Consider the following 57,671-nt stretch of genomic DNA (forward strand, 5'->3'; position numbering starts at 1 on the left):
GGAGGTCCTCTCCACGGTGGTCCCGCCGGACCTGCACGACCAGCCGGGCGTGGACGGTCTGCTCGCCGGCGAGCACACCGGCAGCCGGGAGACCTGGTCGCTGATCAGCGAGCGGCTCGTCTTCGCCACCGTGCTGGAGACCGGGCTGCGCTCCCGGCAGGGTCGCACGCTGGAGCTGACCCGCGGCGTCGCCGTCGAAGTGGCCGTCGACGACCCGCAACGGGCCGTGGCGATCTGCCGGGACGTGCGCCGCACCGGCCCCGGGCAGCTCGACGGCACACCCCCGGACGACGCCCGCTACCTGGCGTTCCTGCGGGGCCTGTTGGAGCGGCTGCGGGCGCGGGGCGCGGTCTACCACGAGTGGCTGACGCCGTACCTGCGGCGCGGCGGCACCCGGTGGCAGGTGTGGGGTGGCCGTCCGGCCGGCCTGCCGGCCTTCCCGAAGGGCGTGTCCGCGCCGGCGTTCCTGCTGGCCAACCCGAAAGCCCGGTCCGAGTTCGACGTGCTCACCGCCCGCGGCAACTGGTACCAGGACTGGACGCAGCGCTGCCTCGGCATGGATCTCGCCGCGACCGCCGGCTACCTGGGCCAGCTCCTGCCGGCGCTGGCCGCCGAGGGCGTCGTCGCCGTCGGCGACACCGAGGACGGCAACCGGGTGTACGGGCTGATGCCCGGCCACCTGCGGGTGACCCGGCTCGACGACGCCGCCGCCCGGCTGGCCGGGGTGGGCTGCGACACCTGCCACTGGCAGCAGACCGAGCACCCCGACCGGGTCGCCGACTGGGACGGGCACCCGTGCCGGCAGTACCGCTGCCGGGGCCGGCTGCGTCCCGCCCCCGACGACACCGCCCCCGACGACTACTACCGGCGGCTCTACCTGGGCGGCCGGGTCTTCCGGGTGGTCACCGGTGAGCACACCGGCATGCTCACCCGCGCCCAGCGGGAGACCGTGGAGCAGCAGTTCCGCGTCGGCCGGCGGTACACCGACCCGAACGTGCTGTCCTGCACGCCCACCCTGGAGATGGGCATCGACATCGGGGCGCTCTCCGCGGTGGTGCTGGCGTCGCTGCCCCAGGGGCCGGCGAACTACGTGCAGCGGGCCGGTCGGGCCGGCCGGCGCAGCGGCAACGCGCTGGTGCTCACCCTGGTCGGTCGCAGCGAACGGGACCGCTACTACCTGACCGAGCCGAGGGACATGATCGCCGGGCAGATCGTGCCGCCCGGTTGTTTCCTCTCCGCCGTGGAGATCCTGCGCCGGCAGTACCTGGCGCACCTGATCGACCTGGCCGCGCGCGGCCGGCTGCCCGGGGCGCAGCCGATGCCCCGGCGGGCGCACGTGCTGTTCGGCCCGACCGGCTGGCTCACCGGCCTCGCCGACGCCGCCCGCCGGGACGGGGCGCGGCTGGTGGCGGACTTCCTGGCGCTCTTCGGTGACAAGGTGCTGCCGGTCGCCGCCGACCAGCTCCGTGGGTTCGCCGCCGACGGCATCGCGCACCGGGTGAAGGAGGCCGACGGGAGCTGGGAGGAACGGTTGGCCGACCTGCGCCGCCGACTCCAGGGCATCGCCCGCGCCCGGGGCGGCCTGGTCGACAGCGACCCGGACCACGCCCGTGAGGCCCGGATGCTACGGGCGGAGGAGGCCGCCGTCCGCCGCCGCCTGCGGGAGCTCACCGCCGCGCCCGCGCACGCCACCATGGTCGAGTTCGGGCTGCTGCCGAACTACGCGCTCGTCGACAGCCGCACCGACCTGGAAGCCACCCTGACCTGGGAGGAGCAGACCGACGGCGGCCGCCGGTACCACAGCGAGCTGCGCGAGTACGCCCGCCCGGCCCGCCCGGCGCTGGTCGAGATCGCCCCCGGCAACAGCTACTACGTGCGCGGCTACCAGCACGAGATCTCCGGGCTCGACGTCGGCCCCGCCGACCGGCCCGGGTACGCGCAGTGGCGGGTCTGCGCCCGGTGCGGGTACGTGCGCACCCACCTGGCCGCCGAGGACACCAGCGCCTGCCCGCGCTGCCAGGACCGGGGCATCGCCGACCACGGGCAACTGTTCCAGGTGCTCCGGCCGACCCGGGTGTACGCCCGGGACAAACGCGACGACGCCCGGATCCGCGACGACAGCGACGACCGCAGACGCCGCTTCTACGCCACCGCCGTGGCGGTCGACGTCGACCCGGCCACCGTCGAGTCGTCGTGGCGGCACGCGCACGACACGTTCGGCGTCGACTACAGCCGGCACGCCATGGTCCGGCACTTCAACCTGGGCGCGCAGCGCTACGACCGGGCCGCCGAGCTGTTCGCCGGGGAGGAGGTGCGGATCAACCGCTTCCACACCTGCGTCTCGTGCGGCGGCACCACGGTGGACGGCGCGGCCACCGCCGGTCAGCAGCTCGCCGCGCAGGCGTCCGGGGCGACCGTCGCGGCGGGCGCCGAGCACCACCGGCCGTGGTGCCCGTACCGGCGGGCGACGCCCGGCCCGGACAGCCACGTCGACCTGATCCTGGCCCACGAGCTGGAGACCGAGGCGCTGCGCATCCTGATCCCGGCGGCGACCGCGCTGGTCCGGGAGCGGCTGCTGTCGTTCGCCGCCGCGGTCCGGCTCGGCATCGCCGCCCGGTACGGCGGCGAGCCCGCCCACCTGCAGGCCGTCCCGGCCAGCATGCCCGACGGGCACAGCGAGGGCACCCGCAACTTCGTCGTCGTCTACGACACCCAGCCGCAGGGCACCGGCTACCTGCACCGGCTGGCCAGGCAGGAGGAGTTCCGCGCGGTGCTGACCTCGGCCCGCCAGCGGATCGCCGACTGCGTCTGCCGGCACGAGGCGAGACCGGTGTGCCACCGCTGCCTGCTGCGCTACGCCCGCAACGAGCACTTCGCCCTGATGAGCCGGGACGAGGCGCTCGGCATGCTGGACAAGCTCCTGGACACCTGGGACGTCCAGGAGGGCACCCGCACCGACGAGATCTCGCTGATCCACCAGGTGGAGAGCGAGCTGGAGTTGCAGTTCCTCACCAAGCTGCTGGCCCTCGGCGAGACGCCCGGCGCCGGGTTGCGCATCGACAGGCGACGCGACCACGACGGCGCGCGCGTCGCCGACCTGCGGTTCGTCCGCGACGGCGGGCGGCACGTCACGCACTGGCAGATGAAGCTGCAGAACACCATCCGGGGCACCCGCCCCGACGTGCACTTCACACGCCTCGACGGGCCGTCCCCGGAGGTGGCCGTCTACCTCGACGGCTACAAGTACCACGCCACGGCGCAGCGCAACCGGCTCGCCGACGACGCCGAGAAACGCGCCCGGCTGCGCGCCCACGGCTACCTGGTCTTCGCCGCCACCTGGGACGACGTCAAGAGCTGGGGCAACGCCGACGCGCCCGGTCGGTGGAGCCCGTACGGCGGCGTCGCCGAGCAGACCGCGCGGGAACGGTACCGGACGTTCCTGCCCGGCGCGGACCCGGACGAGCTGCGGGTGACCGTGTGGACCAACCCGGTCGAGCAACTGCTGGGGTTCCTCGCCGAACCCGACCTGACCCGCTGGCAGCGCCGCGCCGAGGCGACTCTGGCCGGGCTGCTCAAGCAGGCCCGGGAGCACAGCCCCACCGACTCCGCCGGCGCGCCGCAGCGGCTGCTCGCGGCGTTGCGTGGCGAGCCGCTGCCCCCACCCGGCCGGCACCGGCACATCCTCGTCGCCCGCGCCCGGGACAACGCCGACTGCCCGCTGACCGTGGTCGCCGACGGCCGGAGCAGACCGCTGCCGACCTGGTCGGCGCTGGCCGTCGTGGACGACTCGCCGGCCGCGCTCGCCGACCCGGGTCACCGGGCACGCTGGGCGGCCTGGCTCACCTGGGGCAACGTGTTGCAGTTCCTGACCGGCGGGGGCGGGGACGCCGGCCAGTTGGCGGTCTCCACCCTGGACGCCTTCGATCCCGCCTCGCTGGCGGTCACCGAGGGCACCGGGCTGACGCCGGCCCGGCGTGGGCTGCCCCTCGACGAGGAGACCGCCGCCTGGCTCGGGGTCACGCCGCAGCCGGCCCCGACCGCGCCGGACCCGGTCGACGACGGGTCGCCCTGGCAGGAGGTGCTGCGCTACCTGGACCGTGACGAGAGCGCCCTGACGCAGCTCGTCGCGCAGCTCGCCCGGCAGGGCCTGCCCGCGCCGGTGGTCGGCTACGAGCTCGGTGACGAGGCGTGGCCGGCCGAGCTGGCCTGGCCGCAGCAGCGGATCGCCGTCGTGCTCACCGGCCCGGCCGGTGACCCGGAGACCGAGGACCGGGACCGGGCGTACGTGGCGGCGGGCTGGCACGCCCGGACGGCCCGGGACTGGTCCGCCGCCGAGCTGGCCGGGAGGCTCGCCGGCACGAGTGGGGGAGAGGGCCGATGAGCGTCGGGGCCACGCTGCGGATGCTGGACCGCGCCGACCGGGAGGTCATGAAGCTCACCCGCGCCGACATCGGCGCGGTGTACGAGTTCATGCACCGGTTCCGGCGCAACCCGGACGATCCCGGGCTGCGGCTGAAACCGCTGAGCGGCGACTCCCGGCTGATGTCGGCGCGGGTCAACCGGGACCACCGGGCGCTGCTGCTGCGCATCGCCGACCGGGACTACCTGCTCGTCGACGTCAAGCACCGCAGCGAGGTGTACGACGACCTGTCGCGGTACGCGTACCGGATCAACCGGGTCACCGGCGGCATCGAGGTGGTCGACCTGACGCCGGTCGGGGACAGCATCGTCGGCCGGGTCGTGCCCCCGGACGGAGCGGCTCCGCCCGCCGAGCCCCCGGCCCCGCCCGCCGAGCCCTCATCCGCGTCCGCCGAGCCCCCGCCCGCGTCCGCCGAGCCCCCGCCCGCGCCCGCCGAGCCCTCATCCGCGTCCGCCGCGCCCGCGCCCGCCGAGTCCCCGGCCGTGGAGACGGCGCCGGCCGGCGGGATCGCGCCCTCCGGGACGCCGCTGTTCGGCGCGTACGCCGACGCCCAGCTCGTGGAGCTGGGCGTGGCCGAGCCGCTGCTGCCGCAGATCCGGGTCCTCACCACCGAGGCCGAGCTGCTGGCCCTGCTGGACCGGGCCCCGCAGCTCACCACCGACGTGCTGTTCGCCCTCTACGACGGCGTGCCCTACGACGAGGTGCTCCGGCAGGTCACCGAGCCGGTGCGCGCCGGGGAACCGGTCGACCCGGAGGACTTCGCGGCGGCGGTGCGCCGCCCCGCCACCCAGGTCACCTCGGACGACGAGGCGTTGCAGGCGATCATCGGCGAGGCGTTCGAGCGGTGGCAGATCTTCCTGCACCCCACCCAGCGCAAACTGGTCGGGAAGCCGTACAGGGGGCCGGCCCGGGTCGGTGGGGGCCCCGGCACCGGCAAGACCATCGTCGCCCTGCACCGGGTCGCCCACCTCGCCCGGAAGCTGCCCCCCGGCACGGACCGGCCGATCCTGCTCACCACGTTCAACCGTAACCTCGCCGCCGACCTGCGTACCCGGCTGCTCGCCCTCGGTGGCCAGGAGCTGGTGGCGCGGGTCGACATCGTCAACATCGACCGGCTGGCCAGCCGGGTGGTGACCGAGGCGAAGGCCGGCGGCGGCCGGCGGATCGTCGACGACAACCGGGTCCCCGAGCTGTGGGGCGAGTTCCTCGCCGAGAGCGGCGAGACCGGGCAGGACGCGGATTTCCTGGCCGCCGAGTGGACGCAGGTGATCCTCGGCCAGGTGCTGAACTCCCGTACCGAGTACTTCAGGGCCCGCCGACCCAACCGGGGCCGCAGCCTGACCCGGGTCGAACGCGACCAGGTCTGGCAGCTCACCGAACGGTTCACCACCTGGCTGGACGCCCGGGGCGTCTGGACGTGGCGGCAGGTCGCCCAACGCGCCGCCCGGCTGGAGATGGACCGGACGGCCGCGGCGGCCGGCGAGTCGTCCTCCGGCGGCTCCCACCGGCCCCGCTACCGGCACGTCGTCGTCGACGAGGCGCAGGACCTCAGCGCCGCGCACTGGAAGATGCTCCGCGCCATGGTCGCCCCCGGCCCGGACGACATGTTCCTCACCGGCGACACCCACCAGCGCATCTACGACAACCATGTCACCCTGGGCAGCCTCGGGATCAACATCCGGGGTCGGTCGTCCCGGCTCACCCTGAGCTACCGCACCACCCGGCAGATCCTCGCCGACGCCCTGGAGATCATGACCGGCGAGGTGTACGACGACCTGGACGGCGGCGAGGAGGACCTGGCCGGGTACCGCTCCCTGCTGCGCGGCGCCCGGCCGGTGTTCCGGGGCGCGGCGACCTGGGCCCAGGAGCGGGACCTGATCGCCGCGCAGCTACGGGCCTGGGGCGACCCGGTCGACGGCTCGGTGGCGGTCTGCGTGCCGACCAGGGAGTACGCGGCCGACGTGGTGGCCCGGCTGGCGGCCGACGGGCTGCCGGCGGTGGAGATCGGCCCGGACGGGCCACGGCGGCCCGACGGCGTCCACGTCGGCACCATGCACCGGTTCAAGGGTCTGGAGTACCAGCGCATGATCATCGCCGCGGTCAGCGACGGGCTGGTGCCCCGGCAGGCCGTCGACCGGCACCGGGACACCGACCCCAGACGCTACCGGCGCGAACGCCAGCGGGACCGGTCGCTGCTCTTCGTGGCCGCCACCCGGCCCCGCGACGAGCTGGCCGTGTTCTGGCACGGCACGCCCAGCCCGTTCCTGACCAGCCGCCTCGTCCGACGCCCGACGCCGTGACCTCGACGCCGTGACTCCGACCCCCGTGACCCTGACCCCCGGTGACCCCGCCGCCCGTCCGGCGGGTCCCCGGGCCCGCCTCGCGGCGGCCCGCCCGTGTCCGGTCGGTCAGGCCGGCTCGACCGGCAGCCACAGCTCGCAGGTGGCGGTGCTGAAGTCGTCCGCGCGGGCGAGGACCGCGACGATCGACGGGCCCGGCCGCAGCCGCCACGGGTTGGCCGGGAACCACTCGGTGGCGGTCGCCGCCCAGGCCGTCTGCAACGCCTGCGGGTGGGGCCCGCTGGTGTGGAAGACCGCCCACCTGCCGGCCGGCACCTCGATGGCGTCGAGGTCGTCGGGGACCGGGGCGCTCCCGGTGACGGCCACCCCGTGCAGGTACGTCAGCTCGCTGCCCTCGGGGCTGTCCGGGTCGACGTCGTCGGTGACCTGGAGCAGCCCCGCCGGCTCGGTGTCGCCGAGGCCCTTGAGCCGGACGTGCTCGGCCGGCGGCAGGGCGGCGATGTGCCGCTGGATGTGCGGGTTGACGCCGTGGTGGATGAGCGGCACGCGGGCCGCGTGCCCGACGAGCCGGAACGCGGGGCGGTCGACGATGCGGGTGTCCATGGGGACGCCTCCTTCGACGGTCAGGCGGAACCTGAGCTGTGGTTGGGACCGGAGGGGGCCCCCGTCGCGGCGGGCGTCACCGGGTCCGACGCCGTGGACGGCCCGGAACGCGCGCCCGAACGCCTCGGTCGAGCCGTACCCGTGTCGGACGGCGATGCTGAGCAGGTCCGACTCGCCGCGGACGACGTCGGCGGCGGCGACGGTCATCCGACGGCGGCGCACGTACTCCGACAGCGGCATGCCGGCCAGCGACGAGAACATCCGACGCAGGTGGTACTCGGTCGTGCCGAGCGTCCTGGCCACGACGTGGACGTCGACGTCCTCGGTGAGATGCTCCTCGACGTGGTCGACGAGCCGGTTGAGCGCCGAGATCACAGGGGGCCTCCTTCCGCCTACCACTCTGGTCGGGGCCGCCCCGGTCGCGCCCGATCGCCGTGGCCCGATCCGATCATCCGCCAGTTGTCCGTTTCGCCGGCGACACGTCGTGGCAAAACTTGATTGATTCCAGAAGAGTGAGCTAGGTTCGTCGCATGGCGTCCGACTTCGAGGCTCAGCTACGGGCGGCCTCGTTGCGCGTGACCCGGCCCCGGTTGGCGGTGCTCGCCGCGCTGCGCGACCATCCGCACGTCGACACCGACACGGTGATCGCCCTGGTCCGGGCGGCCCAGCCGACAACCTCCCACCAGGCGGTCTACGACGTGCTGCGGGCGCTGACCGACGCCGGCCTGGTGCGGCGGATCCAGCCCGCCGGCGCCACGGCCCGGTACGAGTCGAGGGTGGGGGACAACCACCACCACGTCGTGTGCCGCTCCTGCGGCACGATCGCCGACGTCGACTGCGCGGTCGGCCACGCTCCCTGCCTCACCGCCTCCGGCGACCACGGGTTCCGGGTCGACGAGGCGGAGGTCGTGTACTGGGGCGTCTGCCCCGACTGCGCGACCGAACGCACCTCCCAGCGAACCGCCAGTCCGGAAGGAAACAGATGAGCGACACGCAGGACAACGTCCCCTCCAGCGCCCAGGGCGTGGACAAGAAGGAGGCGGCCGGCTGCCCGGTCGCGCACGACTCGGTGACCGCGCACGGCAGCGAGAGCGAGAACCCGGCGATCGACTCGCCGACTCCGAAGACCGGCGGCCGTCCGCGCACCAACCGGGACTGGTGGCCCAACCAGCTCGACCTGTCGGTGCTGCACGCCCACTCGTCCAAGGGCAACCCGCTGGGCGCGGACTTCAGCTACGCCAAGGAGTTCGGCAAGCTCGACGTCGAGGCCCTCAAGCGGGACATCGTCGAGGTGCTGACCACCTCGCAGGAGTGGTGGCCGGCCGACTTCGGCCACTACGGCGGCCTGATGATCCGGATGAGCTGGCACGCGGCGGGCACCTACCGGATCGAGGACGGCCGGGGCGGCGCGGGCGACGGCGGTCAGCGGTTCGCCCCGCTCAACAGCTGGCCGGACAACGCCAACCTCGACAAGGCCCGCCGGCTGCTCTGGCCGGTCAAGCAGAAGTACGGCCAGAAGGTCTCCTGGGCCGACCTGCTGGTCCTCGCCGGCAACGTGGCCCTGGAGTCGATGGGCTTCAGGACGTTCGGCTTCGGCTTCGGCCGCCAGGACGTCTGGGAGCCCGAGGAGATCTTCTGGGGCCCGGAGGACACCTGGCTCGGTGACGAGCGGTACTCCTCCGAGAAGGAGATGGCCGCCGGTGTCGGCGCGACCGAGATGGGCCTGATCTACGTCAACCCGGAGGGCCCGCGCGGCAACGCCGACCCCGCCGCGGCGGCGCACTTCATCCGGGAGACCTTCCGCCGGATGGCGATGAACGACGAGGAGACCGTCGCCCTGATCGCCGGCGGTCACACCTTCGGCAAGACCCACGGCGCCGGCCCCGCCGACAACCACGTCGGCCCCGAGCCGGAGGGCGCCCCGCTGGAGAACCAGGGCCTGGGCTGGCTGAGCACGTACGGCAGCGGCAAGGGCGGCGACACCATCACCAGCGGCCTCGAGGTGACCTGGACGGACCGGCCGACCGAGTGGAGCAACCGGTTCTTCGAGATCCTCTTCGGCTACGAGTGGGAGCTCACCACCAGCCCCGGCGGCGCGAAGCAGTGGGTCGCCAAGGACGCCGAGGCGATCATCCCGGACGCCCACGACCCGGCGAAGAAGCACCGGCCGACCATGCTCACCACCGACCTGTCGCTGCGGGTCGACCCGGAGTACGAGAAGATCTCGCGCCGGTTCCTGGAGAACCCGGACGAGTTCGCGCTTGCCTTCGCCAAGGCGTGGTACAAGCTCCTGCACCGCGACATGGGCCCGGTCAGCCGCTTCCTCGGCCCGTGGGTGCCCGAGGCGCAGCTCTGGCAGGACCCGCTGCCGGCCGTCGACCACGAGCTGGTGGGTGACGCCGACGTCGCCGCCCTCAAGGCGAAGGTGCTGGAGTCCGGCCTGACCACCGCCCAGTTGGTCGCCACCGCCTGGGCGTCGGCCGCGAGCTACCGCTCCACCGACAAGCGTGGTGGCGCGAACGGCGCCCGGATCCGGCTGGAGCCGCAGCGCGACTGGGAGGTCAACCAGCCCGAGCAGCTCGCCACGGTGCTGGCCACCCTGGAGGGCGTCCAGCGGGAGTTCAACGCCGCCGGCGGCGCGCAGATCTCCCTGGCCGACCTGATCGTGCTGGCCGGCTCGGCCGCCGTCGAGAAGGCCGCCCGGGACGCCGGCGTCGAGGTGACCGTGCCGTTCCGCCCCGGTCGCACCGACGCCACCCAGGAGCAGACCGACGTCGAGTCGTTCCGGGTCATGGAGCCGCGCGCCGACGGGTTCCGCAACTACCTGCGGGCCGGCGAGAAGACCCAGCCGGAGGTGCTGCTCGTCGACCGCGCGTACATGCTCGGCCTGAGCGCGCCCGAGATGACCGTCCTGGTCGGCGGCCTGCGGGCGCTGGGCAACAACGTCGGCGGCACGTCGCACGGCGTGCTCACCGACCGGCCCGGCGTGCTCAGCAACGACTTCTTCGCCAACCTGCTCTCCCCGGGCACCCGGTGGAAGGCGTCGGAGTCCGACGAGCACGTGTACGAGATCCGGGACCTGGCCACCGACCAGGTGAAGTGGACCGCCACCGCGGTCGACCTGATCTTCGGCTCCAACTCCCAGCTCCGGGCCCTCGCCGAGGTCTACGCCAGCGACGACGCGCGGGAGAAGTTCGTCACCGACTTCGTGGCGGCCTGGACCAAGGTCATGGAGCTCGACCGGTTCGACCTCGCCTGATCCGCGGCACGACACCGCGCCCCGGTCGATCGCTCGTGGATCGACCGGGGCGCGGCGCTCTTTCCGGCGCGGAGGGTGGTGGTGGGGTCGGACGGTCAGCCGTTCAGCCTGGCCAGCACGGCGGTGGCCATGCCCTGCTCGCCGGCGGCGTTCGGGTGGAACGGGGCGGCGGCGTTCAGCGGGATCAGCCCCTCCACCCACCGGGTGCCTGCGCTCTTGCAGGAGTCCCGACCGATCGACGGCGTGTAGACGTCGACGTAGGTGGCGTTGTTGGCGGCGGCGTTGGCGGCGAGCATGGCGTTCAGCGACTTCTGCACCGTGCGCAGGTACGGCACGTCCCGGTAGGCGATCGGCACCACCGGCCAGCACCCGTTGCCGGAGTCGGGCAGGATCGCCGGGTACCCGAGCACCACGATCCGCGCGTTCGGGGCGGCCGCGCGGACGGCCCGCAGCACGGCGGTGATCTTCGGCGCGGTGGCGTCGATCCGGGCCTGGAGCTGGTCGACTCCGCCCGCGGTGTACCTGTCCTTGCACGGGGAGCCGAGCGGGCTGCTCAGACTACCCTCGGCGCAGGTGGTGATGATGCTGGAGAAGCCGATGTCGTTGCCGCCGATCTGCACGGTGACCAGGGCGGTGCCGGAGGTGACCGCGCTGAGCTGCGCCGGCACCGGGATGCCCAGCGGGCCGTCGCCGCCGGCGAGGATGTCGTCGGTGGTGGCCCCGGAGCAGCTCACGTCGGCGAACGACGAGGAGCGGGCGGACGCGGCGACCAGGGACGGGTAGTTGCGGTTGGACCGCAGGCAGTTGAGGTCCACCTGGGTGGGGATCAGCGGGCCGGAGGTGTACGAGTCGCCGAGCGCGACGTAGCGCCCGGTGGGCACGGCGGCGCTGGCGGGTGGGGCGGAGGAGAGCAGCACGCCGGCGGTGGCGACGGCGAGCGCGGCTGCCCGGAGCAGCCGCAGGCGGGGACGGGACATGGCGCCTCCCAGACGGGGGGATCAGGGGTGCCTGATTCTTTCCGCGTCCACCTCGCACGTCAATATTTATGCACATCTTTCTGAATCTTCGGGGAGCTGCGGCGCGACCGGTCGGCGCGTCCAGCCCAGCAGCAGGCCACCGGCGACCAGGGCGACGCCGACGCCGGCCGCGTAGCCGGGCAGCGCGGTCGGGACGCCCAGGTGGACGGTGAGACCGAGGATGCGTGACAGCCCCCACGGCAGCAGCGTCATCTGGTCGTTCCACACCGTCAGGGCGCGTTCCAGGCCGACCGCCGTCACCAGCGCGGACAGCACGCCGAGCGGGACGCCGGCCGCGGTCAGGGTCCGCCCGACCGCCCGCCGGCGCGGCAGGCCGTACCGGTCCCGCAGGACCAGGGCGGCGGCCACGAACAGCCAGCAGAACGCCGCGAACGCCACGGTGACGTACACCGCCCGGGTGGTCGGCCGGGTCCAGAAGGCGAACCAGTACCCGCCCGGCCCCCGGCCGGCCAGCGCCGCCAGCAGCAGCACGCTGCGCAGCAGCGCCACGCCGCCCAGCACGGCCCACAGGTGGAACGGGTCCCGCCGACCGACGGCGAGCCGGGCGACCAGGGCGAACAGCGCCCACCCGCCGAGCGTGACCAGCAGGTGCGCCGGGGCGGCGCACCAGGTGAGCACGAGCCGGCTGGCCACCAGCGCCCCGACCGGGACCAGCCACACCAGGGTCCGATCCACCCGGGAACGGGGCGTGGGCAGCGCGGCGACCCGCCACGGCCGGACCGCGCCGAGCAGCAGCGCCCGCGCGGCGGCCACGCCCGGCGTCGAGGGGGTCAGCCGACGCCCGGCCAGGCCGAGCAGGACCACCAGCCCGAGCGCCCCGAGCAGAGCCCGGGCCGCCCGGGCCATCGCCGGGTCCCGGTCCGCGCGCTCGGCCCCCAGGTCGGCGGCGGTGAACCGGTACGCGGGCAGGTCCAGGTCACCGCCGTAGCGCTGCCGGTGGCTGTCGCGCGCCTGCCGGTACGCGGTGGCGGCCCGCCGCCAGTCGCGGTACGCGCCCGGGTCGCCGGTGTCCAGCCACTGCGCGTGCCGCAGCGTCATCGTCCGGTACGCGCCCAGCGTCTCGAACAGGTTCACCTGGTAGTCGAGCGTCCGGGTGAGTCGTTCGCGCAGCGCGGCGTCCCGCCAGGTGGCCGGGTCGGTCGCGGCGACCAGGTCACGCATCCGGCGGGCCAGCGTGACGGCCTGCCGGCCCTCGGCGACCGCCTCGTCCACCCGGCCGCCGGTCACCGCGTAGATGCTGTGCAGGGCGGCGGAGTCGCCGGTCGGGATGTCCCACTCGAAGATCCACATCATCGGCGGTGGCTCCAGCCCGAGCGCCCGCACCGACCGGTCGGCGTACGGCCCGATGTAGAGGCCCGTGGTGACCGCCCGCCGGGACAGCGCCATGGCCTGCCCGATCGCGGCCACCGTGGCCGGGTCGGCGGAGAACGTCCGGTACGCCCAGTCCGCCGTGAGCTGTGCCGGGTCGGCGTCCGGGTCCCAGGCCAGCCGGCCGGTGGCGTACGTGTTCAGCTCGTAGAGCTGCCAGAACCCGGCGCGCAGGTGCAGCGACATGGGGCCGGCGCGCAGCGGGCCGCCGTCCTGGGTCCAGTTCCACACGCCCTCCACCCTCGGGTTGGCGGCGAGGAACTCCCGCAGCGCCCGACGGTGCAGCGGGCCGAGGTCGTTGGGCAGCGCGCCGAACCCCTCGAACTCGCGGCGGGCCTGGAACTCCACGATGCGCCGGTGCGCGCCGGTCCGCAGGGTGCCGTTCAACGGCAGATGGCTGTAGAAGTCGCCGAGGGCGTACTTGGTGGACACGATCAGGTGCGGGTCGTCGAACCCGCCGAGCACCCGCTCGTACGACTCCGGGTTGGTGTGCAGGTCACCGACCGGGCCGACGCCCACCGTCCAGGTACGGAAGACGATCTCCCGCCCGGCCCGGCCGGCGGTGTCCAGCAACGCCCGCAGCATCGCGCGGACCGCCGCCGCGGTGGTGACCACGAGCTTCGACGAGTAGTCCCAGCCGTCGGCGGCGTACGCCGTGCCGCCCTCGCCGACCCGGACCATCAGCCCGTCGACGAACGGCAGGCTCTCGAACAGCTCGGCCAGCCCGGCCTGGTACACCGCCCACAGCCGGGGGTCGGTCACGTCGAGGCCGCCGAAGGTCCGCGTCAGGTACGCCTGAAGCGGCGGCGACACGGCGAGCATGTCGGTGAGCAGGAAGAGCTTGACGCCCATCTGCTCGGCGTACCGGAAGACCGGGCCGAACGCGGCGACCATCGCCCGCGCCCGGTCGACGTGCGGGTCGCCGACCGGGTGGACCGCGTGCCCGTCGCCCACCTTCGCGAAGGTGACGTACTCCAGGAAGCCGGGCACCACGATCCCGTTGTAGCCCTGCGCCACCGAGTGGTCGACGAGCTGCCGGAACTGCGTGTCGACGCGGGCCACCGCGGCGGCGTCCACCCACGGGGCCCGGGGCAGCAGCGCCGCGGAGACCACGTCGGTGTTCAGGCTGTAGTCGTCGCCCGCCGCGAAGGCGGCCGGGTCGATCTCGCGGCCCACCGCGCCCGCGTCGGTGAGCCGCAGGCCGAGCCGGGGCGTGACCACCCGGCCCGCCTCGGCGGCGGGCAGCGGGTCGACGCCGGAGCGGATCCGGTCGGCGAGCCGGTACAGCCCGGCCGTCACGCCGGCGACGTCGCTGCCCTCGACGGTCAGGCCGGTCCCGCGCACGCTGATCCGGTACGCCTCCGGCGCGCCGGACAACCCGGCGCGCACCTGCGCCCGCAGACTGGTCACCGCCGACCGTCCGAGGGTCGGGCCGCCGTCCGCCGGCCGACCGGAGCTCGGGTCGTCGTCGGTCGGCCGACCGGAGCTCGGGTCCCCGTCGGTCGGCCGGGATGCCGGGTCGGTGGTGGTGACGACCGGGCGGGGCAGACCCCGGAGGGCGAGCGCGTCGGCGACGGCGGCGGCGGCCCTGCGGGTACGTGGTCCGGCGGGCACGACCAGCGACGCCAACGGTGGGGCGGGCGCGACCGCCCGCAGCGGCGCGGCCGTGGCGTCCTCGTACGGCACGTCGGCGGGGGTGTGGCGCAACCGGAGCGCGTCGCCGACCGCCCCGGCCACCACCGCCCCGAGCAGCAGCAGGACGAGGGCCGCGCCGAACAGCGGGTAGCGCCGCCCGAGCCGGGAAACGTGAGACACCCTCGCATGCTAGTGGCGGCGCGGTCGTCCGGCCGCCGCCCGATGAGGCCGATCCGCCGCCCGCTGTGGTCGTTCCGGCGGCTCCGGGTCGACTGTGGGCGCGTCACCTGTGCAAACGCTCCGGCCGGTCAGGACCGGCCGTGTTACACGGTCATTTCGGGCGAGTCTCCGGGAAGGTCTTGACTAGTCGATGTTAACGCTAACAGGATGAGGGCTCGGTCACCCCGGCGTAGGGAGCTGCCATGCAGGTCGACGTTGGCCCACGGGCCCCCGCCCTCCGCGCCGCCCTGGCCGGGGCGCTGCTGATCGGCCTCGTCCTGGCCGGCCTGGCCACGGTCGGCGTCGGTGGCCCGGCGCGGGCCGCCGACGAATGGTCACCCCGGTCGTCGTACACCTCGACGGACCGGGGCGACGGCACGTACACCGTGCCGCTGCTGCGCTCCGACGTCCCCGACATCAGCGTGGAACGCGTCCCGGCCGCCGAGAACGACGAGGGACGCGACCTCTACTACATGATCAGCACCACCATGCACCTGAGCCCCGGCGCGCCCATCATGAAGTCGTACGACCTGGTGAACTGGGAGATCGTCAACTACGTCTTCGACCGGGCGAGCATCGGCGACGCGTTCTCGCTGCGCAACGGCCAGAACTCGTACGGCCAGGGCCAGTGGGCGTCGTCGCTGCGCTACCACGACGGCATGTTCTACGTCGCGTTCAACACCAACAACCTCGGCGGCGCGTACATCTACCGCACCGACGACATCGAGAACGGCGCGTGGCAGCGCACCGCCCTCGGCCGGGGCCTGCACGACCCGTCGCTGTTCTTCGACACCGACGGCACGCCGTACGTCTTCCACGGCTCCGGCGGCACCAGCGCGGTACGGCTCAACGCCGAGCTGACCGCCATCACGGCTGACTACCCGAACATCTTCACCGCGGGCGACTACGCCGGTCAGCCGTTCATCGGCGGGCTCTTCGAGGGCGCGCAGTTCCACCACATCGACGGCTGGTACTACGCGGTGATCATCACCTGGCCCTCCGGTCAGGGCCGGCAGGTCGTCATGTTCCGCTCCCGGGAACTGCTCGGCCGCTACACCTCGGCCGGCGGGGTGAACACCTACCAGGCGCGCGGCGTGCTCAACTCCAACGGCTTCGCGCAGGGCAGCCTGGTGCCCATCGCCCGCGACGGCGGCCGGACCGACTGGTACGGCATGTTCTTCCGGGACACCTTCCCGGTCGGACGCATCCCGGCGTTGATCCCCGCCACCTGGTCCGACGGCTGGCCCACCTTCGGGGCCAACGGGGTCGTGCCGGTGGACGGGGTGTTCGCCAAGCCGATCCGGCTCAGCCCGGCGCAGGAGCGGTACGAACGGCAGAAGAGCGTCGTCGCCTCCGACGACTTCGCCAACGACGCGCCCCGCCGCGCGTACCAGGACGAGCAGTGGACCATCCCGACGCCGCCGCCCACCGGCGAGGCCCCCACCGAGGCGGAGATCCGGCCCAACGGGTCCCGTCTGGACCCGGCCTGGCAGTGGAACCACGCGCCGGACAACCGCTACTGGTCGCTCACCGAACGGGACGGCTGGCTGCGGCTCACCGCCGGCAAGGTGGTCACCGGGAGCTACGTCTACACGAAGCTGTCCAACCGGGCCGAGCTGGCCTGGTTCGAGGAGGCCCGCAACACGCTCTCGCAGCGCACGTTCGGCCCCCGGCAGTCGGTCGAGACCAGGATGGACGTCTCCGGCATGGCCGACGGCGACGTCGCCGGGCTGGCCGCCTACAACCGGGGCTTCTCGTACGTGGCCGTCAGGCGCGACGGCGGGGTGAACACCCTGGGCGTGGTGAACCGGGGCCAGCCGTTCGCGGTCGACCTCGACCAGGCCACCCTGGAGACCTTCCTGCCCGGCAGCACGGTGGCGCTGGGCGACGCCACCGAGGTGCACGTGAAGGCCGACCTGGACTTCGCCGCGCCGACCGGGCAGCTCTGGACCACCTTCCACTACAGCCTCGACGGGCTCACCTGGACCCGGCTCGGTGACCGGGTCGGCCCGCAGACCCTCGACGGCAGCCTCGCGCACTTCATGGGGCACCGGGTCGGCCTGTTCAGCTACGCGACCCGGCAGACCGGCGGACACGTCGACTTCGACCACTGGCTGCTCAGCGACACCCTCACCGCGCAGAACCGCCCCCTGGACACCACCGCGCTCGACGCCGCCATCGCGTACGCGGGCACCCTCGACGAGTCGGCGTACCCGGCCGACGCCTGGGCGGCGACGCGGGCCGCCCTGGCCGCCGCCACCACCGCGCGGGCCGGCGCGTTCGGCACCCAGAACCAGATCGACGCCCCGGAACGGGCGCTCAGCTACCACTTGGCCCGGCTCGGCGCGCTCCGGGCCGCCGCGCCGCCGCTCCCGGTGACGGCCAGCGCGCAGGCGCGGTGTGTGGCGGGGAAGGTGTTCGTGGCGGTGCAGGCGCGTAACGACCACGACGGGCCGGTGGACGTGGTGTTGTCCAGCGGGTTCGGGGAGCGGTCGGTGTCGCAGGTGGCGTCGGGGGCGAACGCGTACCAGCAGTTCGCGTCGCGGGCGTCGGCGGTGCCGGCGGGTACGGCGACGGTGCGGGTGACCGGTTCGGTGGCCGGTCGGACGGTGACGACCAGCCGGTCCGTGGACTATCCGGCCGTCGACTGCGGCGACTGACCCTTCCCGCCGTCGTTCTGCGGCGACTGACCACCCGTCGGATCCGTCCCGGGGCCGGCCGGCCCCGGCGCACCCTCTGCCCGCCACCCACCAAGGAGGACCATCTCGTGACCCAGCGTCTGCGAAGGACGGCCCGACGACGGGCCGCCGCGATCGCCACGGTCGGCGCGCTGCTCGCCGCCGGCCTCACCGCGGCGGCGCCGGTCCAGGCCGCCGACACCAACCTCGTCGTCAACGGCGGGTTCGAGGAGGGCCTGACCGGCTGGTTCGTCAACAACGGCAACGCCACCGACCGGGCCACCCTCACCCCCACCACGGACGCCTACGCCGGGTCCGGCGCGGTGCGCGTCAGCGACCGGGCCACCACCGGCTCCGGCCCCATGCAGGACCTCTCCGGCAAGGTCCAGGCCGGACAGACCTACTCCCTCAGCGCCCGGATCCGGTACGACAACGCCGCCGGACCGGCCACCAAACAGTTCTTCGCCACCATGCACTACGGCGCGGCCACCTACACCAACCTGGTGAGCGTCACCGCGACCAGGGGCCAGTGGGCGCACGTCGACGGCCGGTTCACCATCCCGGCCGGGCAGAGCGTCTCCACCGCCCGGCTCTTCTTCGAGACGCCGTGGACCAGCGCCCCGGCCGACGACCCGGACCTGCACCTGATGGACTTCACCCTCGACGACGTCTCCGTGGTCGGCGCCGCGCCGCCCGCCGCGCCGTCGAAGACCATCGAGGTCGTCGGCAAGCTGCCCGGTGAGCACAACCCGTTGATCGGGCACAAGTTCGGCGCGGACGGCTTCGGCTTCGTGCACGACGGCCGGGTGTACCTCTACCTGACCAACGACACCCAGGGGTACGCGCCGGACCCGGTCACCGGGGTGTCCCCGGGCATCAACTACGGCGACATCAACCAGATCACCGTGCTGTCCTCCACCGACCTGGTGAACTGGACCGACCACGGTGAGGTCCCGGTGGCCGGCCCGAACGGCGTCGCGCCGTTCACCAACAACTCCTGGGCCCCCGGCATGGCGAAGAAGGTGGTGAACGGGGAGGAGAAGTTCTTCCTGTACTACGCCAACGGCGGCGGATCGAGCAACGTGATCACCGGCGCGTCGCCGCTCGGCCCGTGGACCAGCGAACGCACCAGCACCCTGATCGACGGCCGTACCCCGGGCGCGTCGGACGTCGCGTGGAAGTTCGACCCGGCCCCGCTGGTGGACTCCGACGGCCAGGCGTACCTCTACTTCGGTGGCGGTCCGGCGTCGACGAGCATGCCGCCGGCCGAACGCTTCAACAACCCGAAGAACATCCGGGTGATCCGGCTCGGCGACGACATGGTGACCACCGAGGGCACGGCGGCGGTCGTGGACGCCCCGGTGGCCTTCGAGGCGGCCCAGGTGTTCGAGCGGGACGGGAAGTACTACCTGTCGTACTCCTCGCACTTCGGCGGCAACGACTTCGGCGGCAACCAGACGCCCCTGCCCGGCTACCCCGGCGGCGGCCAGATCGGCTACCTGATCTCCGACGACCCGATGTCCTGGCCGAAGGAGACCTACGCGGGCGTGCTGTTCCCCAACCAGTCGCAGTTCTTCGGGTCCGGCACCGGCGGCAACAACCACCAGTCGGTGTTCGAGTACGAGGGCAGGCACTACTTCACGTACCACGCCCCGACGCTGAACAAGCGGATCAACGGCAACACCACCCAGGGCTACCGCAGCCCGCACATCCAGGAGCTGGCGTTCAACGCCGACGGCACCATCCGGCAGGTCGTCGGCACCTACGCCGGCGTCGAGCAGGTCCGCGACTTCGACCCGTACCGGGTGTTCGAGGCCGAGACGTTCGGCTGGAGCAAGGGCGTCGCCACCGCGAAGACCGACGGCGGGTCCGCCCAGTTCGGCGCGACCGCCCCGAACCTGGTGGTCCGGGACGTCGACAACGGCGACTGGACCGCCCTGTCGTCGGTGGACTTCGGCGCGGGCGCGGCCAGCGTCACGGCGAAGGCGCGTCCGCTGACGACCGGCGGTCAGATCCAGGTACGGCTCGGCGCGGCCACCGCGCCGGTCGTGGCGACCATCCCCGTCGACGGTCCGGTCGGCCAGTGGACCGAGCTGACCGCGCCGCTCGACGGCGTGACCGGCACGCACGACGTGTACTTCAGCTACGCCGGACCCACCGGCGTCGACCTGTTCGAGCTGGACACCTGGCGCTTCGCCGGGGCGGACGCGCTGCCCGTGACGGCCAGCGCGCAGGCGCGGTGTGTGGCGGGGAAGGTGTTCGTGGCGGTGCAGGCGCGTAACGACCACGACGGGCCGGTGGACGTGGTGTTGTCCAGCGGGTTCGGGGAGCGGTCGGTGTCGCAGGTGGCGTCGGGGGCGAACGCGTACCAGCAGTTCGCGTCGCGGGCGTCGGCGGTGCCGGCGGGTACGGCGACGGTGCGGGTGACCGGTTCGGTGGCCGGTCGGACGGTGACGACCAGCCGGTCCGTGGACTATCCGGCCGTCGACTGCGGCAGTTGATCCTCTCCCTCCCAGACGACATGGAGAAGCAGATGAGCACGTGGAACCACAGACGCCTGTTCGCCGTCGGCGCGGCCGGCGCCCTGCTGGCCGGGACGGTCGCGGCGCACCCCGCGTCCGCCGAGCCCGGCGACGGCGCCGACGTGAAGGTGACAGTCGACATCGAGGAGATCCGCCAGCCCGGCGTGCTGGCGCTGTCGGTCGCCGGTGACTCGGTGGCGCTGTCGGAGAACGGGTCGACGCTGCTGGTACGCCAGTTCACCGGCAGCCTGCCGACGGTGACCGTCACCGACACCCGCACCGCGGACGAGGTGCCCGACGACGCCTCCTGGGCGGTGCTGGGCAGCGCCACCGACTTCGTCGGCGGGGCCGGGCAGACGCCGATCGGGGCGGGCCACCTGGGCTGGAAGCCGCGACTGGTCGACGGCGGCGACAGCGGCCTGGTCACCGAGGGCGAGGAGGTGCGGACGGTGCTGGACGAGCCGACCCAGCCGGGCAACAACGTGGGCCTGGTCGACCAGGAACTGCTCGTGTCGAGCTTCGACTCGGGCGCGACGGCCGGCGACGCGTACTCGGTGAACGCCGACCTGTTCCTGCGCACCCCGGCGGACGTCGCCGCCGGCGCGTACACCTCGACGCTCACCCTGTCCCTCTTCGAGTGACCCCGGTGGGGGGCCGCCGCGGGGCGGTCCCCCACCCCCTGCCGACCTGGAGGACCGCGTGAACCGGAGCTGGCTGCGGCCGTACGCGGCGCTGGCCGCCGTGCTCGTCGGCCTGCCGGCGCTGCCGACCGACGCGCGCGCGCAACCGAGCACGCCGACCGTCACCTGGGCCGTCCAGCCGGCCGACCGGGACGGCCCGGACGGTCGACGCTGGGTGGAGCGCACCCTCGACCCCGGCCAGGTGGTGACCGAGCACCTGGCGGTGCGTAACTTCGGCGACGCCCCGGTGGTCTTCTCGTTGAAGGCCGCCGACGGCTACCTGACCGACAAGGGGCGCTTCAACATGCTGCCGTCCCACCAGACGTCGGTGGACGGCGGCACCTGGATCAGCGTCCAGGAGACCGTCACCGTCGGGCCGAAGGCGACCCGGGTGGTGCCGTACACCATCACCGTGCCGGACGACGCCACCCCCGGTGACCATCCGGCCGGCATCGCGGCGACCGTCACCAGCGCCGACGGCACCGTCGCGGTGGAGAGCCGGGTCGGGTTCCGGGTGCTGCTGCGGGCCAGCGGCACCGTCGCCGCGGCCCTCACGGTCGCCGACCTCACCGCCACGTACCGGTCGACGTGGAACCCGTTCGCGGCCGGCGCCCTCCAGGTCCGGTACACGGCCGTCAACGACGGCGGCGTCGCGGTGACCGGTGCCGGCCGGGTGACCGCCGCCGGGCCGTTCGGACTGGCCGAACGGAACGTCCGGGCCGGCGTCGAGGAACTGCTGCCCGGTGGCCGCCGGGCGACCGGGACCCGGGTCGGCGGGGTCTGGGGCTGGGGGCCGGTCCGAACGACCGTCGAGCTGACACCGGCCGTGCGGGGCGGCGACCCGACGGGCGTCGAGATCCGACCCGGCCGGACCACCGTGACGGTGTGGGCGTTCCCCTGGGCGCAGCTCGCCCTGGCGCTGCTGCTCGTCGTCCTCGGGCTCGTCTGGCGTGCGGTGGCCCGGCGACGCCGCCGCCGGCTGGCCGCGCTGCTCGCGCGAGCCCGCCAGGAGGGCCGCGACTCCGTGCGCGCCGGCTGAGGGCTCACCCCACCAGCGCCGCCGGTCGGGCCGGCAGTCGACCGGCCAGCGTGTCGGCCGTCGCGGAGCAGGTGGCGAAGTCGACGCCCGCGTACGCCTGGTAGTCCGCCATCGTGCGCGCCGGCCCGGCCCCGAAGCCACCCGTCACCGGGTACCGCAGCAGGGTCCGCACCCGGCGGCGGCCGGCCCGGTCCCGCCGGTGCCAGTGGTCGGCGCCCGGCGTACGGTGGTCCATCCAGTGCCGCGCCTGACCCTGCCGGACGTAGTAGTGCCAGGCCAGCACCTCGACCGGGTGGAACAGGTCGTACCCCCAGGTGTACGCGCGGGTGGCGAGGTTGATCTCCTCGCCCTGGCAGTAGATCCGCTCGTCGTAGGGCACCTCGCGGACGAACGACCCCGGGGCGAACAGGAAACCGGCGGCCACGAACCGGGCCGGAACCGGGGCGGTCCGCTCCCGCCAGCCCGGGATGCGGAAGTGCTGGAAGCGGGGCAGCCCGTCGTCGGTCCAGCCACTGAGGAAGATCAGCGTCGGCTCGCCGCCGCCGGTGAACTCCACCGCCGGGTCGTACGTCGGGGGGTAGCAGGTCAGGACCGGCTTGGCGGCCCCGGTCCGCCCGGCCATCGCGATCAGCCGGGAATCCCAGCCCGGGGCGAACCGGGTGTGGCTGTCCACCTGGAGGTACCAGTCGGAGTCGACGTAGTGTCGTTGGATCTGCGCCCGCGCCCAGCACACGCCCCGGCTGTGCCGGGCGTCGAACTCCAGCACGGTGACCCGGGGGTCGGCGCGCAACGCCGACACGTCCTCGTCGCCGAGATGCTGCCAGTTCACCACCACCCGCACCTCGTCCGGGCGGTCGGCCTTGGCCAGGCAGTCCCGCACCGTCGGCGCCAGCTCCGGATCCCGGTACGCGGCGACCGACACGAAAACGCTCACCAGGGACTCGCCGGCGGCGGCACGGGCACGGCGGGCAGCCCCCGCTGCGCGCCGTACGCGTTCAGCCAACGCTCCAGCGGCGGCGCGGACGGCGCCTGCCACACCAGCCCGGTGCCCTTGTCCACCACCAGCGGACCGGCCAGCGCCGCGTCGGGGAGCGCCCCGGTGCGGTACCAGCGTTCGGTGTCGAACGGGAACACCCAGCACCACGGGTACTCAACCGGCGGCTCCGGCGCGAGCCGCAACGGCTCCGCCGGATCCGCCAGCTCGCGCAGTTTCGCCCCGGCCAGCCGGCGGGCCTCGTCGGCGTCCATCCCCACCCACTCCTCTCCGTCGGCGCGGCGCGCCCGGTCGTCGGCCCCGCGCGCGGTCATGTCGTCGGGGCGGTCGGCTCGCCGACCACCCACGGCAGCACCGGGACGCCCCGGTCGGCCGGCAGGGCGGCCAGCGCCACCGCGCGGGCCTCGGCGATCTCGTCGTCGCCCATCAGCAGCGTCTCCCGGACGAAGTCGCCGATCAGTCGCATCGGCGCCGGGCCGGCCGGGTTGAACAGCGTGTCCACCCGGTCCGGCAGCAACGCCACCAGCTCGGCCAGGTCGATCCGCCGCCAGCGGGGCGCGTCGACCCGGTCCCGCTGCGGCGCGCTGGTGGCGAGCACCACGCACGGCACGTCGTCGGGTGAGCGCAGGATCAGCGGCCGGTCGTCGCCGCCCAACGCCACGTCGACGAGCGTGTCCCGCAACGCCAACTGGATCTGCTCCGCCGGCGCCTGCCCGCGTACGGCCAGCCGGAACAGCGCGTCCAGCGGGTCCGCCACCGCGTCGGCGTCGCGCGGCCGGTAGTCCGGGTTGGCGCGGAACGCGCCCAGACCGCCGTCGGCCTCCACCGGCCACAGCCCGAGCACCGCCCCGGCGTCCGGGGCGTCGTCGTCGGGGCCCGGCTGCCAGTCCGGGTCCATCAGCAGGAAGTAGCTCTCCACCTGGTCCACCACCGTGTGCTTCCGGTCGTCGGGTTCGTGCTCACCGGTCCTCGACCGTCTCCCAGGGGACGACGGCCACCGTCTCCGTCTCGCGGAACCGGTCGTGCAGGGCGGCCAGCTCATCGCCGGCCAGCAGCAGGGTGTGCCGCAGGAAATCCCCGGTCAGCCGCACCGCCGCCGGGCCGCCCGGGTTGATCAGCACGTCCACCCCGTCGGCCAGGCGCTCGACCAGCTCGGCCAGCTCGACCCGCCGCCAGTCGGGCGCGGGCACCCGGCCCTGGTGCGCCGCCGCGGTGGCCACCACCACGCACGGCACGTCGTCGGGGGAGCGGACCAGCAGCGGCCGTCCGTCACCGTTCATGGCCAGGTCGACGAGCGTGTCCCGGAGGACTAACTGCAACTGCTCCACCCGGGCGTCGCCGCGCGCGGCCAGCCGCAGCAACGCGTCCACCGGATCGGTGGGCGACCCGGGGCTCAGCGGGACGTACTCGGGGTTGGCGCGGAACGCGCCCACCGCGCCGTCCACGGTGACCGGCCAGAGCCCGACCACCGAGCGCAGCGGCGGGACCGTCTCGTCCTCCCGCTGCCACTGCGGGTCCATCAGCAGGAAGTAGTGGCCGTCCGGCTCGTCGGTCACGACGCCCCCGAACCGGCGCGGGCCAGCAGCGTCGCCAGGGCGCGGTGCTCACCGGCCGCGTCCACCGCGACGGCGGCGTAGTCCCGGGCCCGGATGTGGTCGAGCAGGGCCCGGTCCGGGGCCAGCGCGTAGCCCCGCAGGTAGTACGTGACGGTGTCGGTCCACACCCACTGGCCGTCGGTGCGGAAGCTCAGCGGCACGACCGCGCCGCGCCCCGGCTCGACCACGTCGACGGCGGTGCGCGTGGTGGCCAGGATCGGCTCGCCGGCCGCCAGCCAGTCGGCCACCCGGCCCCGCTCCGGGTCCGCCAACCGCTCGTGGTCGGGATCGAACCGTGGCCCGTCCGCGCCGCCCCGGTCGAAGACCCGGGCCAACCGGACCGGCGGGCGGGGGGTCGACGTCCAGAGCAGCGCCGACGCGCCCCGCGCCGACCGCTGGTAGCCGGGCAGGTCGGTGTCGGGCGCGTACGCCTCGACCTGCGGCGCGGGCACGCCCGCGCTGGCCAGCGCGCGCATCACCGTGGCGGTCAGCGCCGGCAGCCGACCCGGCGGCACGTCGGCCGCCAGCACGTACACCCGGGTCGGGGCGGTGCCGGGCGGATCCCACGACGCCGGGCCCCGAAAGGACCGCCACAGCGCGGTCGCGCCGGTCAGCCCGGCGACCGCCGCCGTCGCGGCCCGGTCGGGCGGGTCCAGCGCCGCGCCGGTCAGATCCAGCAGCGGCGGGCCCCCGGCGTCGGGCCCGGCCCGGAACGCGTACGTCGCCACCGGCGCGAGGACCGGCGTCACCGGGCCCGGGAGCAGGCCGTCGGCCAGCCGGAGCCGCGCGTCGGCGAGCACGTCGTCCGGCGTCCGGCCGGCGAGCCCGAGCAGGGTCACGTGGGCGGTGGCGGTGTCGCCCGCCACCGGCACCGTCCAGGGGCCCGTCGCCGCCTCGTCGTGGTCGACCATCCTCACCTCGTCTCCACCGGTGTCCGCCTCCGGCATTCGACCACGTCGGCCGGCCGGACCTCCCGGCCGGCGGGCAGGACTGCCCGCGCGTGCCCGGCGGCGGTCCCGTTCGTACCCGGGGCCGCCGCTCGGGTCGACCCGCCCCTCGGGCCGGTGACGTGCCCGGGCCGGCGCCCAGGGGCGGCCCGGGGTCGGCCCGGCGCTCAGAGCGTCCCTTCGGAGAGCCGCACGAACCTGCCGTCGACGACCCGCAGCCAGTCCTCCTCGTGCCGGGACCCCGTCCGGCGGGCCAGGTCGCCGGTGACGCCGTAGACCGTGCCCCGGTAGCCGAGCTGCCGCAGCCGGTCGACGAACCGTCGGGCCGCCCCGGTCGGCGCGTCCGCCTGCCCGGCCCGGGACGACAGCAGGATGATCGGGGTGTGCCAGCTCGCGCCCATGGCGAGGTAACCGCCGTCGACGAGCAGCCGGGCGAGCGTGCCGCCGGTGACCACGTTCGACCCGGTGCCCAGCGCGGGGTCACCGTCGTCGACGAGGCCCGCGACGTCCGCCCAGAGCGGGGGGCCGCCGAGCCCACGGCGTCCGTCCCACGGGGTGCGCCGGTGGGTCTCGTGCTGCCCGTCCGACCGGGTGTAGCGCCGGTGTGAGCCGCTGTCGACCAGGAGCAGGTTGTCCGAGATCCGGGTGGCGGTGCGGGCGCCGTACGGCATGCCGAAGCCGACCGTCCGGCCGCGTCGGTCGCGTACCCGCACGGTGCTCAGCGGCGTCGGGGCGACCGTCGGAGCCGGCGGGACCGGCACGGCCCGCGGGGGCGTCGGCGGCGTCGGCGGCGGCTCCGGTGGCGGCGACGCCGGTGGCTCCGGCGGTGGCGGGGCGGCCCGGACCGGGCGGGCGGTGGTCGGGACCGGCCGGTGGACCGGCGGGGGCGGTGGGGGGCGGTAGGCGGCGTCCGGCTGCCACGGGTACGGGTCCGGGGTGGACGTGCGGGGAGCAGGCTCGGGCGGCACGACGACCAGTCCGGTCTCGGGGACCGGCCGCCGGGCGGGCGGGTCGCCGTACCGGCGGAACGTGCCGCCGTCGCTGAGCGCGGGTCCGGGCGGGTCGAGTTTCAGGCTCGTCGTCGGCGCGAACACCTGGCCCCGGTGGCCGCCCCGGCGCAGCGCCCCGCGCAGCTCCTCGGCCGGGCCCCGGCCGGGGCGTCCGCCGGCCCGCGAGGTCCACAACACGAACGGCGTGTACGGCCCGACGCCCGGCCGCCTCAGCACGCCCGCGTCGACGAGCACCTGACCCAGTTGGGCCAGCGGGATGAGCAGCACGCCGTGGTCCTTGTGCCGTACCCGCACCCCGTCACCGGTGATGGGGGCGACGAACAGCGAGAAGATCGGCTTGTCGTCCTGCCAGGGCGCCGGCTGCTGCCGGGGCGTGCCGTCGAAGCCGGCGGGGAAGGCCCGGTACGTGCCGGCCCGGGCGGCCGGCATGACCAGCGCGAACCGGGCGGCGAAGTCGTCGCTGGGCGGGAACGCCAGCCCTTCGACCCGTCCGGACGGGTCGGTGAGCTCCATGACCCGCAGGTCGGTGAGGGTGAGCCCGGGGTGGTGCCGGGCGGCGGGCGGTGGCGCGGTCTGCCGGGTCGGCGTCGGCCCGGTCGGCGGCTCGTCGTCGTCGACCTCGCCGAGGACCCGGCCCCCCTGGGGGTCCGCCGGGACGACCGTCCCCGGCGGCGGGAACACCGAGTATCCGCCCTGGTCGGCCACGGAGAGCTTGCCGGCGACGAACTTCATCGAGACGACGTTGCTCGCCCCCCGGAACCCGCGGTGGTCGCCGAGCTCGTGCAGCCGGCGGCCGAACTGCGCGGCGGGCCCGGCGGGCCAGGCATGCGTGCCGACCCAGCAGACGACGCCGAGGAAGCCCCGGAACTGCCCGGGCGGGAACTTCGCCAGGTAGCGGGCGTTGTTCAGCAGGTCGACGAGCGTGTCGCCGGAGGCCGCGATGACGTCCGGCTTGATCCCGTGGCGCATCCGGATCCAGAAGTTGTCCTTCGCGCCGTGCGCGTGCAGCAGCGCGTCCCACTTCTCGGAGGGCTGCCGCAGCGGACGTTCGACGCCGGGCGTGCCCTTCGGGGCGCTCGTCGCCGGGTCACTGGTGTACGTCAGCGGCCCGCCCCGGGTGGTGTTCAGCACGAACTGAGCGTCGGTGTTCGAGTCCTCGATCTTGGTGGGGAAGGCGACCCCGGCCAGCACCATGCCGGGGTGGTAGAGCGGCCGGATGTCGACCTCGCGGGGCAGCAGCGGCGTCGGCTCGTGACTGCGGCTCCAGATCGGCCTGGTGATCCGGCCGGTGTCGGTCACCTCCGAGCCGACGTTGACGTGCACGACCCGGAAGTACCCGAGGCGGCGCAGGTCGTCGCGGAGGCTGGCGGCCAGCCGCTCGGCGTGTCGGGTGGAGAAGGTCGGCGGGAGCAGCACCAGCACCGACCGGTCGCTGTACCGGCCGGCGACGTCCCGGAACGCCCGGGTGCCGGCCAGCACCCGGGGCAGCCCGGTGACCGGCAGCGTGTAGTTGCGGTTGGTGTCGTGCGCGTCGCGTACCGACAGGTGCTGGTCGTCCAGGGAACCGACCCGGACGACCACCGGCAGCTTCTTGCCCCACGGCGCTTTCTCCAGCAGCAGGTCCCCGTTGGGCTTGCCGTAGTGCTCCAGGGAGATGTAGCTGGTCTGCTGCAACCACCTCTCGTACGCGGTGCTGGGCATGATGTGGAAGAACTCGGTGGCGGTCGGGTACAACACCCCCACGTCGCCCCCGAAGGACAGCCCGCTGGTCATCTTCAGGGCCCGGATCCGGTCGTACGGGACCTGCGCCACCGGGGTCGTCGACCCGGTGGCCGGCAGCACCTCCGTGGTCGCCCGGACGGCCCGCTGCCGGGTGTCCACGCCCAGCCCCCGGGCGAAGTCGTAGCCGGTGTGCCCGGTGTCGTCGCGTACCCCGGCCAGCGGCGAGGCGAGCGTGACCCCGACCGTCGGCGGCCCGGCCAGGACGGCCCGCAGCGCCGGATGGCCGGCGACGGCCCGACCGAACTGGCCGCCGTCCAGCTCGACCTTGCGCCCGCCGGGCGTGCCCACCCACACCCGGCGACCGTCGCCGGCCACCCCGACCAGGAAGTCGGTCCCGGGGCCGCCGCGCCGGCCCCGCACCGCCACCGACATGTCGGCCGGGTCGCCGGGCAGCGGCAGCACGACGCCCCGCCCGCCGGGCAGCTCCGCCACGCGCAACTCGTCCACGGTGGGCTCGCGGACCAGCTCGTACCCGCCCTCGTTGACGCGCAGCGCGTTCTCCGTGCGCGACCGGGGCAGCCAGGCGTCCCCGGTCGGGTGGTACACCTTGCGGTAGCCGCCCAGCGCGACCTGACCCGCCAGGAACTTCCGGGCCACCTCGCGGGGGAAGGAGCTGCCCGGCCCGGCGTCGAGGACGACCAGGACGATCGGACGGTTGAAGTCCCCGTCGTCGACCTTGCGGAAGTCCGGGTCGGCGGCCAACAGGGTGGGCAGGTCCTCCGGCGCGACGATGACGGCGCCGCCGTCGGCCCGGGGCAGCAGCAGCGACCGGCCGTCGGGGGCGCCCTTGACGAAGAGGAACAGCGGCCGGCCGCCCGGCCGGTCGGCGTCGGCGGCCCACGGCGCGAGCGAGTAGGTCTGGTCGCCCTTGGCGTCGTAGTGGAGCACGGTGTCGCGGGCGGCGGGGCTGCTGTCCCCGGCGTACGTGGTCAGCTTCTGGACGTCCGCGTCGTCGCTGAGCAGCGAGACGCCGAACGCCTCGCCCTGCGGGTCGAGGACCGGCCGGACCCGTGGCCTCGTCGACGGCGGTGGCGGCGTGCCGCCGGTCAGCGGATCGGTGAACTCCGCCGGGGTGAACCGGGGCGGCTGGTACGGCGTCTCCCGGTCCAGCATCTCCTCGTTCGGGTCCGGCCCGGTGTCGGACCCGGAATCGTCGTCCGCGTCGTCCCGGCCGCCCGGCGATCCCGGGTCGGTCGAGAGCACCGGCGAGGACGGGATCGACGACGGGTACGTCGACGGGATCGACGGTGGCGCGAGGAACGTGGTGAAGTCCCCGCCGTGGTCCAGCGCCAGCCGACCGGCCACCACCGACGGGGCGGTCTGCGGCGCGTGCACGTCGCCCTGGTAGCCGTACGTCCGCTGGGCCGCCGCCAGCACGTCGTAGCCGAGGTTGCCCGGCTCGGTGTGCCAGCCCGCGTACGGCGACAGCAGCACCAGCGACGTCGTCGGGGGCGCGTTCCGCAGGTCCAGCAGTCCGGTGCCGTTGACCAGTCGGACCACGTCGTCCGCGGTGAGCCGACGCCGGCCGCCACCGGCCGTGGGCGCGTACGCGTACCGCCCGTCGGACTGGTCGAAGTGGACGACGAACGGCCGGCGGCCCCGGCTCGCGGCCCACTGCGCCGTCCGTCGCGTCGGCGTGCCCGACCCGACCGTGCCGTCGTACCCGTCGACGTCGCCGACGGTGCGGACCTGCTGTCGGTGTGCCCAGGCGGCGGTCCGCTGGGCGTTGTGCGGGTGCCGGGCGTAACTGACCCCGAACACCCGGCCGGCGGCGTCCCGCAGCGGGGCCGGAGCCAGCAGCGGCGTCCCGTCGTCGGCCGGGTCCGCCGGGGCGGGCGCCGTGGTAGTGGCCGGCGCGAACGGCACCGGCCGCCCGGAGTCCTCCCCGTCGTCCGGCGGGCTCTCGACCAGCAGATCCGCCGGCGGGTCGTCGTCGTCTTCCGAGACGGTCTCGGTGAGGAACTCGGCGGGCGGGTCGTCGTCGTCGGAGACGGTCTCGGTGAGGAACTCGGCGGGCGGGTCGTCGGTGGGGCTGGGCGGCGGGGTGGTCCGGAACTCGGTGCGCAGGCCCAGCTCGTCGGCCAGGTCGGCGACGTCGGCCAGGGCCTCCTCGACCTCGCTCATCCGCTCGTGCGCCGTGTCGAGCCGGGCGGTGGCCCGGTCGTACGCGGCGTCGGCGTACGGCTGCCGGGCCCGGACCCGGGCCAGGGTCTCGTGGGCGGCGGCGAGCCGGCCCGGCAGGGACCGCCGTGCCGGCGCGAGCGGCCCCTGCCGGTACGCGGTGACGAGGTCGGCGACCCGGTTCCGGGTTTCCCGGCCGCCGGACGCGGCGAAGACGGCCTGCTGCGCGGCGCGCGCCATGGCGAGTTGCCACCCGGCGCGACGGACCCGGTCGTCGGGCGGGATGGTGGCGAGCTCCTGTTCGGCGCGCGCGGCGTCCCGGGCCGCTGCCGCCGCGTCCGCCCGGTGCTGGCGTCCCCGGTCCAGCAGCCGGACCAGCTCGTCGTGCACGTCCCGCAGCGCGGCGAGGTCGTCGGTGACCTCGTCGGCGCGGTCGCGGGCCCGTCCGGCCAGGTCGCGGTGTTCTTCGAGGGTCACGCGTTCCCGGTCCGCCGCGGCGAGGGCCTGCCGGACCGGTTGCCCCGCCCGGCCCCGCTCGGCGTGGGCGCGCTCGACGGCCTCACGCAGCGGACGGGTCCGCTGCCGGTCGTAGCGGCCGGCGGCCTCCTCGACGGCCCGGTCGGCCGTCTCGTCGAGCCGGCGGGCCTGCCCGGTGCGGTCGGTGATCTGCCGGACGTCCAGCCGGACCTGGTCGGCGGTCTGCCCGGCGGTGGTGGCCAGGGCGGTGGCCTCGTGCTGCCACCGCTGCGCGTCGGACGTCGCCGGCAGCAACCGGGCGATGTCGTCGACGGTCTGCCGCGCCGCCGGGGCGACGTCGGCCAGGTCGTCGCTGGTCTGGTCGACCAGGTCGTCGAGGAGGGCGCGGGTGTCGGCCGGGTCGAACTCCCCGAGCGGGGTGTCCGGGCCGAGCAGGTGGTCGAGCTCGGTCACCGTCACGTCGGCGGTCGGGTCCGGGCCGGCGACGAACCCCAGCCACCGGGTGTCTTCGGTGACCGCGCCCGGCAGCGGCACGCCGTGCTCGTCGTACGAGTCGGTGAGCGAGACGATCGCGTGGCCGCTGGTGCCGGCGAACGCCACGCCCTGCGGCGCGACGATCCGGGTGCCGGGCAGCTCCCGGGCCAGTCGGGCGGCGAACCCGTCCCGCCGGTCCAGCCCGGTGTCACAGGCGATCAGCACCACCGGCCGGCCCTGCCACCTCGGGTTCTCCCGGATCATCCGGGCGAGCTGGCGGGGGGAGATCCGTTCGGCCCCGACGTGCAGGCTGTCCGGGCCGGCGTGCGCGAAGACGTGGAACCGGTCGTCGCGGGCCGGGAACCGGCGGGCCGGCCGGGGGATGCCGGTGTCGCCCGGGGCGGCGAGCAGGATGCCGGCCGGCACGTCCACCGGTCGGGCCGTACCGGCGTCTCCGGTCGGGGTCGGTCCGGTGTCGTCCGCCGGCCCGAACCGCCACCGGCCGACCTGGTCCCCGTCGTCGGACCGGTTCTCCGGGTCGGAGTCCGCCCGGTCCGACGCCGCCTCCTCCGGGTCGGATTCCTCCGGGTCCTGCCCGTCGGAGCCGGACACGTCGGAGTAGACGTCGGCTTCGAGATCGGAGTCCGTGCCGACGGACAGGTCGAGGTCCCCGTCCGAACCCGGGTCGAGCTCGGCCACCGGGCCGAGGGCGCCCGGGCCGAACCCCAGGCGTACGGCGAGCCGGACGGCCTCCTCCCGGGCCGCCCGCGCCCGGTCCACGGCGGCGTCCGCCGCGCGAGCGTGCTGGGCGCCGTCCCGGAGGAACAGGTCGGCGTCGCCCAGATTCGTGACGGCCGTCCGCCCCTGCAGGTGGGTTCGGTTGACGGCCCGCGTCAGCGTGTCCACTGCGGCGTGCAGGTCACCCCCCGGGGCGGGCAACCCGATGTCCTGGAACTTTCGTCGGGTCCGGTCGAGGCGGCCCCGGATCTCCGCCACGGCCCGTACCGTCTGCCGTAACCCGTCCTGGGCCCGTTTGCCGCCGCCGGAACCGGCCCGGTAGGCGTCGATCGCGGCGCGGGCCGTGCCCAGCGCGGCGTCGAGACGGTCGGCGATCCGCTCCGCCTCCCGCGCGTCCTCGTCGACTGCCGGGGCGAGCTCGCGGACCCGGTCGACGCGGGACAACATCTCGGCCAACTGTTCCTGGTGCCCGAGGATGTCGTCCTGACGGTCGTCGAGGAACTCCCTGGCCCGCCGCAGCTCGGTCCGGGCCTGCGTGGCGTGGCGCTCGGCCTGTGCGACGGCGGCCCGGTGCTGGTCGACCAGGACGGCGAACCGTCGCAGGTCCGGTTCGGCCGGGTCGACGCCGTGGTCCCGGGCGGTGCGGGTCAGGTCGTCGAGCAGGCGTCGTCCCGAGCGCTCGCCGACCAGTCCGTCCCTGGTCCGCTGCCAGGTGTCCCGGATCTCGTCCTGCCTGGCCGAGGCGTTCCCGAGGTGGGTGTCCAGGCCGGCGTGGAACGTCCGGGCCGCCGCGATCCGCGCCACGGGCAGGGCGGCCAACGTGTCCCGGAGACGGGTGAGCCGCCCGGCGGCGGGCGCGAGCGTGGCGGCGACGTCGGTGAGCTGCTGGTCGAGCCGGTCCGGGGTGGCCACCGGGATCGTCCGGTCGACGTCGTTCAGGACCGAGGCGAGGTCCTCCGTCTGCTGCCGGGCGCCCGTCAGGCTCTGGTGGGCGCGCAGGGCGCGGATCTCCAGGGGAGCGAGGGGCCGGTCGGCGAGGTGCCCCCCGTTGTCGTCCAGCCGGTCGAAGTGGGTGGACAGGAAGATCTCCTGGTTCAACCGGACGGTGGCCCGGTCGCCGAGCAGCGCGTTGTCGAGGTAGTCCTGGATCGTGCCGCCGACATCCTCGGGCCGGGCCCGGGTCAGGTGGTAGCCGCCGTCGGGATCGAGCAGGCCCAGGTCACGCAGGGCGGCGGTGACGGCGGGGTCGCCGCCCAGGGCGGCGCCGACCTGCCGGTCGACGAGCGCCCGGATCTCGTCGCGGTGCGCGCCGAGGAACTCCCGGGCCGCCGGGGAGAGCGCCGCGTGCAGCGCCGTCGGGCCGACCCGGGACGCCGCCGCCAGGTAGCTCTTGTACATCCGGCCCTCCGCCCCGGCGACGTCCGCGGCGTGGGAGTAGGCGAGCGCGGCCAGGTGCGGGTACGTGATCGCGAGGACACCGGCGATCTCCTCGGCGTCCAGGTCGCTCGCGGCGCCGCCCGCCCACTGCCGGTAGCGGGCCCGGACCCGCTCGGCGACGGCGAGGCCGTCCTCGATGATGCCCCGGCGGCTGCGCGGGGAGCCGTCGGCCGGCACCGACGAGGAGTTGTCGGCGACGTGCCGCAGCACCCGGGTCGCGCCAGCCAGCGGCACCCCTACCGTGTACTGCGTGTAGGGGTTGTCGTTCCTCGGGTTGAGGTTGCGCCCCCGTACCGTGACCTCCTCGCCGATCGCGGTCACCCGCCAGCCCTCGGACTCCGGGAACAGCTCCGTCAGGGAGGTCTCGTCGCCTTCGGCGAGACTGTCCAGCCGCCGGCTGGCCTCCACCGCCAGGTCCGCCGCCTCGGCGCGGCCGGGGCGGTCCTCCCGGGGCGACACCCGGAACGGCGCGCTCACCACCTCGCCGATGTGGACCTTGTCCGACAGCTTCCGCCCGTCGGACTCCCGGGGGTGGTAGCCGTCGACCTTGATCTCCACCGTGCCGCTGGTGTGGGTGACCAGCACCTCGTTGTAGTCCAGGGTGAACGACGAGACGAGCTCGTGCCGGCGGCCCTCGATCTCGATGCCCATCGCCGGTCGGGTGGGGACGTCGTCGTCGGCGGGGCGGGGACCGCCGGCCTGCGGCGGAAGGTCGCCCCGGTCGGGGTCCAGGGTGGTCGCGGCGAGGCCGGCGATCTGGTCCAGGTGCCGTTGGCGCAGCTCCCCGGGCGCGTCGGGGTCGACGGCGGCCATCAGCGAGTCGTCGGCGAACACGTGCGCCGAGGAGGGGTCCCGGTTGAAGATCCGGCGCACCGGCTCGCCGTCCGGGCCGGTCAGCCGGGTGTCCAGGTTCTCGTCGTAGAGGCCGAGGTAGTGGCCGTACTCGTGGGCGTACTCGTGGTCGGGCCCGTCGACCGACCAGGTGGTCTGGGTGGTGGGGGGCGGGTTCTCCCCGTACAGCCGGACGGTGGTGTCGGCGTCGTCGGGGCCGACGAACTCGACGTGGGCGTGGAACTGGCCGTCGCCGAGGCGGTAGCCGTTGTTGAAGGCGCTGTCGACGGCCGCCCGCGCGCGGTCCTGGACGGCCGGGAGCCGCCGCTCGGCGGTCGGGTCCTGCGGGGCGAGGTGGATCCGGACGGTGAAGTCGTGCACCGTGTCGCCGCCGGGGGTGGTGAGCTGCCGGTACCGGTAGGCGATCGGGCCGGCGAGGTGGTCGAGGGTGGGACGGGTCACCGGGCCGTCGGTGGGGGGTTCCAGTCCGGCCGCGCGGTACGAGTCGGCGACCACGTCGGGCAGCGGGCCGGTCCGCTGACCGGTGGGGATCACGTCGTACGCGGTGGCGTGGGCGCGGTGCGGGGGGACCGTGGGACGCAGCCGGTCGATGGTGTCCCGGTCCACGACGGTGGGCGCGCGCCGGGGGCGGCGGCTGTCGACCCGACCGCCGGGCGCGGGCGCCGTGCCGCGCGGGGACGGCCGCCCCGCCACCGTCGCCGACCGGAAGACGACCTGGTTCTGGCTGTCCAGGGCGCGGGTGAGCCGCACGGTACGGGTGGCGTCCGCGACCGGGAACGTCGTCGGGACCCCTTCGGTGTCCACCACGATGGTCAGCCCCAGCTCCCGGGCCGCCGCCATGAGCGCCGCGTCGGACGCCGCGTACAGCCGCCGCCGCTCCTTCGCGTCGACCGGCGGGGCCGGCGGCAGCGCCTCCGGGCCGGCGAGGCCCCCGATCCCCTGCGGCCGGGGCGGCTGCGCGGCGATCGCGGTCGCCACGAAGTGCCCGTACGAGTAGGGGTTGTCGAGCCGGTGCTGGCGGAAGGCCGCCAGCGGCCCCTTCTCGTAGGCGTCCAGGATCTTCTTGCGGGCCGCGTCCGAGGTCCCCGGGGGGATGTCCGGAAGGGCGACGGAGTCGAGGACCCGCTGGCGCAGGTCGGTCGGCGCGACGCCCGCCTCGACGCCCAGCACGTCGTACAGCGATCCCGGCCGTACCGTGGTGGGGGTCTGGCGGTTGGTCCTCGCGGCGTTCGCGAACTCCTGGAGGATCGTGTACGACGTGTTGGACACCGACAGCAGGTGGGCCGCGTACACCTTCTGGTCGGGCGGCAGGCCGACGCCCGCGTCGTTGTCGCGGAACCCCAGCGAGATGGACGGGGCGAGCGTGTTGAGCGCCTTGTCGCCCAGGTGCTCCCGGTCGGCGGAGCTGAGCCCGTCGATCCACGAGGACGTGGACTGCCCGTCGTCGCGCCGCAGCGCGTACGGGTCCGGCTTCGAGGCGTTGCTCTCCGCGTACGTGGTGAGGCTGGTGCCCTTCTTGGCCTTCCTGATGTCGGTCGGCTTGGCCCGGGGGCGGGTCGTCAGGTCGAGCCCGAAGAAGCGGCCCGACACGCCGCCCATGTTGGTGTGGGTCTGCCGCAGCACCTTCTCGGTGAGGTAGGCGAACGCCAGCCGGGACAGGTCGGTCGGGGTGGCCGAGTCGAAGAAGTCGGTCACGAACGGCGTCCCCCGGGTGGGGTGCGGCACCGGGGGCGTGGTGAACCGCTGCGCGCCGTCGTCCGCCGTCGACCCCTCCTCGTCGCCGGGGGCGGGCAGCTCGGCCCGGTACGCGCGGTGCAGCCGCTCGCCGAGCAGGTTGAACTCGCTTGCGCCCTCGCCGAACCGGACCGTGTCGTTGCCGAGCACCACCAGACCGTCGACGAAGAGGTTCGGCTCCGGCGCGTACGGCACCAGCGGGTGGATCCGCGCCTGCCGGTCGCGGGTCTGCATGTCGTCGTCGATCTCCCGGGTGAACTCCTGGACGAACTCGCGGGCCGCGCGCTCGTCGTCCAGTTGCTCGACGAAGGACTCGTACGCCTGCCGGGTGTCGGGGTCCGTGGTGTTCCGGGCCGCCTTCGCCAACCGGGCCTGGACGTCGGCGACGAGCCGCCCGGGCGAGCCGACCCGGTAGCCGCCGACCATCATCAGCGGGCGCGTCGGCGTGCTGAGCGACGGTGGCAGGGGCGCGTTCCGGTCCTCCTCGGCGACGCCCTCCCAGTCCATCCCGTCGTCACTGTCCAGGTCGGCGTCGTCCGGGTCGCCGTCGACGCTCGGGTCGAGCGCCATCGGGTCGACATCCTCGGGCGTCGGATCGGTCAACTCCCGCAGCCGGTCGAACATGTGCGGCCCGGCCGGCGGCGTGTCCGGCGAGCCGTCCGTGTCCCGGCCCCGGACCGTACGCGGGGCGTCCTCGTAGTCCTGGATGGAGACGTACGGGTAGTTCCCCCGGGCGACGAGCGCCTGCACGGCCTGGGTGGTCTCCGGTGACCCGAGCACCTTGTTACGGGCCCTGCCGAACGGGAAGCTCCCGGTCGGCGGGATCAGGTCACCAAGCACCGCGACCGGCACCGGCAGGCCGGCGACCGCCTCGGCGGCCCGGTCGACCGCCTCCTGCAACTCCGGGCCGGCCTGAAGGTTCCGCAGGTTGAAGGAGACCACGACCGCGACCCTGGGCGGTGGCTGCGCCAAGCCGGCCAGCAGCCCCTCGATCACCTCCGGCAGCCGGTCGACCTTGTCCGCTTCGGCGATCATGTTGACCACGAAGCCCATCGGCTGCCCCTGCGCGATGAGCGCGTCCCGTTTCGCGGGGTAGTTCCCGCTCGTCACCTCCTCCTGCTCCGCCACCAGCTCCTCGAACGCCGGGTTGCGCCGGGCGGTGATCTCGGGCGGTGGCGGCTTCCGGGCGCCGTACCAGACCGGCGGCGTACCGCTCTCCTCCTGGCCCGGCGGCCCGGTCTGCGCCTGGCCCGGCGGTGCGGTCTGTTCCTGGGCCGGCGGCCCGGTCTGTTCCTGGGCCGGCGGTGCGGTCTGCGCCTCGGCCGGCGGTGCGGTCTGTGCCTGGGCCGGCGGTGGCGCGGTCGGCCCGGTCGCCGTCAGGTCCGCCTGCGGCTGCGGCTGCGGGACGGGCGGAGGCGGCGGCGCCTCCGTCGTCGGGACGTGGGTGGGCATCACGTGGAAGGCCGGGTTCTCCGCCCCGGCGGGCGGGCTGGCCAGGTCGCCCGCCTGCCCGTCCACCATCACCACGTGCCCGGTGGCGAGTCGGAACGCGTTCACCAGGTGCCCCGTCCGGGCGGTCTGGGCGGTGGGGAACGACCAGGCCAGCACGGTACGCGAGCCAGGAGGCAGCGCGCCCAGCGTCTGGACGACCCCGTAGATGTCGGTCGGCGGGCCGAACGTACCGCCCATCTGCGTTTCCAACGTGTGCAGCCCACGCATGGGACCGGCCTTCGGGGTGGGCTGCGCCGGGTGCCCCGCCGCCATCCGGTCGACGATCTGGACGGTCAGGTGACAGTTGGTGTCCTGCTCGCCCAGCTTGACCGGGTTGACCTCCCGCAGATCCGGCATCAGGGCGTCCCGGACGATGGCCAGGTCGCCGCTGGCGTCCCAGTTGGTGATGCTGTTGGCGGTGATCACCGGGGGTAGGCCCGGCCCCGGCACGACGGAGACGTGGTCCAGCAGGGCAAGGAAGGCGGCGTCCCGCTGCGCGACGAGGACGGCCCGGTCCTGCTCGCCGATTTCGGGGTTCGCCGCTGCGGCCCGGAGCAGCAGGAACTGCTCGCCCAGCGGGCTGGGCGGGGCGGTCGGCGGCGCCGGCGGCACCGCGAGCTGCGGCTGCGGCTCCGGCTCCGGCTGTGCCGGTGGCGCCGGCTGCCGCTGTGCCGGTGGCGCCGGCGGTGGCTGACCCTCCGGTTCCGGTTGCGGCTGTTGTCGCGGCTGTGGTTCGCCCTCCGGTTCCGGCTCGGGCCGCCCGTCCCGCGCCGGCTGCTGTTCGGATGTCGGCTCCTGCTCCGATCTCGGCGCGGGCGCCGAGATCGGCTCCGGCTCCGACGTGGCCGGTTGCTCGGATGTCGGCTCCCGTTCCGACGTGGACCGCTGCTCGGACGCCGGCGCTTGCTCCGAGGTCGGTTGTCGCTCCGAGGTCGGCTCCTGCTCCGACGTCGGTTGTTGCTCGGTGGTCGGTTGTTGCTCCGAGGTGGGTTGTTGCTCCGAGGTGGGTTGTTGCTCGGTGGTCGGCCCTTGCTCGTCGGTGGTCGGTTGTCGGCGCGAGGCCGGTTGGTGGTGGGCTGCCGGCTGTGGTTCCGGCAGGTCGATCTCCATCGGGTCAGGGGGCGGCTCGTCACCGATACGCAGATGCTCCAGGTCGGAGATCAACGCGCCGACGCCGTCGATGCGCAACCCGTCCAGGCCGGTGATCACCGCGTCGACGTCGACGGCAGGCGGATCGGTCACGCCGGCGATCGGCGCGGCCGGTCCGGGGTCCGTCGGGCCGACTTCGGAGCCCTGGTTCTGCTGTTCGGTGGGTTCCCCTCCGTCGCGGGTCTGCTGCCCGGCGGGCCCGCTCGCGGCGCGGCTCGGGGACCCGGCGGGCCCGGCCCCGGTCGGGCCGGTGGAGCGTGACGTGCCGGCCGGGGTGGCGTCGGTCGCGGTGGGCGCCGGCCCCGGGACGGCAGGCGGGACGACCGGTGGGGGCCCGTTGTCCCGGCTGCCCCAGACCACGGCCTCCGGGTCGATCACCGGGCCGGCCGGCGTGCGACCGACCGGGTGTGGACCGCCGGTGCTCGGCGGGGCCTCCGGGCTGCCGTTGAGCCCCGACCGCTCCCGGACGGGCGATCCGTCCGTCCGGGTCGGACGGTCGTCGCCGACCGGCGGCGCGGCGTCGACGACACCGCTCGCCGGACCGTGCTGCGTGTTCGTCGGGCCGGTCTGCGTGCCGGTCGGATCGGTCCCGCTGCCGGTCGGGCCGGGCTGCGTGGTCGGCGAGGTCGGCGGCCGGTCGGTCGAGCCGATCGGTGGTCCGGACTCGGCGCTGCTCCGGGGGACCGTCGTGGTCGGCTCGGCGCCGCCGGGCTGGGTGCCGCGTGGCTGGGTCAGGTCCGTCGGGGTGTCGGTCGGGCCGTTCGTCGGCTGGCTGGTGGGGTCGGTCGGCTGGCTGGTCGGGTCGACGGGGCCGGTGGTCGGGCCGGGGGTCGGCGGTGACACCAGCGCCGGCGGCTGCTGCCCCTGGCCGTCCGTGCGCGCCGACGGCTGCGTCTCGGGCTGGACGGGTGGCACCGACTCGGGCTGCCGTACGGTCGGCGGTTGCTCGGTGGTCGGGTCCGCGCCGTCCGGCGGGCCGGCGTCGCCCCGGACCGGGCCGGGACCGACCGGCAGGGTCTCGAAGTCCGGCAACCCCTGGTGCATGCCGGGGGCGGTCGGCCCCGGGTACGGCCCGGACGGCGACAGGACGGGCGGCGGCGGCCGGTCGTCGGCGCCGGACGGGCCGCGTGTTCCGTTCGGCCGGGTCTGGTCGGTGTCCACCAGGACCGGCGGTGGCACGGGGTCGGTGGTCCGGGCGACGGGAGGCTGCACGACCGGTGGCGGCACGACGGGGGGCGCGTCCAGCGGCGGGCCGTCCCGGTCGGACCGCCCCTCGCCGCCCGTCCGGTCACTGCCCGGCCCGTCACCACCTGGCCCGTCCCCGCCCGGCCCGTCCCCGCCCGACCCGTCCCCGCCCGACCCGTCCCCGCCCGACCCGTCCCCGCCCGACCCGTCCCCGCCCTGCCGGTCGCCGGTGGTGTCGTCGCCGGTGGTCGGCGGGCCGTCGGTCGGGTCGCCGCCGGTGCCGGACGGGCCCTGCGGGGTGGACTCGTCCCGCGGCCCCTTCTCGTCGTCCCCGCCGGACGGTCGGTTCCCGGCCGGGTCCGGAACGCCGTCGAGGGCGGCCAGGTCCTTGCTCTTCGGCGGGCCGTCAAGCGTGCCGGCGTCCGGCGGCCCCTCGCCGCCGAGGAACTCGCCGGCGTCGTGCGCGTACCGGGTGGCGTAGGAGCCGACCACGGAGGAGACCGCGGTGGCCAGCGCGTTGAAGTTGGCGAATCCGCCGATCATCGCCAGGAACGCGGCCTCGCCGAGCAGCTCGCCGATCGCGCCCAGCCCGGCCTGGCCGTGCGCGGTGCCGCTGAACCTGGGGAAGTACCGGCCGCCGATCTGGTGGACGCCACCGGCGACGGTGCCGATGAACGCGCCCGCGCCCACCGAGAGGAAGAGGTCCGAGAAGTCGAAACCGCCGTCCTTGTTGTTCTTTCCGAGCACGATGGCCTGGGCGATGATGTTCTCCGCGCCTTCCTGCGCGCCCTCCTCGGCCGCCTCCTGGGCGAGGCGCAGGAGCAGCAGGTGCAGGTCGTGCTTGAGGCGGTCGAGCAGCGCCTGGCTGATCCGCTGACCGATCTTGAGGTACGCGGGGACCAGGGTCGCGCCGAAGCCGGACGCCATGGCCAGGGCGATCTCCACGACGATCATGAACGCGGCGACGACGATCTGGGTCTGCCCGTAGTCGATCTGCTGGTTGGCCTGGTCGGCGACGTGCCCCGCGATCAGCAGCTTCCCGGCCCCCTGCGGTACCGGTCCGGTGATCGCCCGCTGGTACTCCTGGAACGCGTCACCGGCGGGACTGTCGAGGTTGCCGTGCAGCCCGAAGCCGAGGGCCTGGGTCGGGCCGACGACGTCGTACACCTCGCGGCTGAGACGTTCGAGCTCGATGCCGAGCGCCTTCAGCTCGGACGGGTCACCCTTGGGGAACTCCTCACCGACGGTGTAGAGGATCGCGTCGTACGCCCACTGCCAGTTGGGGTCGTTGGGGATGTGGAAGTCGCCCATGGCCGGGTCAGGTCGGGTAGTCGAGCAGCGGCGCCGCCGAGCCGTCCGGGCGGAAGCTGACGATCAGCGGCTGGTAGTCGGGCGAGAAAGGGTCGAAGTCCAGCTCCGCTTTCGGCTTGACCAGGAAGAACTGTCCGCCGTCGGCGTCGAGCGGCTGGCCGTCGGGCCCGGTGACCGTCCGGCCGCCGAGCGGGACGATCGCGTCGTAGTGGTTGACGTCGGCCCGCGCGGTGCCGTCGGGCAGCGTGGTCAGCGACCGTAGCTGGTATCCGGCGGGGATCGGGTCACCGTCGACGTGGACGCCCGTGGTGGGGTAGCCCCGGAAGGCGGAGATCGCCGGGCTGAACCGGGTGGGTTCCCCGGGCTGCTGGCCGTCGTAGGCCCGCTGGATCGGATCCGTGGGGTCGGCCGTGCTGAGCCGGGCCGGCCGGAGCCGGGGCAGCTCGTCCCCGGTCCATTTGTTCAGCGACGCGGGTCTGGCGGGAACCGCCTCGGGGTCACCGGCGCCGGGCTGCCACCGCGGGAGCTTTCCGGGCAGGTCGTCGAACGCGCCGCCGATCGTGCGACCGGCCAGCTTCGCGTCGTCCTCCGCCTGACCGTACCCCTGGCCGCTGAGCCGCAGCCCGACGGCGGCGTACTCCACCGACGCCCGGACGGTGCGGACGATGGCCTCGACCACGTCGAGGGTCTGGTCGAACTCGTTCTTGAAGCCGGTGCCGAGCTCGTCGTCGCCCCAGGCGGGGGCGAACCGGTTCCGCAGCCCGTCCAACTGCCGCAGGTAACCGTCGTAGCGGGCGAGGTGGTCGGCGTAGGCGTCGCCGGCCCGGACGACGCCCTCGGGGTCGACCCAGATGGAGCCGTCCGGCACGCTCACGGCTGCTCCGGCGCGAGCCCGAGCATCCGCCGGACGCCGCTGGTCATCCGGGGGCCCCCGGGCGGCAGGTACATGTCGACGCCGGCCTCGCCCCGTACCATCCGGGCCGCGTTCATCCCGTCCGGCAGCAGCGGCGCGATGATGTCCGCCGCCCGGTCCATGACCTGTTCCTTCGCCTCGGCGTAGGTCTGCATGATGACGGCCTGCAACTCCACCGGCGTCATCCGCCGGTACGCGCCGGTCGGGAAGGTGACTGCGGTGAGCACGCCGTTCTGGCCGACCGTCACCGTCACCTCTCGTCGGGGCGCGGTGGCGGACGCCTGGATCTCCCTCATCCGTTCCTGGAGCTCGGTCAGGCTGCTGCGCTGACGTTCGTACTCCGCGAACAGCTCCTCGATGCGATCGTCGAAGCTCATCGGCCGCTCCCTCCCTGCGCGGGGTCAAGTAGAGGGGCCGGCCGGGCAGGTCGGAAGGGTCGACCGGGGTTTCCGGGCACGAACGTGCAGCCGCTCTTCCCCGCCGCACCGGGCGAACCCGCGGGCGGACGGCGGGCAGGGGGGAAGTAGGCAGAGTTGCCCCGTCGTTCGGACATGCCCCGACCGGTGAGCTTGCCGCCGGTGGTCGCCCGGCCGGAACGTTCTGCGTGGGCGACCACCGAGCGCAGCACGTTCGACGTCGTCATTTCCCGACGTACGACGAAAGGAGACTCGCTGTGACCATGCCTACGGTCCAGACTTCCGAACCGGGCATGCAGGCGGCGGCCACCGAGTTCGCCGCCAAGGCCCAGGAGTTCACCGGTCACCTGCGCAGCGTCAACACGCAGATGGCGACGTTGCAGGCGAGCTGGCGGGGCGACGCGTCGAACAGCTTCAACCAGGCCATGGACAACTGGGAGCGGTCCTTCCAGGTCGTCATCAACCAACTGCTGCACATGATGGACGTCATGGGCGCCACCACCTCCGGCTACCGGGCCGCGGAGGACCAGGCCGCGCAGAGCGCCCAGTCCTTCATGTCGGCGCTGCCCGGAGTCTGACCCCTGCTGAGAAAGGACGTGACGGTGTCCAACTACCGGTTCGACTTCAACCAGGCCGACGCGACCCTGCACGACATGCACCAGATCAACGGGCGGATCGCCAGCGCGTTGGACGAGATGGAACGCAACGTCGAGCGGAGCCTCCAGGACTGGACGGGTGACGCGCAGACCACCTACTACGCGGCCAAGGCCGAGTGGCGGGGCGCGGCCGGCGCGATGTCGGTCTACCTCGAACAGGCCCGGCAGACGCTGCTGGCGATCTCGGAGAACTACGGGACGACCGAGCAGCGGCACACCAAGATCTGGAACGACGTTCGCGGCGGCTGACGTGCCGGCCGGTTGGCGGGCGACGTCGTCCGGCAACCGGCCGCCCTCGGTGGCGCCACCGGTGACAGTTGGCCGCACGGAAAGGTCGTGGACGGATGGCCGACCTCAGTAACCCCAACGACATGGCGATCGACGAGATCGGCATTCTCGACAAGTTCAACAAGGGCGAGATCTGGCTTTTCCCGGACAAACACCCGGACGGTTGGATCCAGGCGGTGATCGACCGGGCGGAAGCGGAAATCGTCGCCTTCGACCAACGGAACCCGGGCAACGTCCTCTCCGGCGTGGACAAGGTCGACTGGCGCTTCTACACCGCGGACGAGAAGGCCGCCTTCGAGTGGTACTGGCGCGAGGTGCTGCCGGCCGACAAGTGGTCGAAACTCGTCGACGACTACCTGGTCGACCAGGCCACGTCGGTGCCCGGGGGCGGCATCGACGTCGACGAGTTCGGGGAGAACGACCACCTCGACATCGACGGGAAGATCCCGGTGCCGGAGGTGAAGACCTGGACCGGCGGCGACAACAAGGACGGCGAGCTGAAGGTCAGCACCGAGGCCATCCGCTACTTCGCGAACTCGATCGGAAAGATCGTGTCGACGACGGGCGGCAAGCCCGGCGGCATGATCCTCGACGTCCGGGGCAATCTCGACGATCTGAACGTGCTGCCGGGCAAGTTCGCCCGGGCGGAGAAGATGCGACGCAAGCTCGCCGGTGGCGACGAGAACCCGGGCCTGATCGGTGACACGGCGGGCCTGCTGACCAAGATCCATCAGGCCCTGTTCGCGCTTCGCGAGAGCCTGCTGGCGATGGCCAACTCCTACGAGTACACCGAGGACGGCAACGTCCGCACCGGCAAGGACCTCAAGGACAAGTCCGAGAAGTTCCGGAACATGACCGAGGCGGAGTTCGCGAAGGCGATGGGTCGGCCCTGGGGGCAGATCGACGACATCGGCGACTACGGCCAGGTCACCTCCGGCGGCTACAGCGGGGGCGACGGCGGCGACAAGTCCGACGGCGACAAGTCCGGCGGTGACAGGTCCGACGGCGGCGAGAGCTGATCGCGCGGTACGGAGCGGAGTGCCCGGCGCGTCTCGGCGCGCCGGTGTCGGCATAGGAATGGGGGAAGGTCATGGCGGACGGGCAGGAAGATCCGGGGAAATCGTGGGAGAACTCCGTGGACCCGAAGGCGACCTTTCCCCCGTTGGACGTGGCGACCGAGCCCGAGAACGACCTGGAGATCTGGGCGCAGATGGATCCGCCCGGGTGGCGGCGGATCAAGGCGTCGGTCGTCGGCGGCTCCGCGATCGAGAGCGAGGCCGGGCAGACGTACGCGGCCAGCCTGGTCAGCTACCAGAGCCTGATCGACGCGGCCTCCGCCTTCCAGCAGGCGTACAACCTCCTGGTCTGGCTGGAGACGTTCATCAACCTGCACGCGCACGCCATCGCCGGTGAGGAGAAGGCGTGGCAGGGCCCGGCAGCGCGGGCGTTCCTGGCGAAGATGGACTACTTCAGTGAGTTCCTGGGCGCCCAGGCCGAGCGGTTGGCCGGTGGCCTGGGCATGCCCGGGTCGGCCGGGCTGCCGTACCAGTTGATGAAGGCCGGCAGCTACCTCAAGTGGGCACAGGACCAGTTGAACTACCTCGACATCGCCTGGGCGAAGATCGCCGCCGCGAACGGCGCGAACCACACGTCCGGCGGCAACGTGGCGATCAGCTCGACCCGTTACGCCCGACCGATGACGAACCAGATGCTGGAGGTCGCGCTGGAGCTGGCCAAACAGTACCGACCGGTCATCGACAAGGTCAGCTCGCCCAGCGGCGACGGCGCCCTCGGCATCGACGACCCGACCAAGCCGCCCACCTCGCCGCCCACCGACCCGCCGACCGATCCACCTACCGAACCCCCGACCGATCCGCCCACGGATCCCCCGACCGATCCGCCCACGGATCCCCCGACCGACCCACCCACCGACCCGCCGACCGACCCGCCGACGCAACCGCCGGTCGACCTGCCGACGCAACCGCCGGTCGACCCGCCGACCGATCCACCTACCGATCCGCCGACGCAACCGCCGGTGGATCCGCCGACCCAGCCGCCGGTGGATCCGCCCGGCGTCGACGTGACGCCGCCGGCCCTCGACGGTCCGCCCGGCGTGAACGGTCCCGATGGGGACGTGCCGCCGCCGGGCGTCACCGAGCCGCCGCTGGGCGGACTGCCCGACCTGGACGACCCGCCACCCGTCACCGCCCCACCGACGACCGGACCGCCCGGTCTCAATCCGCCCGGTCTCAATCCGCCCGGTCTCAATCCACCTGGGCTCAATCCACCTGGCCTCAATCCGCCTGGTGGCGACAAGGATCCTGTCAAGCCGCCGCCGGTCGGCGACGTGCCGGACGACCCGGACGGGCTGCGACCGCCCGACGACATCGACGTTCCCGGCGGGATCGAGAAACCGGGCGGGATCGCCCCGCCCGGAGGAATCAATCCGCCGGGTGGGATCGACGCCCCGGGCGGGATCGAGAACCCGGGTGGGATCGATACGCCCGGTGGCATCGAGGACCCGGACGGGATCGAGAACCCGGGCGGGATCCAGACGCCGGGTGGTGGCCCGTCGCCCGGCGCGCCGTTGCCGGGCGCTCCCGGCGCTCCCGGCGCCGGCCTGGGCGGGGGCGGCTCCACGCCGGAACGTCCCGACTCGTCCGGCCTGGTCGGCGGCGATCCGGGGGACTGGAACCCGACCCTCCCGAAGACCGGCGACCCGTTCGCGCCCGACGGCGCCGCCTCCGGTGGCACCGGCCTGGGCGACCACCGGGACGACCAGCCGCCCGGATCGGCGCTGCCCGGACCGGGCGCGGTGGGCGGCACGGCACCGCCGGTCCTGCCACCGTTGCCCGGCGCGCCGGGAGCGCCGGGGGCGGGCGGGGCCGGCAGCTCGGCGGCGGAGCGTCCGGACGCCTCCGGCCTGGTCGAGGGGGACGCCACCGACTGGGAGGCGATCGGCGCGGGCCCGGCCGGCGACCCCGAGGCGCCCACCGGCACGACGGCCGGCGGCGTCGGCCTCGACTCCGGACCGGTCGACGTGCCGCCCGGTCCGGAGACGGCGCCCCCCACCGTCGTACCGGTGCTGCCCGTGCTGCCGGTGCCGGTCGGCGGCGGGCGGGACCGGAAGGCCGCGCGGCGACCGGCCGGGCCCGGCCGGGACGAGGGCCCCGGCACCCCACCCACGGCGGCGGACGGGCCTGCGCCGGTGGACGTGAACGCCACCCCGCCGCCGGTGGAGGCGACCGCGACCCCTGCCGTGGAGACGGTCGGCGGGCCGGGCCGGGAGGTCGGCGTACCACCGCCGAGCGCGCCCGACCCGACGCGGGCGGCGCTCGGCGTACCCCTCGGAGTTCCGGCGGCCCGGGCCGGCGAGCGGAGGCCGCCCGACCGGCCGGACGCCGCCGACCTGCTCCACGAGGAGGAGGCCACCTGGACCGGCGGCGAGCCGCCGCCGGTGGACCGGACGTCGGCGGAGGACCGGGTGCCCGTCGTGCGACCGGACGAGGACGACGTCGACACCTCGGGCTGGGACGACCCCGGCAACGCCTGGTGGTGGCGGGACGACGACGCGCCGCCGACGCCGGAGCACCAGGCGACGGCCCGCGACGTCGGGTGGGCGGAGAGGACGAGGGATGCGTGAGGAGACCGGACCGATGCCGCTGAAGGCGTGGAAGCGGGACCGCGTGACGCCGCCGACCGCCACCGGACGGCCGGCGATGTGCGGTGGTCCCGAGTACACCGCCGAGCAGCGGCTGGAGCTGATGCGCGAGAAGCAGCGGGCGATGGACGAGGCGGCCCGCCGCGAACGTGAGGAGGCCGAGTCGCGCGGGTCGGCCGGGCGTCGTGCCGCCAGACCGGTCGACGGCGACGACGGGTACCTCGCCGCCGAGCGGCCCCGCGCCGACCGGTACGCGGTCACCCTGCTCCGGCAGGACGACTCGGCCTGGAACAGCGGTGACGCCGGGTCGGGAGTGCTCGGATGACCGGCCGGCAGGCTGCCACGGGCAGCCGACGGGCCCGACGGCACGACCGGGGAGCGCCGGCATGAGCACGGTCACCGTCAAGCGTCCGCCCCGGGCCACCGGCCCCGACGCGCCGGACGGGGAGGTGGAGCTGCAGGAGCCGCCGCTGATGGCGGAGGAGGCGCCGCTGGACTTCCGGTCGTTCGTGATGATCGTGCCGATGGGCCTCGGCATGGGCGCGATGATGGCCATGTTCGGCCTCTACAACCGGGCCCCGGTGCTGTACGTGATGGGTGGCGCGATGGCCGTCGGCATGCTGCTCATGGGCGTCGTGCAGATCGGCCGGGCCGCCGCCGACCGGAAACGTCAGATGCGCGGCGAACGCCGCGACTTCCTGCGGTACATCGCCCAACTGCGCCGGCAGGCGCGCGAGGCGGCCGAACAGCAGCGTCAGGCGGTGGTCTGGACCCACCCGCAGCCGGACTGGCTGTGGTCGGTGGCGATGAGCAGCCGACTGTGGGAGCGGCGGCCCAGCCACGACGACTTCGCCCGGGTCCGGATCGGGCTCGGCCGGCAGAACGCGATGCTGCGGTTTCTGCCCCCGCAGACCAAACCGATCGAGGACCTGGAGCCGCTCGCCTCGATCTCGCTGCGCCGCTTCTCCGAGGCGTACCGCACGGTGTCCGGCGTGCCGACGTCGGTGGGGCTGCGCAGCTTCACCAGCGTCGAGTTCGAGGGCGACGCCGACGCGGCCGTCGACCTGGTACGGGCCATGGTGGCCGCCCTGGTGACCCTGCACGCGCCGGACGAGCTGCGGGTGGCCGTGCTCACGCCCGAGGTGCACCGTGGACCGTGGGACTGGATCAAGTGGCTGCCGCACAACGCGCACCCGACCGCGTTCGACGCGGCCGGCCCGGTCCGGCTGTTCGCCGGCGGCCACGACGAGCTGGTCGACCTGCTCGGCCTGGAGATCGCCGACCGGGGGGACCACGACCGGGAGGCCCGACCGTCGTCCGTGGAGCCGTTCGTGGTGGTCGTCGCGCACCTGGTCGACCTGCCGGACAGCTCCCGGCTGCTCGGCGCGGGCATCCGCAACGTGGTGCTGCTCGACCTCACCGGCCGGATGCCCGGCGGGCCCCGGGTGCTGCGGCTGACCGTGGACGGCGACCGGGTGACGTTCCCCGCCGGGGAGTCCACCGGCTCGGCGACCCGGGACGGGCTCGGTCCCGTCGAGTGCCAGGCGCTGGCCCGGATCATCGCGCCCAAGCGGACCAGCGGCACCCTCGACGTGGCCGAGGAGCCGCTGGAGAGCAGCTTCGAGCTGACCACCCTGCTCGGCATCCGGGACGCGCACACCTTCGACGTCGCGGCGCTGTGGCGGAGCCGGGCGCCGCAACGCAACCGGCTCACCGTGCCCATCGGCGTCACCGAGGGCGGCGAGGTCATCGAGCTGGACCTCAAGGAGTCCGCGCAGGGCGGGATGGGACCGCACGGCCTGCTGATCGGCGCGACCGGCTCCGGCAAGAGCGAGTTGCTGCGTACGCTGGTCTGCGCGCTCGCCGCCACCCACTCCTCGGAGATCCTCAACCTGGTGCTGGTGGACTTCAAGGGCGGCGCGACCTTCCTCGGCATGGAGAAGCTGCCGCACACCTCGGCGGTGATCACCAACCTCGCCGACGAGCTGCCACTGGTCGACCGGATGCAGGACGCCCTCAACGGGGAGCTGACCCGCCGCCAGGAGGTGCTGCGGGCCAGCGGCTACTCCTCGCTGTTCGACTACGAGAAGGCCCGCGCGGCCGGGGCGCACCTGGTGCCGTTCCCGGTGCTGCTGATCATCGTGGACGAGTTCAGCGAGCTGCTGTCCAGCAAGAGCGAGTTCATGGACCTGTTCGTCTCGATCGGCCGGCTCGGCCGGTCCCTCGGGGTGCACCTGCTGCTCGCCTCGCAACGGCTGGACGAGGGCCGGATCAACCGGGTCGAGGGGCACCTGTCGTACCGGCTGGCCCTGCGGACGTTCTCGTCGATGGAGTCCCGGTCGGTGATCGGCGTCGGCAAGGCGTACGAGCTGCCCCCCGAGCCCGGCAACGGGTACCTGAAGGTGGACACCACCAACCTGGTCCGGTTCAAGGCCGCCTACGTGTCCGGGCCGTACCAGGGCAGCCGGTCGTCGGGCGGGCCGGACGACGTGGCGGACCAGGTCGTCGCCGAGGTCGTCCCGTTCACCACCGGTCAGGTGGCGGTCCGGCACGACCCCGGCCGGGCCCGGGCCGCCGACCCGGTGACCGAGACCGAGACCGAGCCGGAGCCGGACGCCGTCGGCGGGCCGAGCCTGGTCGAGGTGCTGCTGGACCGGATCGCCGGCTCCGGCCCGCCGGCCCGCCAGGTGTGGCTGCCGCCGCTGTCCGCCGCGCCCAGCCTGGACACGCTGCTGCCCAGCGTGGTGCCGGACCCGGCGCGGGGCATGACCGTGGACGACCCCGGCCTGCACGGGCGGCTGCGGGTGCCGGTCGGCATCGTCGACCGGCCCGCCGACCAGCTCCGCGAGCTGCTCACCATCGACCTCGGCGGCGCGGACGGGCACATCGGCATCGCCGGGGCCCCGCAGAGCGGCAAGTCCGCGCTGCTGCGCAGCGTCATCCTCGCCCTGGCGCTCACCAACACCCCCCGCGAGGCGCAGTTCTACGGACTCGACTTCGGCGGCGGCGGGCTCGCCTCGATCGCCGGGCTGCCGCACATCGGCTCCATCGCCACCCGGATGGAACGTGACCGGGTGGTCCGGACCATCGAGGAGGTCTGGCAGGTGATGGAGCGCCGCGAGCACGAGTTCGCCAACCGTGGCCTCGACTCGATCGGCGCGTATCTGGCGGCCCGCGCCCGCGGCGACATCGACGACCCGTACGGGCACGTGTTCCTCGTGGTCGACGGCTGGTACACGATGAAGCAGGACTTCGCCGACCTGGAGACCCGCTTCCAGGAGCTGGCCTCCCGGGGGCTGTCGTTCGGCGTCCACGTGATCGTCTCCACCACCCGGTGGTCGGAGCTGCGCACCTGGCTGCGTGACCTGCTCGGCACCCGGTTGGAGCTGCGGCTGGCCGACTCGATGGAGTCCGAGGTCGGGTCCCGCAAGGCGGCCACCGTGCCGCCCCAGCCGGGACGCGGCCTGACCAGCGACGGCCTGCACTTCCTCGCGGCGCTGCCCCGGATGGACGGCAGCTCGTCGGTCGCCGACCTCGCCGAGGCGACCAAGTCCGCGGTGGAGGAGATCGGCACGTTCTGGACCGGGCCGGCGGCGCCGGGCGTGCGGATGCTGCCCACCCAGCTTCCGGTGGAGAGCCTGCCGCTGCCGGAGCCGGCCTTCCGGGTGTGTCTCGGCCGCGACGAGCAACGGCTGGCCCCGGTCTGGCACGACTTCATGACCACCCCGCACCTGCTGGTCCTCGGCGACAGCGAGACCGGCAAGTCGAACCTGCTGCGGCTGGTGCTGCGGGCCATCCAGCAGCGGTACACCCCGGAGCAGGCCAAGGTGGTGCTCGGCGACTCGCGCCGCGACCTGGACACCGCGATCACCGCCGACTACCAGGTCGGGTTCGGGTTCACCGGCGACCGGCTGCACGAGCTGGCCGGGCAGACCGCCATGTCGATGAACCGCCGGATCCCCGGTCAGGACATCTCGTCCGAGCGGATGCGCCGCCGGGACTGGTGGGAGGGGCCGGAGCTGTTCGTCGTCGTCGACGACTACGACCTGATGAACCGCACGCTGGGGCCGGGCTCCGCGCTCGACCCGGTGCTGCCGCTGCTGGCCCAGGGCAGCTACATCGGACTGCACCTGATCGTGGCGCGCAGCACCTCGGGCGCGATGCGGGCCATGATGGACCCGGTCCTGCGCCGGATGTGGGAGCTGGGCACCCCGGCCGCCCTGCTGTCGTACCCGAAGGAAGAGGGCAGGTTCCTCGGTGAGGCCGCGCCGCGCCGACTGCCGCCCGGACGAGCCCAACTGGTCACCCGCCGCGGCGTGAAGCTGATCCAGACCGGGCTCGTCGGATGAGAGAGGACCACCGATGAGCGCCACGCTCAGCGCCGAGCTCTGCCGGATCACCGTGACCGGCCCGGCCCGCCGGGTCGACCTGGCGGTCCCGGCGACCACCACGGTGGCCGCCCTGCTGCCGTTGCTGGTGCGGCAGACCACCGACCCCGGCCCGGCCGCCGACGACGGGGCCTGGGTGCTGCAACGCCTCGGCGAGGCCCCGTTCGACCTGACCGGCACCCCGGAGAGCCTGGACTGGCTCGAAGGCGAGGAGCTGCACCTGCGCCCGGCCGAGGATCCGCTGCCCGAGCTGGACTTCGACGACCTCGCCGACGGCGTCGCCACCGCCGTCAACCGACGGACTGACAGGTGGCAGCCCGAGCACCGCCGGACCCTGTTCCTCCTGCTGTCGGCGGTCACCATGGGCGCGGTCGCCGCCGTGCTCACCGCGCACGGCCCGGCACTGCCCCAGGTCGTGGCGGGCGGTGTGCTGGGCGTCGCGCTGCTGGCCGTGGCCCTGGTCTGCGCCCGCCGGCTCGACGACGACGCGTTCGCGTTGCTCTTCGGCGGCGGCGCGGTCGGCTTCGCGGCCCTGGCCGCGTCCAGCGCCGTCGACGGCGACCCGGAGCGTGTCGCGCCGACCGGCCCGGCGGCGTTGGCCGCCGCCGTCGCCGCGCTCACCGTCGCCGCCGCCCTGCTGCTCGCGCGCCGCGCCGTCGCGCCGCGCCTGCCGGGCCCGCCGTTCCTGGTGGTCGGGGCGACCGGACTGGTCACCACGGTGGTGCTGCTGATGCGCGAGGGCAGCGGCATGACCATGGCCCGGACCGCCGCCGTCGCCGCCGCGCTGCTCGTCGTGGTGGTGGTGCTGGCCCCCCGGGTTGCGGTGAAGCTGGCCCGGCTGCGCGGTCCGCAGCTCCCCAAGACCAGCGAGGACATGTCGTACGACATCGAGCCCGCCCCGTCCGACCAGGTCCACCAGCGCGCCGACGACGCCGACACGTACCTGACCGTGGCGATGTGCACGGCGGCGCTGCTGCTGCCGGCGCTGTTCCAGCTCACCCTGCGGACCCCCGGCTGGGCGGGCTGGAGCCTGGTGCTGGTGGTCGCCAGCGCAGTCCTGTTGCGCGCCCGTACCTTTCTCGGTCTCTGGCAGCGCTGCGCGCTGGTCGCCGCCGGTACGGTCGGCTACCTCATGGTCATCACGACGCTCGCCGACCTGCTGTCGCCCGCCTGGCGGTGGCTGCTGCTCAGCGCCCTCGTCGGGCTGCTGACGCCGCTGGCGTTCGCCGCGCTGCGGCCCTGGCCGCGCCGGATGCTGCCGATCTGGGAGCACACGGCGATGTTCCTGGACGTGGTCACCGGCATCGCCGTGCTGCCGATCCTGGCGCAGGTCCTCGGCGGCTACGCCTGGGCCCGCGGGCTCTTCGGGTAACGGCCGTGCAGACCCAACGGGACCACGTCCACGCCCACAGCTTCATGATGGGCCGGCTCGCCTCGGCCCTCGTCCAGGGCGACCCGACGAGCGCGCAGATCCCCGGGCAGCGGGCGCTGACCGGGCTGCTCGTCGGGATCGTCCTGGTGATCCTGGTCGGTGGCGGCTTCGCCGTCTACGGCTGGCTCGTGCCCGGCGGCAGCACCGCCTACCGGCAGGCCGGGGTGATCCTGGTCGAGAAGGAGACCGGCACCCGGTACGTCTACCGCGACGGCCTGCTGCGCCCGACCCCGAACCTGACCTCGGCGATGCTGGCCCAGGGCCCGTCGGCCACGGTGAAGCTGGTCTCCCGCGAGTCGCTGAAGGACCTTCCCCGTGGCCCGCAGCTCGGCATCGTCGACGCGCCGCAGTCCGTGCCGACCGCCGACGCGCTGGTGGCCGGTCCCTGGCTGGTCTGCCTGCCGGGCTCCGTGGTGGACCGGCCGGGCGCCGGCCTCGGCCTGAACCTCGACCCGGGGGCCCCGGCCACCCCGCTGGCGGAGCGGACGTTCACCGTGGCCCGGGGGCCGGACGGGGACACGTACCTGCTGGTGGGGGCGGAGAAGTTCCCGGTGGCCGACGGGTCGGTGCTGGTCGCGCTGGGCGCGGCCACCGCGCGGCCGGTCGTCGCGCCGGCCGCCTGGCTGGACTGGCTGCCGACCGGCGTCCCGATCGGCCCGGCGCCGATCGCCGGCGCGGGCGCGCCCGGCCCCCGGGTGGGTGGCCGGGTCCACCCGGTGGGGACGCTGTTCCGGCAGCGGCCGGCCGTCGGCGCGGACCAGCTCTTCGTACTCCGCGCGGACGGACTGGCCCCGGTCGACCGGATGGAGTTCGCGCTCGCCGAGGTGCGTCGGGACGCCCCACCGGTGGTCCTGGACGCCGCCGCCGTCGCCGCCGCGCCACGCTCGGCCGACCGTACGCTCACCGGCCGGCTGCCCGACCTCACCGGGTTCCGCTGGCAGGACCCCGCCGGCCAGGTGCTCTGCCTGCGGCAGCGGCCGGCCGGCGAGAAGGCGGTGAGCAGCCGGGTGGTGCTCGCCGGGCGGCCCGTCTCGGGCGTCGGCGACGACGGCGCCACCACCGTGCTGACCAGGCCGGGCGCCGGCCTGACGGTGCGCCCGGCGCCGGCCTCGACGGCCTCGTCCGAGGTGGCGCTGATCTCGGACCAGGGCGTCGTGCACCGGCTCGCCGACGCCGGCACGGTCGCCGCCCTGAAACTCGGCGGGGCGCCCGCCGTCCCGTTCCCGAGGGGCCTGCTGGCGGCGCTGCCGCAGGGCCCCGTGCTCAGCCGTACGGCCGTCAACAGTCCCGCTAGGGGGTAGGCATGGCATCCATCCGAGATCTGCTGCGCGGCGCGCGCGGCGAGTCAGGCGACGTGGTACAGCACACCGTCGGCAACGCGCTCGTCCTGCACCACCGGGACGAGATCAGCGGCGAGGCGCAGTCCCTGGCATTGTCCGTGGTGGCCGACGCCGACAACGACGTGGTGGTGCTGGACCTCGGCAGCGGCATCCCGATCGGCTCCTGGGAGTCGATGGCCGGCGTGCTGCCCCGCCGCCGCCGGGGGATCCGGCTGGTCGCCTGCGGACCGCGGCACGACACGGCCGCCATGGCCGGGCAGTGGTTGTCGGAGCGGCTGAACCGCACCGTCGTCGCCCCCGACGGCGACCTGGTCCGGGGCGCGGCGGGCGCGCTGTTCGTGCACTCGAAGCCGGGCAGCGGCTGGGTGCGGTTCCGGCCCGGCCGGCCACCGGCCTGGGACGCCAAGCGGTACCCGACGCCGACCTGGGACGCCGCCGCCACCGAACGCCGCGCCTCCAGCTCCACCGGGGAGATCGAGCCGCTGCCCGGCGGCGTCTGGGTGCACGACGTACGGACCCCGGAGGTGATCGCCGAGCACCGGGACCGGCTCGTCGCCGACCTGCCGTGCCAACCGGAGACGATGACCGTCCTGCTCGGCTGTCCGGGCACCGCGCCGCTCTCGCTCGACGACGTGGTCCGCTTCTGGCGCGACCTGGACCCGGACAGCCGGTCGCGGGTCCGCTTCGTGCAGTACGGCGAGGTGCGGCTGCCCGAGGGCGAGTCGTTCGGCCAGACCCTCGCCGACCTGCTCGCCACCAACGTGGTCTGTTACCCGGGGGTGCCGGTCGGCGCGCCCGCCCGGCACGAGATCCGGACGGTACGCGCCGACGGTCTCCTGGGTTGGCAGCCGTTCGCCCTGGAGCTCGGCTACTCGCCCCGTGCGCACCCCCAGTCGCGGGCCCGCCGTCCGGTGCTGCTCGGCCACCGTGCTCCGCTGGCCTGGACCGAGGAGATCGCGCCCCGCGTGTACTGGTACGCCCCGGACGCCGTGGTCGAGGTGATCGAGGCCGGGCTGTGGGTCCGCCCGGCCGACGAGCCGGGGAACGCGGAGCGGGTCCGGGCCACGCCGCTGGACCCCGAGACCAACACCATGATCTTCGACGACACCCTGCCGGCGCGGTCGGCCCGGATGCGGGAGCTGGCCACCGACCTGGCCGCCCGGATCGAGCGCAGCGTGGGCCAGGCCAGCGCGCTGCGCCCGGCATCGGCGCTGGCACCGGGGCAGAAGCCGGAGGGCGCCGCGAAGGCGAGCCTGACCGGCGGGCCGGAGCCCCGGGGCGAGGTGGAACGGGCCGAGCCGGCGTTCGGCGTCACCGCTGTTCCGGGGCCGATCGATCTGCGTCCGGCGACTCCGCCCGTACCGGTGACCCCGCTTGACCCGGTGGAGGCCCCGGCCACGCCGGTGGAGGTCCCGGCCGCTGCGGTGGAGGTCCCAGCGACCCCGGTGGAGGTTCCGGCGGCGGTGGAAATCCCGGCCCCGACGGAAATCCCGGCGGCGGTGGAGGTTCCGGCTGCGCCGGCGCAGCCGGCGCCGCTGCTGGCGGAGGTGCCGGCCGTGGTGGACGGGCCCACCGACCCGCCCCGCGCGGCCCGACCGGTAGCGGCCGAACCGCCGGACGGGCCGGTGTCGGCGGGACCGGCGGCGGACGGGCCGTTCTCGGTCCAGCCGACGACGGACGGGCCGGCTCCGGCGGATCCGGTCCGGGAAGGGACGGTCCGGGAGCGGAGTGAGGGGGCGACCGGCAGGCGGCGGGTGGGCGAGGAGCCGGCCGGGGTCCGGCTGCAACCGGTGGCGACGCCGAACGCCTCCGCCCTGCTGCCCCGGCGCGGGCTGGCCGAGGAACGGGCCTGGGTGCGCCGTTCGCTGAGCCGGGACTTCGACGCGATGGCCAGCTCGGTCGCCCGGATCATGTCCGAGCACCCCGGCATGAAGGCCGGAAACGACAGCGCCGACGACGACGTCCTGGTCGACTCGGTGGCCGTCCGGCTGCTGCTGACCCACCGGGGCGTCGGCATCGACGCCGGTCTGCGCGCGGGCGTCAACGGCCCGCACGTTCCGTTGGCCCGCTGCGCGGTGTCCGGCCTCTCCCGGTTGCCGTCCTTCCGCGGCGGCACCGTCGTGCGCGCCTCGCCGAGCGCCGACGAGTGGGGGCTGTACCGGGGGCGTCGCCTGGTCACCGACTGGGGCTTCGTGCCCATGCTGACCGCGCCCTGCGCCGGCCAGGACGGCGACACCGACCTGCTGATCTGGTCGATGACCGCGCGCCGTACCGCCCTGCTGGAGCCGGACGGGGACGAGCACGTCGCGGACCGGGTGGTGTTCCTGCCGGGCACCCACTTCAAGATCCTGGAGGTGGTGGAGCCGGACGGTGACCGTAGGGGCGGCGTGCTGCTCCGCGAGATCGGCGCGAACGAGATCGACGACGACGGTCGGGTCGACCAGAACCGGCTGTCGCTCGACGAACTGGCGGTCACCTCGCTGCGCCGCAGCCTGGACCGGTGGGTGGCCGCCGACGCCCGGCGACGGATCGGCGCCGCCTCGGCAGACCGGTTCGGCGCGTTGCCGGGCCTGCTCCGCCCGCCGGCCACGAGGAAGGGGTGAACCGGTGATGAGCCGACAGGTCCTGACGGTGGGCGGCGGACAGCCCGGCGCGTTCAGCACGATCGGCGCGGCCGTCGCGCAGGCCGAGCCGGGCGCCACCATCACCGTCCACCCCGGCCGGTACGCCGAGAAGCTCGTCGTCGGCAACCGGATCACCATCGCCGCCGGGCCGGGCGGCCCGGTCGAGGTGCACGTGGAGGAGGGCAGCGTCCTGGCCGTCCACGGCGAGGGCGCCCACCTGCGCGGCATCTCCCTGTCGAGCGCCGACCCGAAGCTGGCCGCGGTCGACGTCTACGCCGGGGAGGCCGCCCTGGACGACTGCCGGATCGCCGGCGCCGCCTGGGTGACGCTGCTGGCCCGGTTGCAGGGGACGCTCGCGTTGCGGCACTGCGAGATCCGCTCGTCCGCCGGGGCCGCCGTGGTGGTGACCTCGCCGGGGGCGAGCACGGTGGAGGACACCGTGGTCCGGGACGTCGCCCGGTCGGGGATCGTGGTCAGCGACACGGGCGCGTTGACCCTGCGGCGGTGCACGGTGGAACGGACCGGCGCGAACAGCGTCTGCGTCAACGGGGACGGCCGGCTCGTCGCCGAAGGGTGTGAGATCGTCGGCGCGGGCAAACCGGCGCTCGTGGTGGAGCAGCGCGGACACGCCCGGATCAACAACCTGCGGGTACGGGAGAGCGCCAACGTCGACGTGTTCCTGCGCGGCGAGGTCGACGTGCTCGTCACGGACTCGCAGTTCACCGGGGCGCGGTTCCAGTCCGTGCACGTGACGGACGGGGCCACCCCGACCTTCCGGGGCTGCGCCTTCACCTCGGCCGGGCGCAGCGCCGCGCACGTCACCGGCGGGGCGGAGCCGACGTTCACCGACTGCGTCCTCGCGGACTCCCCGGTCGGGGTGACCGTCGACGCCCGCG

29 protein-coding genes (2 of these 29 running past the window's edge) are annotated in these 57,671 nt (G+C 74.4%); 18 read left to right on the forward strand and 11 right to left on the reverse strand.

The genetic code is table 11. From position 1 onward, the window contains the following. Window positions 1–4,381, forward strand: partial view of a DEAD/DEAH box helicase gene (locus tag O7606_RS03365; protein WP_281597512.1) — the 3' portion only. 2,051 nt of this gene lie to the left of the window's left edge; only the last 4,381 of its 6,432 coding nucleotides appear in the window; its start codon lies beyond the left edge, outside the window; it ends in the stop codon at window positions 4,379–4,381. Next, window positions 4,378–6,720 carry a UvrD-helicase domain-containing protein gene (locus tag O7606_RS03370; protein WP_281597513.1) on the forward strand — a complete coding sequence of 781 codons (2,343 nt, stop codon included), beginning with the start codon at window positions 4,378–4,380 and terminating at the stop codon, window positions 6,718–6,720. The genes O7606_RS03365 and O7606_RS03370 overlap by 4 nt, the downstream gene beginning before the upstream one ends. Window positions 6,721–6,828: 108 nt before the next feature. Here O7606_RS03370 and O7606_RS03375 read toward each other — a convergent pair whose 3' ends face one another. Beyond that, the gene (locus O7606_RS03375; RefSeq protein WP_281597514.1) at window positions 6,829–7,698 is read right to left on the reverse strand and encodes an AraC family transcriptional regulator; all 870 of its coding nucleotides are present in this window, start codon (window positions 7,696–7,698) and stop codon (window positions 6,829–6,831) included. Window positions 7,699–7,853: 155 nt separating this feature from the next. On the opposite strand from O7606_RS03375, the gene O7606_RS03380 reads away from it, so the two are divergent. Continuing rightward, window positions 7,854–8,309 (forward strand): Fur family transcriptional regulator, encoded by a 456-nt coding sequence (locus O7606_RS03380; RefSeq protein WP_281597515.1) that lies wholly within the window; start codon window positions 7,854–7,856, stop codon window positions 8,307–8,309. Beyond that, window positions 8,306–10,582 carry a catalase/peroxidase HPI gene (gene katG / locus O7606_RS03385; protein ID WP_281597516.1) on the forward strand — a complete coding sequence of 759 codons (2,277 nt, stop codon included), beginning with the start codon at window positions 8,306–8,308 and terminating at the stop codon, window positions 10,580–10,582. Before O7606_RS03380 ends, katG begins: the two co-directional genes overlap by 4 nt. 95 nt (window positions 10,583–10,677) lie before the next feature. Here the strand turns inward: katG and O7606_RS03390 are convergent, their stop codons facing one another. Together O7606_RS03390 and O7606_RS03395 are read right to left on the reverse strand one after the other, a co-directional pair. After that, the gene (locus tag O7606_RS03390; protein WP_281597517.1) at window positions 10,678–11,559 is read right to left on the reverse strand and encodes an SGNH/GDSL hydrolase family protein; all 882 of its coding nucleotides are present in this window, start codon (window positions 11,557–11,559) and stop codon (window positions 10,678–10,680) included. Window positions 11,560–11,625: 66 nt separating this feature from the next. Continuing rightward, a complete protein-coding gene (locus O7606_RS03395) occupies window positions 11,626–14,802 on the reverse strand; it encodes a hypothetical protein (protein WP_281597518.1) in 3,177 nt (1,058 codons plus the stop codon). Window positions 14,803–15,044: 242 nt separating this feature from the next. Here O7606_RS03395 and O7606_RS03400 point away from each other — a divergent pair, with 242 nt between their 5' ends. From O7606_RS03400 to O7606_RS03415, 4 genes are all read left to right on the forward strand, one after another. Further along, on the forward strand, window positions 15,045–17,501 hold the full coding sequence (locus O7606_RS03400) for a family 43 glycosylhydrolase (RefSeq protein ID WP_281597519.1): 2,457 nt from the start codon (window positions 15,045–15,047) through the stop codon (window positions 17,499–17,501). 107 nt (window positions 17,502–17,608) lie between these two features. Next, window positions 17,609–20,020, forward strand: a complete 2,412-nt coding sequence (locus O7606_RS03405) for a family 43 glycosylhydrolase (RefSeq protein ID WP_281597520.1) — start codon at window positions 17,609–17,611, stop codon at window positions 20,018–20,020. Window positions 20,021–20,052: 32 nt separating this feature from the next. Next, window positions 20,053–20,682, forward strand: coding sequence for a hypothetical protein (locus O7606_RS03410; RefSeq protein ID WP_281597521.1), 630 nt, complete (start codon window positions 20,053–20,055; stop codon window positions 20,680–20,682). 58 nt (window positions 20,683–20,740) lie between these two features. After that, complete coding sequence (locus O7606_RS03415; protein WP_281597522.1) at window positions 20,741–21,760, forward strand: hypothetical protein; 1,020 nt, start codon at window positions 20,741–20,743, stop codon at window positions 21,758–21,760. A gap of 4 nt (window positions 21,761–21,764) precedes the next feature. Here O7606_RS03415 and O7606_RS03420 read toward each other — a convergent pair whose 3' ends face one another. The 8 genes from O7606_RS03420 to O7606_RS03455 form a co-directional block, all read right to left on the reverse strand. Beyond that, window positions 21,765–22,694, reverse strand: a complete 930-nt coding sequence (locus O7606_RS03420; RefSeq protein ID WP_281597523.1) for a GlcNAc-transferase family protein — start codon at window positions 22,692–22,694, stop codon at window positions 21,765–21,767. Then, window positions 22,691–23,068: a YrhB domain-containing protein gene (locus O7606_RS03425; RefSeq protein WP_281597524.1), complete on the reverse strand. Its 378-nt coding sequence runs from the start codon at window positions 23,066–23,068 to the stop codon at window positions 22,691–22,693. Before O7606_RS03425 ends, O7606_RS03420 begins: the two co-directional genes overlap by 4 nt. Further along, window positions 23,065–23,682, reverse strand: a complete 618-nt coding sequence (locus tag O7606_RS03430; RefSeq protein WP_281597525.1) for a type VII secretion system-associated protein — start codon at window positions 23,680–23,682, stop codon at window positions 23,065–23,067. Before O7606_RS03430 ends, O7606_RS03425 begins: the two co-directional genes overlap by 4 nt. Before the next feature lie 31 nt (window positions 23,683–23,713). Beyond that, entirely contained in the window at window positions 23,714–24,310 is a 597-nt protein-coding gene (locus O7606_RS03435; RefSeq protein WP_281597526.1) for a type VII secretion system-associated protein, read from the reverse strand. Beyond that, the gene (locus O7606_RS03440; RefSeq protein ID WP_281597527.1) at window positions 24,307–25,266 is read right to left on the reverse strand and encodes a hypothetical protein; all 960 of its coding nucleotides are present in this window, start codon (window positions 25,264–25,266) and stop codon (window positions 24,307–24,309) included. Before O7606_RS03440 ends, O7606_RS03435 begins: the two co-directional genes overlap by 4 nt. Before the next feature lie 197 nt (window positions 25,267–25,463). Further along, a complete protein-coding gene (locus O7606_RS03445; RefSeq protein WP_281597528.1) occupies window positions 25,464–41,057 on the reverse strand; it encodes a toxin glutamine deamidase domain-containing protein in 15,594 nt (5,197 codons plus the stop codon). A 7-nt stretch (window positions 41,058–41,064) separates the two neighbouring features. After that, a complete protein-coding gene (locus tag O7606_RS03450; RefSeq protein ID WP_281597529.1) occupies window positions 41,065–41,931 on the reverse strand; it encodes a hypothetical protein in 867 nt (288 codons plus the stop codon). Continuing rightward, complete coding sequence (locus O7606_RS03455; RefSeq protein ID WP_281597530.1) at window positions 41,928–42,347, reverse strand: YbaB/EbfC family nucleoid-associated protein; 420 nt, start codon at window positions 42,345–42,347, stop codon at window positions 41,928–41,930. Before O7606_RS03455 ends, O7606_RS03450 begins: the two co-directional genes overlap by 4 nt. Window positions 42,348–42,643: 296 nt before the next feature. Between O7606_RS03455 and O7606_RS03460 the strand changes: the two genes are divergently transcribed. The 10 genes from O7606_RS03460 to O7606_RS03505 all read left to right on the forward strand — a co-directional run. Further along, window positions 42,644–42,964: a WXG100 family type VII secretion target gene (locus O7606_RS03460; protein ID WP_348651134.1), complete on the forward strand. Its 321-nt coding sequence runs from the start codon at window positions 42,644–42,646 to the stop codon at window positions 42,962–42,964. A gap of 24 nt (window positions 42,965–42,988) precedes the next feature. Beyond that, entirely contained in the window at window positions 42,989–43,291 is a 303-nt protein-coding gene (locus tag O7606_RS03465) for a WXG100 family type VII secretion target (RefSeq protein ID WP_281597531.1), read from the forward strand. 95 nt (window positions 43,292–43,386) lie between these two features. Further along, the gene (locus O7606_RS03470) at window positions 43,387–44,349 is read left to right on the forward strand and encodes a hypothetical protein (RefSeq protein WP_281597532.1); all 963 of its coding nucleotides are present in this window, start codon (window positions 43,387–43,389) and stop codon (window positions 44,347–44,349) included. A gap of 116 nt (window positions 44,350–44,465) precedes the next feature. After that, window positions 44,466–46,973 carry a hypothetical protein gene (locus O7606_RS03475; RefSeq protein ID WP_281597533.1) on the forward strand — a complete coding sequence of 836 codons (2,508 nt, stop codon included), beginning with the start codon at window positions 44,466–44,468 and terminating at the stop codon, window positions 46,971–46,973. After that, on the forward strand, window positions 46,966–47,316 hold the full coding sequence (locus O7606_RS03480; protein WP_281597534.1) for a hypothetical protein: 351 nt from the start codon (window positions 46,966–46,968) through the stop codon (window positions 47,314–47,316). The genes O7606_RS03475 and O7606_RS03480 overlap by 8 nt, the downstream gene beginning before the upstream one ends. A 61-nt stretch (window positions 47,317–47,377) precedes the next feature. Next, window positions 47,378–51,340 carry a type VII secretion protein EccCa gene (eccCa, locus tag O7606_RS03485; RefSeq protein WP_281597535.1) on the forward strand — a complete coding sequence of 1,321 codons (3,963 nt, stop codon included), beginning with the start codon at window positions 47,378–47,380 and terminating at the stop codon, window positions 51,338–51,340. A gap of 13 nt (window positions 51,341–51,353) precedes the next feature. Beyond that, on the forward strand, window positions 51,354–52,751 hold the full coding sequence (eccD, locus tag O7606_RS03490) for a type VII secretion integral membrane protein EccD (RefSeq protein ID WP_281597536.1): 1,398 nt from the start codon (window positions 51,354–51,356) through the stop codon (window positions 52,749–52,751). A gap of 5 nt (window positions 52,752–52,756) precedes the next feature. Continuing rightward, entirely contained in the window at window positions 52,757–54,112 is a 1,356-nt protein-coding gene (gene eccB / locus O7606_RS03495) for a type VII secretion protein EccB (protein WP_281597537.1), read from the forward strand. 2 nt (window positions 54,113–54,114) lie between these two features. After that, a complete protein-coding gene (locus tag O7606_RS03500; protein WP_281597538.1) occupies window positions 54,115–56,754 on the forward strand; it encodes a hypothetical protein in 2,640 nt (879 codons plus the stop codon). Window positions 56,755–56,761: 7 nt separating this feature from the next. Continuing rightward, window positions 56,762–57,671 carry the 5' end (the start) of a right-handed parallel beta-helix repeat-containing protein gene (locus O7606_RS03505; protein ID WP_281597539.1) on the forward strand. 2,417 nt of this gene lie beyond the right edge of the window, so 910 of the gene's 3,327 nt are visible here — the first part of the coding sequence; it begins with the start codon at window positions 56,762–56,764; its stop codon lies beyond the right edge, outside the window.

Source organism: Micromonospora sp. WMMD882 (assembly GCF_027497255.1).
Classification (GTDB): domain Bacteria; phylum Actinomycetota; class Actinomycetes; order Mycobacteriales; family Micromonosporaceae; genus Micromonospora.

Coding starts and splice junctions, on each gene's coding strand:
- katG (WP_281597516.1), top strand. CDS start 8,306: ATGAGCGACACGCAGGACAACGTCCCCTCCAGCGCCCAGGGCGTGGAC.
- O7606_RS03370 (WP_281597513.1), top strand. CDS start 4,378: ATGAGCGTCGGGGCCACGCTGCGGATGCTGGACCGCGCCGACCGGGAG.
- O7606_RS03480 (WP_281597534.1), top strand. CDS start 46,966: ATGCGTGAGGAGACCGGACCGATGCCGCTGAAGGCGTGGAAGCGGGAC.
- O7606_RS03410 (WP_281597521.1), top strand. CDS start 20,053: ATGAGCACGTGGAACCACAGACGCCTGTTCGCCGTCGGCGCGGCCGGC.
- O7606_RS03470 (WP_281597532.1), top strand. CDS start 43,387: ATGGCCGACCTCAGTAACCCCAACGACATGGCGATCGACGAGATCGGC.
- O7606_RS03445 (WP_281597528.1), bottom strand. CDS start 41,057: ATGGGCGACTTCCACATCCCCAACGACCCCAACTGGCAGTGGGCGTAC.
- eccD (WP_281597536.1), top strand. CDS start 51,354: ATGAGCGCCACGCTCAGCGCCGAGCTCTGCCGGATCACCGTGACCGGC.
- O7606_RS03425 (WP_281597524.1), bottom strand. CDS start 23,068: ATGACCGCGCGCGGGGCCGACGACCGGGCGCGCCGCGCCGACGGAGAG.
- O7606_RS03500 (WP_281597538.1), top strand. CDS start 54,115: ATGGCATCCATCCGAGATCTGCTGCGCGGCGCGCGCGGCGAGTCAGGC.
- O7606_RS03455 (WP_281597530.1), bottom strand. CDS start 42,347: ATGAGCTTCGACGATCGCATCGAGGAGCTGTTCGCGGAGTACGAACGT.
- O7606_RS03380 (WP_281597515.1), top strand. CDS start 7,854: ATGGCGTCCGACTTCGAGGCTCAGCTACGGGCGGCCTCGTTGCGCGTG.
- O7606_RS03400 (WP_281597519.1), top strand. CDS start 15,045: ATGCAGGTCGACGTTGGCCCACGGGCCCCCGCCCTCCGCGCCGCCCTG.
- O7606_RS03390 (WP_281597517.1), bottom strand. CDS start 11,559: ATGTCCCGTCCCCGCCTGCGGCTGCTCCGGGCAGCCGCGCTCGCCGTC.
- eccCa (WP_281597535.1), top strand. CDS start 47,378: ATGAGCACGGTCACCGTCAAGCGTCCGCCCCGGGCCACCGGCCCCGAC.